This is a genomic window from Nitrosospira multiformis (assembly GCF_003050865.1).
GTDB classification, from domain to species: Bacteria; Pseudomonadota; Gammaproteobacteria; order Burkholderiales; family Nitrosomonadaceae; genus Nitrosospira; species Nitrosospira multiformis_E.
Genome location: NZ_QAOK01000003.1, coordinates 115343 through 173013, shown reverse-complemented (window position 1 = coordinate 173013; position 57671 = coordinate 115343). Strand labels below are relative to the sequence as shown.

Annotated in this window: 53 protein-coding genes, 1 pseudogene and 2 riboswitches (2 of these 56 running past the window's edge); of the genes and pseudogenes, 37 read left to right on the top strand and 17 right to left on the bottom strand. The window is 54.7% G+C overall.

What is annotated here, in order from left to right; all coding sequences use genetic code 11:
• From C8R21_RS03045 to C8R21_RS02980, 14 genes and pseudogenes are all read left to right on the top strand, one after another.
• Window positions 1-1074, top strand: partial view of a GspE/PulE family protein gene (locus tag C8R21_RS03045; RefSeq protein WP_107761377.1) — the 3' portion only. 726 nt of this gene lie to the left of the window's left edge; only the last 1074 of its 1800 coding nucleotides appear in the window; the start codon falls outside the window, past its left edge; the stop codon is at window positions 1072-1074.
• Complete coding sequence (locus C8R21_RS03040) at window positions 1055-1885, top strand: hypothetical protein (RefSeq protein WP_258192225.1); 831 nt, start codon at window positions 1055-1057, stop codon at window positions 1883-1885. Before C8R21_RS03045 ends, C8R21_RS03040 begins: the two co-directional genes overlap by 20 nt.
• Window positions 1878-2402, top strand: coding sequence for a PilN domain-containing protein (locus C8R21_RS03035; RefSeq protein ID WP_074975150.1), 525 nt, complete (start codon window positions 1878-1880; stop codon window positions 2400-2402). Before C8R21_RS03040 ends, C8R21_RS03035 begins: the two co-directional genes overlap by 8 nt.
• On the top strand, window positions 2393-2971 hold the full coding sequence (locus tag C8R21_RS03030; protein WP_107761376.1) for a hypothetical protein: 579 nt from the start codon (window positions 2393-2395) through the stop codon (window positions 2969-2971). Before C8R21_RS03035 ends, C8R21_RS03030 begins: the two co-directional genes overlap by 10 nt.
• A complete protein-coding gene (locus C8R21_RS03025) occupies window positions 2968-3507 on the top strand; it encodes a secretion system X translation initiation factor (protein WP_074975152.1) in 540 nt (179 codons plus the stop codon). Before C8R21_RS03030 ends, C8R21_RS03025 begins: the two co-directional genes overlap by 4 nt.
• Entirely contained in the window at window positions 3504-5759 is a 2256-nt protein-coding gene (locus tag C8R21_RS03020) for a type II and III secretion system protein (RefSeq protein WP_107761375.1), read from the top strand. Before C8R21_RS03025 ends, C8R21_RS03020 begins: the two co-directional genes overlap by 4 nt.
• Window positions 5760-5765: 6 nt before the next feature.
• Window positions 5766-6278, top strand: a complete 513-nt coding sequence (locus tag C8R21_RS03015) for a type II secretion system protein (RefSeq protein ID WP_074975154.1) — start codon at window positions 5766-5768, stop codon at window positions 6276-6278.
• 41 nt (window positions 6279-6319) lie between these two features.
• A complete protein-coding gene (locus tag C8R21_RS03010; RefSeq protein ID WP_258192224.1) occupies window positions 6320-6700 on the top strand; it encodes a type II secretion system protein in 381 nt (126 codons plus the stop codon).
• Between the two features lie 4 nt (window positions 6701-6704).
• The gene (locus C8R21_RS03005; RefSeq protein ID WP_258192223.1) at window positions 6705-7499 is read left to right on the top strand and encodes a type II secretion system protein; all 795 of its coding nucleotides are present in this window, start codon (window positions 6705-6707) and stop codon (window positions 7497-7499) included.
• Between the two features lie 288 nt (window positions 7500-7787).
• A complete protein-coding gene (gene epsA, locus C8R21_RS03000; protein WP_107761373.1) occupies window positions 7788-8546 on the top strand; it encodes an XrtB/PEP-CTERM-associated transcriptional regulator EpsA in 759 nt (252 codons plus the stop codon).
• A gap of 297 nt (window positions 8547-8843) precedes the next feature.
• A riboswitch (cyclic di-GMP riboswitch) is annotated at window positions 8844-8926 on the top strand.
• Between the two features lie 90 nt (window positions 8927-9016).
• A complete protein-coding gene (locus C8R21_RS02995) occupies window positions 9017-9901 on the top strand; it encodes a PEP-CTERM sorting domain-containing protein (protein ID WP_107761372.1) in 885 nt (294 codons plus the stop codon).
• 91 nt (window positions 9902-9992) lie between these two features.
• Window positions 9993-10238 (top strand): hypothetical protein, encoded by a 246-nt coding sequence (locus C8R21_RS02990; protein WP_258192222.1) that lies wholly within the window; start codon window positions 9993-9995, stop codon window positions 10236-10238.
• Between the two features lie 20 nt (window positions 10239-10258).
• A pseudogene (locus C8R21_RS16625) lies at window positions 10259-11151 on the top strand (filamentous hemagglutinin family protein).
• Between the two features lie 250 nt (window positions 11152-11401).
• A complete protein-coding gene (locus C8R21_RS02980) occupies window positions 11402-11638 on the top strand; it encodes a DUF3562 domain-containing protein (protein ID WP_181258834.1) in 237 nt (78 codons plus the stop codon).
• A 103-nt stretch (window positions 11639-11741) separates the two neighbouring features.
• Here C8R21_RS02980 and C8R21_RS02975 read toward each other — a convergent pair whose 3' ends face one another.
• The gene (locus tag C8R21_RS02975) at window positions 11742-12413 is read right to left on the bottom strand and encodes a hypothetical protein (protein WP_107761370.1); all 672 of its coding nucleotides are present in this window, start codon (window positions 12411-12413) and stop codon (window positions 11742-11744) included.
• A 191-nt stretch (window positions 12414-12604) separates the two neighbouring features.
• Window positions 12605-12910 carry a DUF5132 domain-containing protein gene (locus C8R21_RS02970; RefSeq protein WP_107761369.1) on the bottom strand — a complete coding sequence of 102 codons (306 nt, stop codon included), beginning with the start codon at window positions 12908-12910 and terminating at the stop codon, window positions 12605-12607.
• Window positions 12911-13367: 457 nt separating this feature from the next.
• Between C8R21_RS02970 and C8R21_RS16325 the strand changes: the two genes are divergently transcribed.
• Window positions 13368-13499 (top strand): hypothetical protein, encoded by a 132-nt coding sequence (locus C8R21_RS16325; protein ID WP_258192219.1) that lies wholly within the window; start codon window positions 13368-13370, stop codon window positions 13497-13499.
• Window positions 13500-13720: 221 nt separating this feature from the next.
• On the opposite strand, the gene C8R21_RS02965 is transcribed toward C8R21_RS16325, so the two are convergent.
• From C8R21_RS02965 to C8R21_RS02950, 4 genes are all read right to left on the bottom strand, one after another.
• The gene (locus tag C8R21_RS02965; RefSeq protein WP_107761368.1) at window positions 13721-14404 is read right to left on the bottom strand and encodes a PEP-CTERM sorting domain-containing protein; all 684 of its coding nucleotides are present in this window, start codon (window positions 14402-14404) and stop codon (window positions 13721-13723) included.
• A gap of 587 nt (window positions 14405-14991) precedes the next feature.
• The gene (locus tag C8R21_RS02960; RefSeq protein ID WP_146162436.1) at window positions 14992-15195 is read right to left on the bottom strand and encodes a hypothetical protein; all 204 of its coding nucleotides are present in this window, start codon (window positions 15193-15195) and stop codon (window positions 14992-14994) included.
• A gap of 261 nt (window positions 15196-15456) precedes the next feature.
• Window positions 15457-17550, bottom strand: a complete 2094-nt coding sequence (locus C8R21_RS02955) for a PhoX family protein (protein WP_107761366.1) — start codon at window positions 17548-17550, stop codon at window positions 15457-15459.
• Between the two features lie 489 nt (window positions 17551-18039).
• Window positions 18040-19125 carry a glycerophosphodiester phosphodiesterase family protein gene (locus C8R21_RS02950; protein ID WP_258192218.1) on the bottom strand — a complete coding sequence of 362 codons (1086 nt, stop codon included), beginning with the start codon at window positions 19123-19125 and terminating at the stop codon, window positions 18040-18042.
• A gap of 192 nt (window positions 19126-19317) precedes the next feature.
• Between C8R21_RS02950 and C8R21_RS02945 the strand changes: the two genes are divergently transcribed.
• The 12 genes from C8R21_RS02945 (at window position 19318) to pnp (ending at window position 35452) form a co-directional block, all read left to right on the top strand.
• Entirely contained in the window at window positions 19318-19881 is a 564-nt protein-coding gene (locus C8R21_RS02945; RefSeq protein ID WP_107761365.1) for an anthranilate synthase component II, read from the top strand.
• A 79-nt stretch (window positions 19882-19960) separates the two neighbouring features.
• Window positions 19961-21010, top strand: a complete 1050-nt coding sequence (gene trpD / locus C8R21_RS02940) for an anthranilate phosphoribosyltransferase (RefSeq protein WP_107761364.1) — start codon at window positions 19961-19963, stop codon at window positions 21008-21010.
• A 2-nt stretch (window positions 21011-21012) separates the two neighbouring features.
• Window positions 21013-21846, top strand: coding sequence for an indole-3-glycerol phosphate synthase TrpC (gene trpC, locus C8R21_RS02935; RefSeq protein ID WP_107761363.1), 834 nt, complete (start codon window positions 21013-21015; stop codon window positions 21844-21846).
• Window positions 21847-22099: 253 nt separating this feature from the next.
• Entirely contained in the window at window positions 22100-23392 is a 1293-nt protein-coding gene (locus tag C8R21_RS02930) for a porin (protein ID WP_107761362.1), read from the top strand.
• Window positions 23393-23903: 511 nt separating this feature from the next.
• The gene (gene hpnH, locus C8R21_RS02925; protein ID WP_107761361.1) at window positions 23904-25013 is read left to right on the top strand and encodes an adenosyl-hopene transferase HpnH; all 1110 of its coding nucleotides are present in this window, start codon (window positions 23904-23906) and stop codon (window positions 25011-25013) included.
• 338 nt (window positions 25014-25351) lie between these two features.
• A complete protein-coding gene (locus C8R21_RS02920; RefSeq protein ID WP_107761360.1) occupies window positions 25352-25981 on the top strand; it encodes an HpnM family protein in 630 nt (209 codons plus the stop codon).
• A 426-nt stretch (window positions 25982-26407) separates the two neighbouring features.
• The gene (locus C8R21_RS02915; protein WP_107761359.1) at window positions 26408-29080 is read left to right on the top strand and encodes an MMPL family transporter; all 2673 of its coding nucleotides are present in this window, start codon (window positions 26408-26410) and stop codon (window positions 29078-29080) included.
• A 123-nt stretch (window positions 29081-29203) separates the two neighbouring features.
• Window positions 29204-29974, top strand: coding sequence for an MlaA family lipoprotein (locus C8R21_RS02910; protein WP_258192217.1), 771 nt, complete (start codon window positions 29204-29206; stop codon window positions 29972-29974).
• Between the two features lie 201 nt (window positions 29975-30175).
• Window positions 30176-32137 (top strand): squalene--hopene cyclase, encoded by a 1962-nt coding sequence (gene shc, locus C8R21_RS02905; RefSeq protein WP_107761357.1) that lies wholly within the window; start codon window positions 30176-30178, stop codon window positions 32135-32137.
• Entirely contained in the window at window positions 32089-32871 is a 783-nt protein-coding gene (locus C8R21_RS02900) for a phosphorylase family protein (protein ID WP_258192216.1), read from the top strand. Before shc ends, C8R21_RS02900 begins: the two co-directional genes overlap by 49 nt.
• Window positions 32872-32932: 61 nt before the next feature.
• On the top strand, window positions 32933-33202 hold the full coding sequence (rpsO, locus tag C8R21_RS02895) for a 30S ribosomal protein S15 (protein WP_107761355.1): 270 nt from the start codon (window positions 32933-32935) through the stop codon (window positions 33200-33202).
• Window positions 33203-33346: 144 nt separating this feature from the next.
• Window positions 33347-35452, top strand: coding sequence for a polyribonucleotide nucleotidyltransferase (pnp, locus tag C8R21_RS02890; RefSeq protein ID WP_107761354.1), 2106 nt, complete (start codon window positions 33347-33349; stop codon window positions 35450-35452).
• A 237-nt stretch (window positions 35453-35689) separates the two neighbouring features.
• Here pnp and dksA read toward each other — a convergent pair whose 3' ends face one another.
• On the bottom strand, window positions 35690-36112 hold the full coding sequence (gene dksA / locus C8R21_RS02885; protein ID WP_074975841.1) for an RNA polymerase-binding protein DksA: 423 nt from the start codon (window positions 36110-36112) through the stop codon (window positions 35690-35692).
• Between the two features lie 446 nt (window positions 36113-36558).
• Between dksA and C8R21_RS02875 the strand changes: the two genes are divergently transcribed.
• The 5 genes from C8R21_RS02875 (at window position 36559) to C8R21_RS02855 (ending at window position 40506) form a co-directional block, all read left to right on the top strand.
• Window positions 36559-36972, top strand: a complete 414-nt coding sequence (locus C8R21_RS02875) for a hypothetical protein (protein WP_107761352.1) — start codon at window positions 36559-36561, stop codon at window positions 36970-36972.
• Window positions 36973-36978: 6 nt separating this feature from the next.
• Entirely contained in the window at window positions 36979-37833 is an 855-nt protein-coding gene (locus C8R21_RS02870) for an HvfB family MNIO-type RiPP peptide maturase (protein WP_107761351.1), read from the top strand.
• A complete protein-coding gene (locus C8R21_RS02865) occupies window positions 37814-38572 on the top strand; it encodes an HvfC family RiPP maturation protein (RefSeq protein WP_107761403.1) in 759 nt (252 codons plus the stop codon). The genes C8R21_RS02870 and C8R21_RS02865 overlap by 20 nt, the downstream gene beginning before the upstream one ends.
• A 73-nt stretch (window positions 38573-38645) precedes the next feature.
• Entirely contained in the window at window positions 38646-39287 is a 642-nt protein-coding gene (locus C8R21_RS02860) for a class I SAM-dependent methyltransferase (RefSeq protein WP_107761350.1), read from the top strand.
• A 34-nt stretch (window positions 39288-39321) separates the two neighbouring features.
• Window positions 39322-40506 carry a BaiN/RdsA family NAD(P)/FAD-dependent oxidoreductase gene (locus C8R21_RS02855; RefSeq protein WP_107761349.1) on the top strand — a complete coding sequence of 395 codons (1185 nt, stop codon included), beginning with the start codon at window positions 39322-39324 and terminating at the stop codon, window positions 40504-40506.
• 104 nt (window positions 40507-40610) lie between these two features.
• Here the strand turns inward: C8R21_RS02855 and hslU are convergent, their stop codons facing one another.
• The 5 genes from hslU to dapF form a co-directional block, all read right to left on the bottom strand.
• Complete coding sequence (hslU, locus tag C8R21_RS02850; protein ID WP_107761348.1) at window positions 40611-41942, bottom strand: ATP-dependent protease ATPase subunit HslU; 1332 nt, start codon at window positions 41940-41942, stop codon at window positions 40611-40613.
• A 125-nt stretch (window positions 41943-42067) separates the two neighbouring features.
• Window positions 42068-42604, bottom strand: coding sequence for an ATP-dependent protease subunit HslV (gene hslV, locus C8R21_RS02845; RefSeq protein ID WP_107761347.1), 537 nt, complete (start codon window positions 42602-42604; stop codon window positions 42068-42070).
• 100 nt (window positions 42605-42704) lie between these two features.
• Window positions 42705-43607, bottom strand: coding sequence for a tyrosine recombinase XerC (xerC, locus tag C8R21_RS02840; protein ID WP_258192215.1), 903 nt, complete (start codon window positions 43605-43607; stop codon window positions 42705-42707).
• A gap of 57 nt (window positions 43608-43664) precedes the next feature.
• Window positions 43665-44324 (bottom strand): DUF484 family protein, encoded by a 660-nt coding sequence (locus tag C8R21_RS02835; protein WP_107761345.1) that lies wholly within the window; start codon window positions 44322-44324, stop codon window positions 43665-43667.
• 14 nt (window positions 44325-44338) lie between these two features.
• Window positions 44339-45172: a diaminopimelate epimerase gene (gene dapF / locus C8R21_RS02830; RefSeq protein ID WP_107761344.1), complete on the bottom strand. Its 834-nt coding sequence runs from the start codon at window positions 45170-45172 to the stop codon at window positions 44339-44341.
• 141 nt (window positions 45173-45313) lie between these two features.
• Between dapF and metK the strand changes: the two genes are divergently transcribed.
• From metK to metF, 3 genes are all read left to right on the top strand, one after another.
• The gene (metK, locus tag C8R21_RS02825) at window positions 45314-46513 is read left to right on the top strand and encodes a methionine adenosyltransferase (RefSeq protein WP_107761343.1); all 1200 of its coding nucleotides are present in this window, start codon (window positions 45314-45316) and stop codon (window positions 46511-46513) included.
• 19 nt (window positions 46514-46532) lie between these two features.
• A riboswitch (S-adenosyl-L-homocysteine riboswitch) is annotated at window positions 46533-46610 on the top strand.
• Between the two features lie 16 nt (window positions 46611-46626).
• The gene (gene ahcY, locus C8R21_RS02820) at window positions 46627-48072 is read left to right on the top strand and encodes an adenosylhomocysteinase (RefSeq protein ID WP_107761342.1); all 1446 of its coding nucleotides are present in this window, start codon (window positions 46627-46629) and stop codon (window positions 48070-48072) included.
• Window positions 48073-48161: 89 nt separating this feature from the next.
• Window positions 48162-49007 carry a methylenetetrahydrofolate reductase [NAD(P)H] gene (gene metF, locus C8R21_RS02815; protein WP_074975829.1) on the top strand — a complete coding sequence of 282 codons (846 nt, stop codon included), beginning with the start codon at window positions 48162-48164 and terminating at the stop codon, window positions 49005-49007.
• Between the two features lie 210 nt (window positions 49008-49217).
• Here metF and C8R21_RS02810 read toward each other — a convergent pair whose 3' ends face one another.
• From C8R21_RS02810 to C8R21_RS02795, 4 genes are all read right to left on the bottom strand, one after another.
• Complete coding sequence (locus C8R21_RS02810) at window positions 49218-50459, bottom strand: pyridoxal-phosphate-dependent aminotransferase family protein (protein ID WP_107761341.1); 1242 nt, start codon at window positions 50457-50459, stop codon at window positions 49218-49220.
• A 207-nt stretch (window positions 50460-50666) separates the two neighbouring features.
• Window positions 50667-52160 (bottom strand): M48 family metalloprotease, encoded by a 1494-nt coding sequence (locus tag C8R21_RS02805; RefSeq protein ID WP_375135991.1) that lies wholly within the window; start codon window positions 52158-52160, stop codon window positions 50667-50669.
• Between the two features lie 302 nt (window positions 52161-52462).
• Window positions 52463-52801, bottom strand: coding sequence for a P-II family nitrogen regulator (locus C8R21_RS02800; RefSeq protein WP_011381824.1), 339 nt, complete (start codon window positions 52799-52801; stop codon window positions 52463-52465).
• A gap of 132 nt (window positions 52802-52933) precedes the next feature.
• Window positions 52934-54550 carry an NAD+ synthase gene (locus tag C8R21_RS02795; RefSeq protein WP_107761339.1) on the bottom strand — a complete coding sequence of 539 codons (1617 nt, stop codon included), beginning with the start codon at window positions 54548-54550 and terminating at the stop codon, window positions 52934-52936.
• 101 nt (window positions 54551-54651) lie between these two features.
• Here C8R21_RS02795 and C8R21_RS02790 point away from each other — a divergent pair, with 101 nt between their 5' ends.
• Window positions 54652-55800, top strand: a complete 1149-nt coding sequence (locus tag C8R21_RS02790) for a GNAT family N-acetyltransferase (protein ID WP_107761402.1) — start codon at window positions 54652-54654, stop codon at window positions 55798-55800.
• Between the two features lie 133 nt (window positions 55801-55933).
• Entirely contained in the window at window positions 55934-56473 is a 540-nt protein-coding gene (locus C8R21_RS02785; RefSeq protein ID WP_074975821.1) for an NUDIX hydrolase, read from the top strand.
• A gap of 220 nt (window positions 56474-56693) precedes the next feature.
• Here the strand turns inward: C8R21_RS02785 and C8R21_RS02780 are convergent, their stop codons facing one another.
• On the bottom strand, window positions 56694-57671 hold the 3' portion of the coding sequence (locus tag C8R21_RS02780; RefSeq protein WP_258192214.1) for an N-acetylmuramoyl-L-alanine amidase. Its footprint extends 312 nt past the window's final position; the window shows 978 of its 1290 coding nt (coding positions 313-1290); the start codon falls outside the window, past its right edge — the gene reads right to left on this strand; it ends in the stop codon at window positions 56694-56696.

Sequence of the window (57671 nt, the reverse complement as noted above, 5' to 3'; positions counted from 1 at the left end):
CGCATTGACGGTGTACTGACCATGATCGGGGTGGTGCAGGGGGCTGATCTGGCGGAACAGGTCATTTCCCGTATGAAGGTAATGTCCGATCTGGATATAGCTGAGCGGCGGGTTCCCCAGGATGGTCGCTTCAAGATTTCCATTCAGGGGCGGGAGATCGACTTTCGTGTTTCGATCATGCCCAGTGCTTTCGGAGAAGATGCCGTACTGCGCATTCTCGACCGCCAGGCGTTGGCTGATCATGTCAAGGGCTTGACCCTCGATCATCTTGGATTCGATCGAGTCGCCATATCCACCCTGCGACGCTTGAGCTCGGAACCTTATGGAATGCTGCTGGTGACAGGCCCCACCGGCAGCGGGAAGACTACAACGCTTTACGCGGCGATTTCGGAAGTCAATCAGGGTCACGATAAGATCATTACCATTGAGGACCCGATCGAGTATCAATTGCCTGGCGTATTGCAGATACCCGTCAACGAGAAAAAAGGACTGACTTTCGTGCGCGGCCTTCGCTCCATCCTGCGCCACGACCCCGACAAGATCATGGTGGGCGAAATCCGCGATCCGGAAACGGCGCAGATTGCCATTCAGGCCGCTTTGACCGGGCATCTCGTATTTACCACTGTGCATGCCAATAGCGTTTTTGATGTCATCGGCCGTTTTACTCACATGGGGGTGGATCCCTACAGTTTCGTTTCTGCCTTGAATGGGATTGCCGCACAAAGGCTGGTGCGCCTGCTTTGCGTGCATTGCGCAGTGGAAGAACAACCCGACGCGCAACTGATTGCGGAATCCGGGATCGATCCTGAGCAGATCGCTACGTTCAGATTCCGCAGCGGCAAAGGATGCGGCCATTGCCGGGGAAGCGGCTATCGCGGGCGAAACGCAATCGCGGAAATCCTGGTATTGAATGATGAAATCCGCGAACTCATCGTAGCGAAAGAACCTGTACGCCGTATAAAGGAAGCCGCACGGCGGGGAGGTACTCTGTTCCTGCGGGATGCCGCTTTGGCCATGGTCAGGAGCGGGCAGACGAGTCTACAGGAGGCAAACCGTGTCACTATTGCGGCGTAACCGGATCAGCGCTTTTTTGTCTCCGCACCGGGTCGAGCTCGTCCGCTTGCAGCGCCACGTAAAATCAGGTCAGTCCGAGAGACAGGTGGCAGCATGCGAACGCGCTGACGAGGGAACCGCCTGGGGAGCGGCGCTTGCCCAGTTGAAACGGATGCTTCCGACCGGAACGGGCACTGAGATCCATATTCTCCTGTCCAATCACTTTGTCCGCTACGCCGTGATACCGCCCCAATCAAAGATCGAGACTCCGGTGGAGTTGCAGGCTTACGCAGCCTTCCAGATGCGGGAAATATATGGGGAGCGAACGGGGGGATGGGAACTCACCACAAGTTCCTGGGATCCGGCAACAGGGGCCGTTTGTGCAGCGATAGAGCACGGTTTTCTGCAAGACCTGGAAGAACTGGCTGCCAGTCAGCGGATGAAGCTCAAATACGTGGAGCCCTATTTCACGAGCGTATTCGACCACTGGCACGACCGTTTTGACAAGGGACGCGCGTGGTTCGCGCTGGTCGAAACCGGCCGGCTTTGCCTGGCGCTGCTGGAAGGGGGTGCTTGGTTGCGAATCCTGAACCAGAGAGTACTGGATGATGTGAAAGAGGAACTCCTTGTCGCGCTCGAGCGTGAAGCGCTGCTTTTTTCCGCGCCCGCCGGCACCTCCGGACAAGTGTATCTTTTCGCGCCGGAGCATCCCGGTTTGACCTTGCCAGAAGGCAGTGGCTGGCAAGTTGTTCCACTGGGGGATAAAACGCGTCCTGCCCCGGCCCCTTACCCTTTCAATAACATGACCCAGACCGCAACACCTGATGCGTAGGTTGAAGCTGAGATTCCCTCCCGAGGGAGAGGCGCGGAGTGCGGGTTACTTCCTCGTCTTGCTGGGCGCTGTCGCCCTGGCAGGGGTATTGCATCAGTTCAGATCGGCCATGGACGAGGTGGCTTATTGGGACCTGCGCATCGCCAGCATGGATCGGCGAGCGCAACGCAAGACCACGCCCCGCATCTGGTCAGCACAGGGCGGGCGCGAAATAAAAAACGAACTCAAAAAAGCCAATGCGGTGATGAGCGAGATCGATTTGCCATGGGAATCACTTTTTGATTCAGTCGAGCAGGCGGCGAGCCAGGAGGTGGCCTTGCTGTCGTTTCAACCAGATATTTTTGGCCGCACAGTCCGTATCGGTGGGGAAGCAAAGGATACGTCGGCCATGCTTGATTTTGTCAGTGCCCTGGAGCGCCAATCCGCTGTCAAGGATGCTTATCTGCTCAAGTATGAAGTCAAACGGGATGATCCCCAGCGGCCAGTGGTCTTTTTTCTGACGGCGTCATGGACTTGAACTCCATTAAAACGGTATGGCTGCGGGTGCGCTGGCAAACGGAGCGGCTTGGTCCTGCGGGAAAACTCGGCTTCGGGCTGCTTGTATTCTCCGCCGTATTTTTTCTGGTAGCCGTGTTGCCGAGACAGGAGGAATCGAAGGTGCTCATGGCTGAAGCCGAGGTGCTGGAAGCAAGGATAAGAATGGAGCCTTCCACCGAGAGCGGAAGGCCCAGGCGAAGACTGCAAGGCGACCAGGCATTGCCGGCGTTTTACGCATTTTTTCCGAAGCTGGATTCATCCCCGTTCTGGATTGGAGAACTGGTACGGATTGCAGGAGAACGGGGTGTGGAAATCAGCGGCACTGAATACCGCATGGTACGAGAGAAGGATCTGAAACTGGCGCGCTACGAAATGATGGTCCCGGTCCGCGGAAATTATTCCCAATTGCGGGGTTTCATTGCCGATGCCTTGCACGCGGTACCGGCAATGGCGCTGGTTGACGTTGCCATCCGGCGCGAAGGGGTACACGCGGAGCTGCTGGAAGCGAATATCAAATTCAATCTCTATCTGGGCGAAGGCAAGCATTGAAACCGACAGAGAAGGCGCGCAAGTTATGGCTGGCTGGAGCGCTGCTGGCCACGCTTCTCGCGGCCCAGTGGGTGAGCGGAGAAGAGGGCGAAGCAGGTCCGGAAGCGCTTCCGGAATCTGCTGAAGCGCGGAATTTCCGAAAGGAAGCATCTGCAGGCAGAAACGCCGCCGAAAATGAAGCTGCCGAAAATGAAGCCGGTGAGCTGGATCTCGAGCGGCTGGAGCGCAGAAAATTCAGCGCCCAGGCTGGTGACATTTTCGGACAGAGGTCATGGGTTCCACCGCCTCGCCCGGCCCCGCCAAGCCGGCCCTCTCCGCCGCCGATGCAATTCAGGTATCTGGGCAAGGTTGTCGAAGGGAATGAAACACGCGTGTTTCTCGCCCTGGGAGAACGCAATTATATCGTCAGACCCGGTGAGAGCATCAATAACCAGTATCGATTGGATGAGGTGAGCGACCACGGCATCACGTTCACCTATCTTCCCCTTAACGCCAGACAGATGCTTGCTACCGCGGGGGCGGCAAACATTCCATGAAAACTGGCAAACACGTTCTGCTTGCCCTGGTTCTTGCCGGAATTGCAGGATGCGCGACAAACAATGCGTTTGTGGAGGGCAAGCGGCTCATAGCCGAGGGCAAGCTCGACACCGGACTTGCCAGTCTCGAACAGGCGGCGCGCGAAAATCCGGATAATCTTGAAATTCGTGCGGTGCTCGCGCGTCAGCGGGAAGCGGTAGCCGCGCGTTTCGTATTCGAGGGGGAAGCCGCCAGGTCTACAGGTGATCTGGAAGCGGCTGAACGGGGTTTTCGCCGGGCGCTTGAAATAAATCCACGTCATGAACGCGCACTCGCCGGGCTGGAGGCGATCAATATGGATCGACGCCATACAGCGGCAATAAAACGCGCGGAAGAATTGCTGGAGCGAGGGGAGTATGCGGTTGCTTCAAGCGAGGTCCGCTCCGTGCTGCAGGAAAATCCGATGCATCGGGATGCGCGCAGGCTCATTCAGCGTATCACCGAGATGGAAGTGCAGGCTGCGCAAGCGGGCCCTGTCCTGAAAACCGCGTTCAAAAAACCTATCACGCTTGAGTTTCGCGACACGGGACTGAAATCGGTATTCGAAATCCTGGCGCGCACCGGTGGCATCAACGTGGTCTTTGACAAGGATGTCAAGCAGGACAGCAAGACGACGATTTTCGTGCGCGAGACCAATATCGAGGATGTATTCAAGCTCCTGCTGGTGACGAACCAGCTCGCACACAAGGTGCTCAACGAAAATTCGGTACTGATCTATCCGAATACTCCGGCCAAGCAGAAGGAATACCAGGAATTGATGGTGCGCAGTTTCTTTGTCACGAATACCGATGTGAAGCAGATGGTCGCGATGGTCAAGGGATTGATCAAAACCAAGGACATGCACGTCGACGAAAAGCTGAATCTGTTCGTCATGAAGGATACGCCGGAGGCGATCCGGCTGGTCGAGCGGCTGGTTGCGCTGAATGATCTGGCCGATCCCGAAGTCATGCTGGAAGTGGAGGTGCTGGAAATCGGGCGCAACAAACTGCTCAACCTGGGGCTGCAGTACCCGGACCAGCTCAACGTGAATTACCTTACCGCAGCCAGCGCTGCCGGCGCGGCTCCTTTTCCGCCCTTTCAGATCAGCAGTGCGGGCGTTAACGGCAATGGTTCCAATCTCGACAATCTGATTGGATTCGTCGCCAACCCGGCACTGGTTGTCAATTTGAAGCGGCAGGATGGGATTATCAATGTGCTTGCCAATCCGCGCATTCGTGTCAAGAACCGGGAAAAGGCAAAAATTCTCATTGGCGATAAGGTGCCTGTAGTTACGACAACTGCCGCTGCCAACGTTGGTGTGGCATCGTCGGTCAGTTATCTCGATGTCGGGCTCAAGCTGGACGTGGAATCCACTATCTCGCTGCAGGATGAGGTTTCCATGAAGGTCAGCCTTGAAGTCAGCAATATCGTAAAAGAAGTGAAGATTTCAAATGGCGGGCTTGCCTATCAGGTGGGCACTCGCACGGCAGCGACCACGCTGGCGTTGAGGGATGGCGAAACCCAGGTTCTGGCGGGATTGATCAGCGACGACGAGCGCACCACGCTGTCCAAGGTTCCCGGCCTGGCAGAGTTGCCCTGGGTCGGAAAGCTTTTCATCAATAAGAACGTTACTCGTAACAAGACTGAAATCGCACTGCTGATCACGCCGCGCATCGTGCGCAACATTACACGTCCGGCGAAAGGGGCCAGCGAAGTGCACTTCGGCACGGAGAACGCGATAGCGGTTTCGCCGCTGATGATCGGCAAGGTGGCGCCGCGGGCGCTGGCGATGGCTTCTTCCTCTCCAACCTCCGGTGCTGATGCCAACCGGCAGTGGCCATCTGCGCCTCCCAGGGAGGAACCCCGCCCGCCACCGCCGCCTCCTGCCGAGGGGACGCCGGTTGTGACACTGGCTGCGCCAGAGCAGGTCTCCGCAGGACAGGAATTTGCGGTGAGCGTGGCCGCCGCCGGCGTAGATGCGCTCCCGCCTGGCGAACTGGAGCTGAATTATGACCCTGCGGCGCTTGAGCCGGTGGACGAAGGTGATAAATCCGGAACACGTGTGTTGAAACTGAGCAAGGGTGGCGGCGCCGTGGATGTGCGATTCAGGATCCTGGCGCAAAAGCCTGTCACGACACAGATCAGTATCGGGAATGTCAGTTTCAAGGATGAAAGCGGGCCGCTTCCCGTTCCGGTGCCTTTGCCACCGGCTGTCAATGTGGACATTCGTTGAGTTGACATGAAGCGTATTTTTGGTGTGAGCACGGCGCTGGTAAAAAAAACAGGCGGACGGGGATTTACCCTGGTGGAACTGACCGTCGTCGTAGCCATTACAGCGGTGCTCGCTTCCGCCGCGATACCGTTATATGAACTCACGGTAAAGCGTGAAAAAGAACAGGAACTGCGGGTGGGATTACGTCAGATCCGCGAAGCGCTGGACGCATACAAGGGCGCAGTGAACGAAGGGAGGATTGCTCGGCAAGCCGATGAATCGGAGTATCCGCGCAAGCTGGAAGATCTGGTGAATGGCGTGCCGGATCTCAAGCATCCCGCCAAGCGCAAGATATATTTCCTGCGGCGGCTGCCAAGAGACCCGATGGCGGATGATCCTGCATTGCCTGATGCCGATACCTGGGGCAAGCGTTCCTACGAGAGCTCACCGGATAACCCGCAGGAGGGGAATGATGTTTTCGACGTGTATTCCCGTTCATCGCGGATCGGCTTGAACGGCATTGCCTACGATAAATGGTGATCAGGATGCACGAAACTGAATCCGGATTTACTTCCGGAAGTATGCAACATAGCTCGTACCCCTCCGGTTTTACCCTAGTCGAGTTGCTGGTTGTCATGGCCATTATTGCCGTTCTTCTCACCATTGCCGCCCCGCGGTATTTCAACTCCGTGGAAAGATCAAAGGAAGCAGTATTGCGACAGGACCTGAATGTCATGCGGGATGCCATCGACAAGTTCTACGGCGATACGGGGGCCTATCCCCGCGATCTGGCAGAGCTGGTCGAGAAGCGGTACTTGCGCGCCATTCCGGTTGATCCCTTGACCGAGAGTTCCGAAACCTGGGTCACCCTCCCTCCCCCTGATTCAGCCGAAGGTCTCTACGATGTGCGTAGCGGCGCGGAGGAAGAGTCAAAGGACGGAACCTCTTACGCGGCCTGGTAGCGGTGTGATTGGACGGCAAGGAATACGGCGCGATATAGGCGTAGGAGGCTCAGGACAAAAGGGTTTTACCTATATCTGGATCCTGTTTGTGGTGGCGCTGACCAGCGTTGCGCTGGCGGGTGTCGTGCAGGTATGGCGTACCGAGGTACGGCGGGAAAAAGAAAAAGAACTGATGTTTGCCGGAGAACAGTTCAGGCAAGCGATCGGTTCCTATTACGAAAATTCGCCCGGCATGCCGAAGCGCTACCCCGACTCGCTGGAAAAACTACTTCTGGATAAACGCTTTCCCACCGTCAAACGGCATCTCCGGAAGATATTCCTCGACCCGATGACAAGCTCAAGCGAGTGGGGTCTGGCGAGACAACCGAATGCCGGAATAATCGGCGTGTACAGCCTTTCAAAGGAGACTCCGCTCAAGCGCGCCAATTTCCCGGAACGCTATGCGGATTTTGCGGAAGCGAAGGACTATCGCGACTGGAAGTTCATCTACCTGCCCGGAGACCCTGCCACCGCCCTGCCCCAAACGCAAGCTGCGCCGGCCGATCCATCAGCTACTCCACCGCAATCTTCATCCGAGTGGCGGACAGGAGATATTCGGCCGCAGACAGAAGCCTTCGGTTCCCAGCCGCAGGCGGGAGGCTTTGATTCCCAACCCCGACCCGAATCGGAAAGAGGCGTTCCATCACCGTCCTCGCCTTTCTCGCTCTCTCCGAGCCCATCGGATCAGGAGGATGCGAGGTCCCCGCACCCCGATTCCTCCCCACAATCCGGTTCCTCCCCGCAGAACATTCAATATTAGAAGTTCTGAAGTTCAGGACTGGGAGTTTCCGGGGAATCCTGTCCCCACCTGTTTCTTCACGGGTGCATGTTTCATGGACCCTGGGAAGGCGTCCCTGCGTTTTCTCCTGGCGTCTGCGTAGTCCTTTCTGCCTACATCGAATTCATGAATCTGACATGTGATCTTAATGATTCGGTCATATGCCGCCCTGAAAATACGCAATCGCGCGAAGCTAAAACGCGAAACTAAAAATAATATCGGGAAAACCGTTGCAGCCCGGAAACGATACGAATAATCAGGGCATAAGGAATGATGGGGGGAGAGTTTACGCTGACGGAGCGGGAGGCGGAATACCTGTTCCGGATTATCGATTCATCGATCAATATATTCCGCCGTCATCAATTTTTCTTGTGGGCGCAGGGTGAACTGCAGGGCCTCCTGCCGCATGGCATGCTCATATGCCTGTTTGATGAGGGCAATGGTCAGGCTGTGAATATCGAAAGATTCAGCCGAACGGATATGGACGAAATCCGGTTTTCAGAACTTTGCCGTCCCGATGGCGGGATTGTATTTCGCGCCATGTCCGCGTGGAGCGCGGGCAAAAACCAGCCGCTTCTGGTTTGCCCAAATAATTCGCATACCCCCACCTACAAGCATTTTTCTCACGATCTCAGACATGAAAATCTGCAGCGTATCGCGGCGCACGGGATGTTCGACGCCAATGGCCGGACCACCTGCTTCTTTACCTTTACCCAGATTTCCGCAGCGTTGAGCGAGCGTCATGCTTATTTCCTCGAGTTGTTGATGCCGCACATGCATATGGCGCTGGTGCGTATGCTGTTTCATGAACGCCATCACAAGCAGGGTGTCGTGCGGGAAAGAAGCAGAAAACTCATCACGGACCGTGAGACGGAAATTCTGCGTCATGTTCAGGCGGGAAAGAGCAATCATGAAATAGCCCAGCTACTTCATATCAGCCCGCTTACCGTCAAAAATCACATTCAGAAAATCCTGAAAAAGCTGGATGTCAATAACCGGGCTCATGCCGTGGCCAAGGCGATGCGCTGAAGATCACGCTTTGAATCCCCTGACCCGATCCCCCGACCCTAGAGTCCGCGCCCCCGATTCTTCACTGTATCCGCAGTGACTCCTACGGGTGTCCTGGCACCCATGAAAAGCGGGAAACAGCATTCCTGCTGCCCATATCCGTCACATCCGGTACGCGCGAATGGTGAGTTTCCGCCATGCAGACTAAAAGAATAGGCAGAAAGTACCACGAAAACAACGATTGTGTTTCACAGATGGTTAACGACGATCACATATAGTTGCCCACGTCCGGTAACAGGTACAAGCGTTCTAGCCGGTCAGGAACAAAGCCAAACCCGTTGCGAGGCGGGGACGGAAAGCTGCGGGTCTCCACTGCAAGCGGAGGTAGCCGGGTTGCTCCAGGACGGTTGATCAGATGAGGCAAGGCTTCATGGATCAGTCAGCCGGATTTTTTTGGTGCAACCATTAATTACCTACGGAGTATATCCCGCATGAAAACAAACTTCAGACTCAAGACCCTCGCTCTTGCTGCCTTCGCGACTCTTTCCGGTCCGGCGCTTGCCGCCATGGATGGGGCGACGAGTGGAAACGGTGAGCTTCTGCTCAATATGCGTTATTACGGTGGCAATTCCGCCACTTCCGGTGATGACGATATCTCTGGACTGTTCGATCTCGGCTTCAGAATGAACGATATGCTCGCCACGAACGGACAGGCGGGCTTCAACAAAAGCTGGGATCTGACCACCGGGGCCTATGGCGCTTCGTGGAATCAGCTGATGAGCTTCGTCGGCCCTGCCAACGCACATCTTATCGGATTCAATGTTATCGCGCTGGATACCACCGATCTGAATGATGCCGGTGGCTCGCGTTACCTGACGACGGCGAATGTGGACGCTTATCCCAAGCTGGGGAACACCAACCTCAAAGGCTTCATGAATATGGATAAGTATGTTGAAGCCAATAACAGTCGCGGTACGCACGCGACTGATGATAACGGCGCCAGCGTTGCCATGCCGACGGACGCTTCGAACACTTTCTTTGGCGCTATTAATGGTATCGGCCAGGGTGATACCTGGTTACAGAAAACCTCCGTGGATACGACCCAGCCGTTGGGTACGGAACAGAATTTCTGGTTTCTCACCACGTTTTCCACTTCCGCCCTTGCCCAGGCCACCAAGACCCCTTTCGGAGTCGATCTGAATAATGATGGCGTTATCGGCGAGGGCGAGTTCAGCAAATTCAAGTTGACCGAGAATGGTGTGCTTACCTTCACGAGCCCGTCCGTCTCTCCTATTCCCGAAGCGGATACCTGGGCCATGCTGCTGGCAGGGCTGGGCATGCTAGGCATGATCGTCCGCCGCCGCACAGGGGTCTGAGCCTCGCAATGAGCTGCTTATGCCCGGTCAGGGAGTCCGGGAAAGGCAGGCTTCAGCCTGAAATATCAATCTGAAAATAAAGGATACCAAGATGAAAATGAAGCTGAGCAAAATAGCGCTGTCCATCGCGGCACTCAGTACGGCCCCGGCTGCTTTCGCCCTGACCCCCGCTCAGGTCGCTGCCGGCCCCACCACCTACGTCTGGCTCTCGGGAGCATCGGCGCCTACCAATGCCGTATTTCGCAGCGTGATGTCGCTGTGCAATGGCCTGGCTGGCAACGGCGGCACCAATGACGCACACATGCGCTCCAGGCGGTCGGGGATGTGCGCGCTCTGAATGCGGATACCCAGCGCATCATGGTGCGCGAGATGGTCTATTCCGCACTGCGTACCACAGGGCGCGACTTCAATAATCCGAATAGCGCCTATGCCGGAAACTATGAACGCGGCTATGCGGCTCTAGAGCGGGTATTTCCGGGTTTGCGCGAGAAAAATGAGGATGGAAGCTTCAAGAATTATCAGGGAGAAATCAACCTGTTTGCCAGCCGCATCAAGACCGAGCGCGGCGGAAATATCGAGTTCATGGTCCCGGGTGGAGGCGTGGTCGTCGGCCTCAGCAATACGCCGGAAGTGCTGGTCAATACGGGCAATGATGTCCTTGGCATGCTGACGGTGGCAAAAGGCAATGTGCGCGGATTTGCCCGCGACCACATTCTCGTCAATCAGTCACGCATTCTGACGGTGGGGGGCGGCTATGTCCTGCTCTGGTCGAGTGAAGGCGACATTGACGCCGGTAAAGGCAAGAAAACAGCGACCGCCGTGCCGCCGCCGGTCATCAGAGTGGATGCCCAGGGTAATGTAACCCAGGAACTGCAAGGCGCCGCTTCCGGTAGCGGAATTGGCGCGCTCTCCAGCGGAGGGATCAAGGCAGGCGACATCGACCTGATCGCCCCCAGGGGACGGTGAACGCGGGAGATGCCGGCATTCGCGCCAATAACCTCAATATTGCGGCACAGGTCGTGCTGGGGGCGGATAATATCGCGGTGGCAGGTACTTCCACCGGTACGCCGGTAGCTGATGCCAGCGCGGTCACAGCTACCACCTCCGGTGCTACCCAGCAGGGGGACGACGTTTCCAAGGCAACGGTTGCCTTATCCCAGAATCTGTCAGAAGCGGCACGGACATCGGATGAGATGAAAAAACTGAAACCCACCTTTATCTCGACCGAGGTGATCGGGCATGGGGAATAATGGATAAGCTCATCGACAGTTTGCTCGATCAGAAGTCGGAAAACTTGCAGTTATCGCTCAAATGCTTTTGAGGGGGAAGAGGTGCGCTCCCTTTGCACTTTCCTCTCGGTTCCTAGCGGCAGAAATTATCTTTCATTCTTTTAGCATGAGCTTGCAACTGTAATTGCTCCGAGCCTATAAAGAATTCAGGACCTCAATGGCGCGCAAAAGCGCATTTGAACATCCTGGCTTTAGGGTAACCAGGGAGCCGATGATGAAAGAAGATTTCATAGCCACTACCGACCGCTTGCCATTGGCATCCGAGGATCTTTACGCTATTGACCAGCTGGCGCAGAAAACGGGGCAGCCCGCAGAAAAAGTAAAGAGAATTTATGCCGTTGTGCTTGCACGCCTGCGTTCTGGCGCTCGAATCCAGAACTTCCTGACCTTGCTTACAAGCAAGAAAGTGCGTGACATATTGCGCGAGACAGGGAAACCCCGGGCATGAGATTATTTCTGTGGGCCAGTTGTGTTTTTGTGGCGAAGCCGAAGGCTGGAACGGGAGATGCGACAGGACCAGAGCGCTTGTGGCGCCCTGGCCCTCGTAGCGGTTAAACCGGCTCGTTGTATTTCGCAGGGGGAACATACTCCCGTGGCCGGGGACGCTCCGGGGGAGCAGTATATTCTCCAGGAGGGACGCGGCCCTCAGGCGGAACGCGATCTTCCGTGCGATAGGGGGGGCGCGGCACTGCCGCACCCGCCACGTCCTTTATGCCCTCCACCACACCGACAAGAATGTCACGCACGCTCGTGACAGCAGTCGTGCCAATATCGGCTATTCCCTGGGCTGCCGCGTTTACCGTTGTCCTCGTGACATCGACTGCTTCCGTACCGACCGTGCCCGTCGCACGCAGTGTATTGGATATCGTGTTGCGGACCAGGTTAACGATGCCAGATTCAACTTCATCGATGCCTCTTAAGCTGCCGCCAATACTGGTCTTTACGGTGTTGCCTGCGTCCTCCACTGCACGGGCAGTGTCCGAGCGATAAGGGGGCGTCGTATCAACGTACCTTTCATCCCGATGTGTTCCCTCCGGGGCATACCTTTCTTCACGAGGGCGATACGTTTCATCTCTGGGAGGCGTGCCCGCCTCGGTATATCTTTCTTCCTCCGCAGTGCTGTGCGGCGGTTCTTCATCTATGGGTGTTTCCATATGTCTCCGCTTTTTTTCATCGGGACGCGGCCTTTCCCCGGGGTGCTTATCTGATTTCGGCGTATTCATTTCAAATTCCTCCTAGGCATAGTTACGAATTGCACGTTATGGCCATGCAAATGCTTCTCGCGTTCTGCTGCATCTTACTGCTTCCCTGCGGAGTCCTGGCCGGAACTCCGCAACCCCTTGGCTCGCTCGTTTTCTGCAACAGGTTTTTATTTGGCGAGAGTTTCGGAACTGCTATTTCCGCAATTCCGAATCTAGGACGGCGTGGTCCTTCCTTGCGCATTAGTAGCCTCAGTTTCCGAGGCGACCCCCGCGCTTCCCTCCCCGCCGGTTTCCATCTCTGACCTGACCTCGGCCATCAGGTCCTCCACTGTTTCACCCAGCTCTGCAAATGATTCCCGCCCTCTCTCGTACAAAAGGACACCGCCTTTGATTGTCGCTTTGGTAAGCGACCGGGAGGCGTTGGCCAGGAACGGACGCAGCACTGGCGCGAGCAGTGTGGCGGCAAGGCCAGTGACCAAGCCTGTGATTAAATTGCTCTTGAAGTTTTCGGAGGCCATGATTTCGCCTTTCTCCTGTTTCGCAGCTTATAGTTATTTCTAGACAGATTTTGCTTTTTTACAAGCCCTGCCATAAAACTTAATATCCGAAACACCTGCTCCTGAAGCAGCGGTCGAGATGAATGACTATCCTATCTTTGCATGTTCTACCAGGGAGATTTCCCAAGGAATCGTGGATAGGGGTGTGGAGATTTGTTGATAAGGAAAGAATCCGGAATGGATTCCGAAGCCGAAGGGTGAGACTCTTTACAGTTGCTCGTGATCATCTACTCACACTACCGCGGCTGGATATCAAAGTGGGTGAAGTGTGGGTGTTCAGGGTTACCTAACCCAGGAATTGCACGCGCCGCTTCCGGTAGCGGAATCAATGCGCTCTCCAGGGGTGTTACGGCATCACGGCAGGAGATGTTGGTCTGGTTGTCTCGTTCGTGGCGCCCCAGCGGACAGTGAATGTAGGGTGCTTGTATTCGCCAATAATCTCGATATTGCGGGTGCTGAGCGCAGCCAATATGCAGTGGCAGGTACTTCCACCGGCACCTCGGTAGCCGTTCTCAACACTGGTGCTTCTCAACTCACGGTAAAAGTATAGAAGCCGGGTTCAAGAGCAGCCGGTTGCAAGTCAACTTTCACAGTATCACGGTGAGCACGGTGATTACTGTCTGGCTCAAGCGGAGGAATCCAGCGGCAGCAATCAGCCCCATGAAATCAGCCCCATGAATCAGCCGGATGCAACATCCGCACGCTAGCCAGTTTCTTTCAAAATATACAAACCCGCTTGCGCAGGTTTGTGGCGTACAGAAAAACGGGAAGCTACTTTTTGCGTTTACGCATCCAGGCAAGAGAGGCCATCCCCAGGCCCAGCAGCCCTAGCGTCGCTGGTTCCGGGACTGTCGCCGGGTCCTCCTGCGGAGGGACAGCTTCATTGCCCACATACTTCAAGAAATCTCCTTGTGTTCCCTGGATATGCACCATCGCGAGCGAAGCAGGCTTGCCATTAGCAGTGACCGGGGTAGTAAAATCGCTTACCAGGACAGTAGATATCCCGTCTGCCGCGCTGACTGTCCACGTGCTGTATTCGCCGTCGGTAAACCGGAGCGCTGGATTCTTGTTGCTGGTGGGGTAGTCCAGGTCCAGGTAAAAATCGTAACCCGCATCTACCCCCTTCGGATTTATATTGATCTTCTCCGGTGCCTGTTGAGTACCCGCGAAATTCCAAAATGAGCTGCTCTTAAGCAGAGGCGAGCCATCATAGGAGAACAAAAGGCCGGAAATAAACGCGTTATTCGCGATTGTCCCAAGGTTCCCTATAGAATTCTCGAATCTGAAATCCACGCTGTTGCCGTTCTGGGTCAGTGTCAGCGTGGCAACCGTGACATTGCTGCCGCCGGAACCGCCGGTGAGATACGTATTTATGTCTATGACGAGTGCAGAAGCCGCTAATGGAACTGTCATCAATACAGCGCCGGTGAGCGCGCCTGTGATAAGTCTATTCATGTTTCCCTCTTTTTTGCTTATTTCTATGTTGTGGTTGCCACCACACAAGTGTGGTGGCAATAGATATGTAAGCATAAATCGTGCCATAAAATAACTTAAGGAGTTATATGAAATAATTTGCGAGATAAGCATCTGATGTAAGGGCGGCCGACACTGGTGTCGCTGATTCGGATCAGGGCTTGAGAAGAAGGAGTGAGGAAAGTATGGCTGCGTGAAACAGGGGTGAGTAGCGAAAATAGCGAAAAGGTTTCTTTCCGCTATTCCGCCACTCAGGCATCGGGAGGCCAGCGGGATTTATTCCTGTTTTTCCAATAGCGCCCAATGCCTGGAATAAGGATTCATCGGAGCCCTGTACCCGGGATCAAAGGTTCAGAGGGAGCTAAAGACCATTCTGCCCGTTCTGTCTGAACGAAGCTGCATGCTTATATTTTTATGATGCGCAGTCCAGTGGAATAACATTCCTCGTAACCTGGAAAGTGGCGCGGTCTTCGCGCCACGCTCTTCATAGAGGACAGGGTATTGACTCTGAATGTCTTGAAAGGCGCCAGAAACTCCACCGGATTAACGGGGATCTGAGAAGCCGGAAATCAGGTGGCAGTGCGCATTTCGCGGAGCCTGCGGCGGGGAAGTTTGCGAGTTTCGTCGTGATAAGCCGCAAAGACAGTGTGCATGTCTAATTCCGACCGGGATTTTCCGGCAGAACGAAGCTTTTTGTTAATACCTTTTTCCAGCCAGCGATCAAACTCATCCTGGGTGTAACCGTACAGATCAATGTATCTTCGTTTTTTCATATTCAGTATTTCTTTCGAGATGGAAAAACATGTCAACCAGAGAGGACTGTGATTTCAGAAAAGGAATCTCTGATAAAGCCTGCGGACCGCTTGTACGTCGAGACGCATTCTGACAATCCTCAGGTAAAAGATATGTTCGGTACCGCACCTTTGCCAAGGGGGCAAGCAAATGATTTCTCATGGACGAAGGCGGCATCGATCAGCTTACAAGCGCTCGCTCCGCGAGGCCGCAGATGCGGCTGGTCACGGACGTGCGGCAACTCAGGTGCCAATCACGCCGCCATCATCTTTAGTGATGACCACCACAGCGGAGCGTGGCTTGGAAGGGGAACCGCTGGCCGTAGTGGGACCGTTTTGACCGCTGTCGGGCCAGGTCGAGTTCTGGGTAAAATGTGTTTCCCAATCTTCCCCGGGGTGCTGGATGCCGACGAACAGGGTTTTGCCGTCCGGGGAACTTGTAACCCCCGTAACCTCGCAGTACTTCGGCGCAGTGAGGAACCTGCGTGTCTCGCCCGTGGAAGGATCCGCGCATAGCATGACATTTCCCCCGATATTGGCCCAGTCGCCGGTGGCATCGCCTGCCTGATCGGTCTGTATCCACAGGCGGCCATCCTGATCGAACCAGAGGCCGTCCGGAGCGCCATAATCGTCACCGTTTATATTGCCTCGATGGTGCGGCTGCGGGTCCAGTTTGTCACCGCATTCAACGAAAATGTCCCATTCGAAATCCATGGCGTCGACCTTGCCCATGTTTTCGCGCCAACGGATGATGTGACCGTAACGGTTGTCCAGCCTGGGGTTTGCGGCATCTACGGGAGGACGCGCACTGCCGGCGGGCCTACTTCCGTCGATGCTGTTGCTGGACGGCGGGTTGCTTCCACGGCGGTTGTTGTTGGTAAGCGTCATATAGACTTCACGCGAGGCGGGGTGCGCTGCTATCCATTCCGGACGATCCATCATTGTGGCGCCTGCGCGATCCGCCGCCTGGCGCGCCTTGATCAATACTTCGGCTTGATCGGCAAAGCCATTTTCCGGCGTTAGCCCATTCTGGTTCCAGATCAGTGGCAGCCACTTCCCGCTGCCATCCGCATTGAACCTTGCCACGAAAAGCGTGCCGGAATCCAATAGATCGCGGTTGGCCGCGCGGTTGCGGGGATTATATTTGTTGGCGCAGACAAACTTGTAAAGGTACTCGTTGCGCTCGTCATCACCCATATATATGACGACCGTATTATCGGGATCCACCACGCAACCGGCATTTTCGTGCTTGAAACGTCCCAGCGCAGTGCGCTTCATCGGCGTGCTCCTTGGATCCCATGGATCGATTTCCACAACCCAGCCGAAGCGATGCGGCTCATTCGGGTTAAGGTCGGCACGGAAACGCGCATCCGTTTCGTGCCAGCGGTAACCGGACCCGCCCTTGCCGATACCATAGCGCGCTTGCCCGTTTAGAATCCGACGCTTCTGCTCCGGATCGTTTGCGCCTGCCACATCTCCGGTCTCATTGGAGAAATAGCCGTTCCAGTTTTCCTCGCACGTGAGATAAGTGCCCCAGGGGGTATGGCCGTTGGCGCAGTTGTTGAGTGTGCCGAGAACATTCATGCCATCGGGGTCGGCGGCCGTTTTCATCAGATCATGCCCCGCGGCGGGTCCGCTGAGCTTGCAGAGGGAGTTGCCGGTAATGCGGCGGTTGAAGGCGGAAGTACGCTTGACCTCCCACATGCCGTTCTTTTTCCATACCTCGACCACGCTGATGCCGTGCGCGGCCTGCTGTGCGCGCACCATCTCGAGAGTGATCGAGGTGGTCGCGTAGCTGGATGCCGGAGTGATGTTATTGACCAGAGGAGGATCGATATACTCATGGTTCGTCACCAGCAGGCCGCGGATATTGGCGACGCCGGGTGACCCGGATGATCCCATGGGAGGGAAGGGAAACAGATGCATCCCGTCCACATGGGCGCCGAAGGTGTGCAACTGTATCGTCTCGGTCATTGCGCTCCCCTGATTCCAGTGCGGCGCCTGGGTAAGAGAGTCTCCCCAGGCGACCAGTACGCGCGCGGTATAGCCAGCGGGAACGGTAACGGCGTCATCCCCGGGTGAAAGATATAGGTTGGCAGGCACTGAATCGAAACCGATGCCGTTCACAGGCGCCGGTGCTGCGTAAGCAAACTGCACCAGACCATCGAGCAGGGAGCCGCCGAATGCGACAGCCGTAAGGCCCAGCGAACGTTGGAGGAAAGCCCGGCGGGAAAGCCTGCCGGCTTCGATCAGATCATGCAGTGATGCATTGCCGGATTCGTTGCTGCTGGTGCGATCGGGATTGTTCTTTCTATCAGCGTGGAGGGTGCTACTCATCATGTCTCCTTGTTTAAATGGGTTCAGCCGGCTTTATTCCCATGCTGGGAATTGATGCGAGTCACTGTGCCTGGATGAGTCTCAGCAGCGAACCCATTATTACGGTCTTGTGTTACAGAATTTGTATTGGCATATTCAGTCAAAAACCTGAGCCGAACGTACCTGGACGGCTTGGTTGCGCGGCCAGTTCTGCAGATCAGGAGCGGAATCGGGGCTGCCTCGAAAGGGGTTCTTGTTTACAGCGAGAGGCGATGCATGAAAGGAGGCTGTGCCTTATTCAATTCGTAGGGAGCGTGTCAGCAAAACGAAGAAAATGAATCCGACATAGCCGATCGATGAAGGAGGGTCAGGCGAACAGGATTAACTGATGAAATCACTGATGAGATGAATGGGCTAACATTCATCGACGTTGCGCACATAGGGAGAGCGGGCGGTCTTGGCGGGCTCGAATGAGGGAGTTTGGCTGCGCAGGTTGTCGCCACAGAACTTCTACTTCAGGCCCATGCAGTTGGCGTAATAGGTCACCGTGGCAGGCCAATCGCTGAAGATGCCCAGAATACCTACATCCCGGTTCAGGACGTCCAGTACTTTCATCACGTCCCCCTCGCGCCTTATGGCGGAATCGAAAGTCTGGTAATAAAAGCCGTTATCACCGTCTGCCAACAATCCGGAGCGCTCCAGGGTCCAGGTGATAATGTCGAGTCCTGCGGCCTTAGCCTGTATGGCATAGTTGGACGGAATGATATTGCCGCTCCCATCGACATTCAGTAGGGCGAATATGGGAGGAGCCACAATATTGATGCCCTCGGCCTTATAAGCGGCCAACTGACCGGCATTGGGGAGATCCGCTACAGTGTTGGCATCGTCGAGATAAACTGCCTGCCTCCCGAAATCCGGCTCATTGGCGATCCAGTAGCGGATATCGCGGATATCGAAGGATTGAGGGTAGACATCGCGAGGTTTGATATCCGCAGCCTTGTGTTCGTCGATCATCTGCTGTGCATAAACTTCCTGCGTGTAGTCGCCGACTCCGTCCCCATCGCTGTCATAAGGCATCGCTACCTCCGCGCTCTTGAGTTCAGGGGCCATTTTTACGCCCAGCTTGCTGAAGAGTTCGATACTTTCCCGATGGCTGAGCAGGGTTCCGCTGGTGAGGCCGGCGTACAAGTCGGTGCGCCATCCAGGAGTACCCTGCAGATATTCCCTAGCATTTCTTGCCTGCGGATTGAAGGCGTCCATTTTCCCTTTCAGGCTCTTGAATTCTTCCAGGGTGATGTCGCTCGTGCAGCACTGGGCGGAAGCTTCCTGGATCAGGTTTCCGGAAGCATCGAACTGGGCGGGCATAAAAGGGCGCCTGCATTTTTCAGCCAGGGGTGTTTCCAGAATATTTGTGGTGGTGTGCAGATCGCATTGCGAATGGCGGCACACCAGTTCCTTGTCCCTGGTAAACGTTACATCGCACTCCAGAATGCCGGCACCCATGCGAGCGGCCGCCCGGTAGGATTCCGCAGTATGTTCGGGAAACTGCAATGGCGCGCCTGCCCAGCAGCCCTGTTCGACTGGTAAATACTGCATCAAGGGAAAGCGCTATTGTCTGTTTGTGGCGTATCAAACCTTTTTCTGTTGGCCTTGCCCCTCGGATTTGGAGAAGGGATAATATGGGTCTCTTCGCTATCCTGGTTGTATCCGTCAGCTTCAGCTTAAAATAAGATATGAGCGGCGTGCGTATATCTTTCAGGGTGGACTTCATCGGGTGGATTTCTTATTATGCTGTTGATGATCGATAATTACGATTCCTTCACTTATAACCTGGTCCAGTATTTTGGCGAACTGGGCGAGGAAGTGAAAGTGTTTCGCAATGATGAAATCACCCCTCAGGAAGTTGCGCAGTTAAAGCCTGATCGTATCGTGATCTCCCCAGGCCCGTGCACGCCGAGCAAGGCTGGAATATCCATTCCCCTGATCGAGCGCTACAATGAGCAGATTCCCTTGCTGGGTGTCTGTCTCGGTCATCAGAGCATAGGGCAGGCCTTCGGCGGAAAAATAATTCATTCGGCACGACCGATGCACGGCAAGACCTCCCTTATCTTTCATGATGGGGCAGGAGTGTTTCGTGGTTTGCCCAACCCGTTCACCGCAATCCGTTACCACTCTCTTGTCATTGAGCGGGAAACTCTGCCCGACTGCCTGGAAATCACCGCCTGGACCGAAGATGGGGAAATCATGGGTGTGCGTCACAAGACCCTGCCCATCGAAGGTGTGCAGTTTCATCCGGAATCCATTCTGACCGAGCATGGGCACACATTGCTCGGGAATTTTCTGAACCAGTGAAAACTGAAGGAAGTGGCATGAATCCCAGTGAAAGGGTTGAAAGAGTTGCGGGGGCGGTATCATTCAGTAGCAGGCCACTGTGAGTCCGCAGGAAGCACTGACACGCCTCATCGAGCATCGTGAAATCTTTCATGATGAAATGCTGTCGCTCATGCGGCAGATCATGCGCGGAGAACTCTCCCCCACGCTGATTTCAGCGATTATCACCGGGTTGCGTGTGAAGAAGGAAACCGTAGGCGAGATCACTGCTGCGGCACAGGTAATGCGCGAATTTGCCGCCCGCGTGGAAGTGCAGGATGACCGCCTCGTCGATACATGCGGAACAGGAGGGGATAGTGCCCATACTTTCAACATTTCCACCACCGCTGCGTTCGTCGCCGCGGCTGCCGGCGCACGGGTGGCGAAACATGGCGGACGCTCTGTTTCCAGCAAATCGGGAAGTGCCGATGTGCTCGAAGCACTGGGGCTCAACCTCGACCAGACATCGGCGCAAATAGCGGAGAGCATAAATGAAATCGGTCTCGGTTTCATGTTCGCGCCCAATTTCCACAATGCCATGAAACATGCCGCCTCCGTACGGCGCGAGCTGGGGGTGCGCACCCTGTTTAATATCCTCGGGCCGCTGACCAATCCCGCCGGAGCAAAAAATCAACTGCTGGGCGTATTTCATCCCGATCTCGTGGGTATCATCACCCGCGTTTTGCATCGTCTGGGTAGCCGTCACGTCATGGTGGTTCATGGCACCAGCACCCAGGGCGGGCTGGATGAGATCACGATAGCTGGCGAGACGCTGGTAGGCGAACTCAGGCACGGAGAGGTCCTCGAATATACCGTCAGGCCGGAAGATTTCGGCATGAAAACAGCTGCCATTGAAACAATACAAGCGCATGGCACCGCTCAGTCGGCAGAGATGCTGAGAGCGGTATTGAATAATCAGCCGGGGCCGCCGCGGGATATCGTATTGCTGAATGCAGGTGCGACGATTTATGTGGCAGGTGTCGCAGAGTCGCTCGCGCAAGGTGTAAAAAAAGCGCATGCCGTTATAGAAAGCGGTGCTGCGAGGGAAAAATTGCAGGAGCTGGTGGAATTCTCAAACCGGCAGAACCAGGGTGAGATTTCTCTTGTTTGATCATGGCTAATATTCTTCAGGAGATTCTGGCGACAAAGCGACAGGAGATTGCGGCATTGAAAGCGCAGGGTTCTCTTGCCGTGCTTCTTCGCCAGGCGGAGGCGTTACCGCCGCCAAGGGATTTCGTTGGCGCGCTTCGCAAGAAGCTTGCCCTGGGATTGCCGGCCGTCATTGCGGAAATAAAGAAGGCCAGTCCCAGCAAGGGCGTGTTGCGCGAGCAGTTCGACCCCGCGGCTATCGCCGTGAGCTATGCCCAGCATGGCGCGGCCTGCCTGTCGGTTCTGACAGACCAGCAATATTTCCGTGGCAGCGCGGAATATCTGAAGCAGGCCAGAAGCGCCGGCGATCTGCCGGTCCTGCGCAAGGATTTTATGCTGGACGAATATCAGGTCGCCGAAGCACGGCTCATGGGGGCGGATTGCATCCTCATCATTGTCGCCGCCTTCCGCGATCCTTTCATTTCGGTCGGGAGCCACCGGCAGAAGGAAGAAGCGGTAGTGGAAATGCGCAAGCTGGAGTTGCTGGCTCATGCGCTCGGGATGGCCGTGCTGGTGGAGGTTCATGATGGTGCGGAACTCGAGCTGGCGCTGGAGTTGGCGTCTCCCCTGATCGGGATCAATAACCGCAACCTGTATACGTTTGAAACCCGACTGGATACGACCCTGCATCTGCTTGACCGTATTCCGCCAGATCGCATGACCATCACCGAAAGCGGGGTACTCACACCTGACGATGTTGCGCTGATGCGCCGGCACGGAGTAGGCATCTTCCTCGTAGGCGAAGCCTTCATGCGTGCTCATGATCCTGGAGCCGAGCTGGCGAGGTTGTTCGGATAGAGCAATTCATCAGTCGTCCGGGTTGTATCCGACCCGCAGGATTCCGAAGGTTCCCATGCTTTTGTTGCAAAAAAGCAACACATATCCTTGTCCAGTTCCCAAACTCTCTTTATTTCCTTGCTAGGCGTTGTTACGTTAGGCACAATCTCTCAACCCTCTCATTTTCGGGAGGTCCAGGCAGCGGGAATAAACTCCCACCGAAATAGGGTCGGTGCGAGGCCCCACCGTTTCAACTTTAAAGGAGATTTTCCATATGAAAAAGAAACTGATTGCGCTGGCCGTTGCCGGTGCACTCGCGGCCCCGGTGGTTGCATCCGCTCAGGGGACAAACGTTACGCTTTTTGGTCGGGCACAAGCTGAATACAGTCTCGTTGATTTTGCCAGCCAGCCCAGCCAGGGGGCGCTCCAGGACAATTCCCGCTCTTCCCGCTGGGGTCTGCAGGTCACAGAAGATCTGGGCAATGGCCTGAAAGCAAATGCCCGCCTGGAATTCGGGCTTAACACCGGCTCTGGTTCCGCCACCACGCCTCGCGAGCAGTGGGTCGGCCTCTCCCACAGCCACTGGGGTGATATCAGGTTTGGCCGTCTCCAGTCCCCCTTCAAGGACTTCGCCGGGGGTATGACAATCGATCCGTTCGCCTACACCACCCTGCAAGCCAATGGTGCCGGTGGAACCATGTCCGGTGCAGCTAATGGCATGGGTTCTGGTGCGAATACTTTCGTCAACAGCGCCATTCGTTATGACTCCGCAAGCATCGAAGGGTTCACCTTCTCGGGTATCTTGATGCCCGGTGATGCCAATTCACTCAACCCGCTTCAAAGTGGCAGCATCATTTCCGGCTTCCTTCCCGGCGGCCTGGGCAGCAATGGCAATACCGGTGGGCGAAATGGTGAATTCGATGGACAGGCAGCGGCCAAGTACCATGCGGATTTCATGGGCATGGGTCTCGATATCTTCGGCGGCTATTCGCGGGATAATGCCAACGGCATCCAGAAAAGCCTTGGTCTCAGAACCGAAGAGATATGGCGGGTGGGTGCTTCCTGGGCCTGGGAAAACTTCAAGCTGAGCGGTCAGTATGAAGACGTCAACAATGCGCTTGGGGCCGCCACATGTAGCACCGCGGCCTCCCTGACGGCGAATCCGCTCGATTCCGGGCTGGTTTCCGGCCAATGCAACTCCGCCATGAACTGGGGCGGAGACGGCAATCTCTGGTTTGCCAGCGCTCAATACAGATGGGGCAACACCACGCTGGTGGCGCAGGGCGGTATGACCAAAGCCCATGCTGGCGGCGTGAATGCCGCGGCTGCGCGCAAGGCCGACAGCTTTACCGTCGGTGCGATTCACAACCTGAGCAAGCGGACGAGCATTTTTGGTGGTTATCAACATGTTTATCTTGATAACCCCAATGGACCGGCAGCCAATAACCTTATTGCTACTGGTGCGGGCGCCCCTCTTCTTGGAACTGTTGGATATACAGCACCTAACTATGTGAATGGTGGTGCTAACCGTTCAACCTTCACGATCGGTCTTCGCCACAACTTCTGATTGTTGTTCAACAGAAAAAAGGGGCGCTTCGGCGCCCCTTTTTTTCCATCTTCGATTAAATGTCAATTGCATTGAACCGCGACTTCTGACGAACCCGCTTGACCAGCCACTGAGCAGCCTTGTCGGGCCAAATTATGTTCTCTGTGCAGTTTAACCCTGGATGAGTTGTGAGTTTAGTTTGGGAAATATACGTGTTAACATGCTTACAGGACAAAACGTTACAGCAATTCAGGCAAGAAGAATGACAAGTAACTGTCGGATCGAAAGACAGGATGAAAGCAGTAGAAGGGAAAAGTACAGGTAGTTTCAGCAAGGCTTATCGCCTGATTGCCATATTCCGAGTGGCGAATCCAGACCATTTTTTTCGAGATTTCGCAAAAACGAACCAGCATTGAAGTGTCCCGCTGCAACTTCAGACAACTTCAGCACCTGCAAAACAACAGGAAGAAATCAGGGTGATCCCAACCCTGACATTAATAAAGTTTACGGAAGTTTTTTGGAGGATTTATACATGGGAGTTCCTTTACGTCAACAGATAGCTGTCGGCACTTATCTGCTCAAGCAAAAGTTGGGAGGAGTAAAAAAATACCCTATGGTCTTGATGTTGGAACCCCTGTTCCGGTGCAATCTGGCCTGTGCCGGCTGCGGCAAGATCGATTATCCCGATCATATCCTGGACAAGCGGATGTCGTATGAGGAATGCATGCAGGCGGTCGATGAGTGTGGAGCCCCCATGGTTTCCATCCCGGGTGGGGAGCCGTTGATACATAAGGAAATGCCGGAGATCGTCAGAGGCATCATTGCGCGCAGGAAATATGTTTATCTGTGCACCAATGCGCTTTTGTTGAAAAAGAAGATTGACGACTATACCCCTTCGCCTTATTTGACTTTTTCCATTCATCTGGATGGCCTGAAGGAAAGGCATGACGCCTCTGTCTGTCAGGACGGGGTGTTCGACCGCGCGGTCGAGGCTATAAAACTGGCGGTTGCAAAGGGATTCAGGGTTACCGTCAACTGCACTTTGTTTCAGGGCGAAACGCCGGAAGATGTTGCGGAGTTTCTCGACTATGCCATGGAGCTGGGGGTCGAGGGCGCGACGATCGCACCCGGATTCAGTTATGAGCGCGCTCCCAGGCAGGATATCTTCATTAAGGGGAAGGATACCAAGAATCTCTTCAGGGACATTTTCAAGATAGGCAAGACCCGTAAATGGAAGCTGAATCATTCGTCGCTTTATCTCGATTTTCTCGCGGGCAACCAGAACTATCAATGCACGCCCTGGGGAAATCCGACACGCAACATTTTCGGTTGGCAAAAGCCTTGCTATCTGCTTCCGGATGAAGGGTATGCATCCAGCTTCCAGGAGTTGCTGGATGATACTCCGTGGGATAAATACGGCAATAGCAGCAATCCGAAGTGCGCCCAATGCATGGCGCATTGCGGCTATGAAGCTACGGCCGTGGAAGATATGCTGCAGCATCCGTTGAAAGCGCTTGTCACATCCATCAGGGGGCCGAAAACAGCGGGACCGATGGTGGCGGAGCCTGCACCGAAATGGGCGCGAGAGGAACTGAAAACCCCGGTGACGCTTGCAGGAATTCCGGTCAAAATAGAGCGATAACGTTGCCCGTTGCCGAAACGGGCGACACTGCATTGATCAGCAACCGTAAAAGTCAATGCGCGCTGGGTTTGACCGAGACAACTTTACCGGGAGCGGGTCCGATCGGATGATGGCCGGATCCGTCCGATCCTATCAAATACTCGGCAAAACCGCTAAAGCGGTTCGGGATGTGGATGTAATTATAGAAACGTCACGATGGGGATGTCGGATTTCCGAAACATTGGAAACTATCGGCTCGCTCGACGCAAGACCCGCATGGCCGGATATCGCAACGAATGTTGCCGGATGCAATCCCCTGTCAGTCACGTGCATGAACAAACTGCTATAAGATTATCAACATGAAGATCCTGAGCGCACTGAAGTCACTGCTGCAACTTCAAATAATTACACTGATGCTTCTGGCGGCATCTTCCTCCTGGAGCCAAACCCAGGAGCCGGGAACGCCGGAGCAAGTCGTCGAACAGTTGCAGGAAGCGCTCATCAAGGCGATGCGTGAGGGCCCGGATCTCGGCTACGAGGGGCGCTATGAATTGCTGGCTCCCATCATCAATCAGACCCATGATCTTGACTTCATTGCACGTACCTCGCTGGGAGCGAACTGGACGCAATTGAGTGCTGAACAGCAGCGAACCTTTACAGGTACTTTCCGCAAGCTCAGCATAGCTACTTACGCGGGTCAGTTCAAGGAATACGACGGCGAGCAGTTTGAATTTCTCGAGCGTCAATCCATGCCCCGCGAGCAGGTAATGATACGCAGCAAATTGATCCAGGCCAACGGCGAACCGGTGCGGTTCGACTATATATTGCGGCAGGGAAAGGATGGGTGGCGTATAGTGAATATTATGGCGGACGGTGTCAGCGATCTGGCGTTAAAGCGTGTCGAGTATCGTGCCATTCTTCAGCGTGATGGTTTTCCAAAGCTCGTCGACATGCTCAAGCAGAAGATCGAGCAGGCAGGAAAAGACTGAGCACTGCAAATCTCACGACAAATCTTTGAACCAGCTTTTCCAGCTTTTTCCATCGACCGCCTGTCCCGCTGCACTTCGAGTCCGTACCCACTTCATCCGGAGTAAAATCAGTGACAATCCAGAGAACTGCATGGGCAAAAGGGGGCGGTTTTGTAATAAGGGACAGAAACCTTCTGGAAAAACCTTGATCGTCATTTCCGTGAAAGCGGAAATCACTGATTTATAATATTATTGCATTGAAAAAAACTGGGTACCCGCTTTCGCGGGTATGACGGCATCTTGATGGGTCCGAGGAAAAACCGCCACTTCAGGTTTCCCTTTTCGCATTTTGTCTCGCCAACGACCCGGGATTCTTTTTTGCCTCGCTGCTAACTCCCGAAACCATCCTCTAAGCACGGATCGATTCTCCGACATTGCTTCCCAAGCATGACCACAACAAACAACGATTTGGAAAGCCGCGTTTACCGTATTTTTGCAGCTTGGACCACCGTTTGCTATCGTCATGGCGCCTGGGTTCTTTTTGCAGCACTGCTGATTTCCGCAGGATGCAGCGTCTACGTCTCGCGCAATCTCGGCATCAATACCGACACAACCGACATGCTCTCCAGGGATCTGCCGTTTCGTGTCAATATCACCCGCTACAACAAGACATTTCCGCAGGATGTCGACACGCTTCTGGTAGTGCTGGAAGCACCGACGCCTGAGCAGGTCCATCAGGCAACCGAACGCCTTGCCGCGCGGCTGAAAAAAGACACTCTCAATTTCGAGGATGTCTATCCCCCGACGGGAGGCGAATTCTTCACACGCAATGGCCTGCTCTATGAAAGCGTTCCGGAACTGCAGCAGGTAACCGATCGCGTCGCTGCAGCACAGCCTTTGATGGCCCATATTGCCGGAAACCCTACCCTCGCGGCTTTCGCCGATGTGCTGAAGGGGGCGGTAGAGGAATTACAGAAGGGCCGCGTCATGGAGCTCAGCCCGGTGCTGGGCGCAGTGAGCGACACGCTGGGAGCGAGACTGGAAGGGTCACCGCGTGCGCTGTCGTGGCAAGCCCTCTTCAGTGGCGAACCGCAAAAAAGCAAATACCGGGAACTGATCCTGATCAAGCCGAAGCTCAATTATGATCAGATGTTTCCCGGGGAGCAGGCCATCAAGGCGCTATCCGCTGCGGCAGGCGATGCCGGAATTACGGAAGATGGAGCAGTCCGCCTGCGTATTACCGGGGAAGTGGCGTTATCGCATGACGAACTGAGCAGCTCGCTGCTCGGTATGGAATACGCGGGAATAATTACCTTCATCCTGGTCGCTGTGGTTCTTTATTTTGCGATGCGGGCGGCCGGGTTGATCATCAACGTACTGGTGTGTCTCGCCATGGGCCTGGTTCTAACGGCGACATTTGCTACCGTCGCAGTGGGACATGTCAACCTGATCTCCATTGCGTTTGCCGTGTTGTACATCGGTCTGGGCGCCGACTTCGCAATTCACTTTCTGCTGCGCTATCGCGAAGTTCTGGAAAGCGGCAACCCGTCTACCGAGGCCCTGCATGTTTCTGGCGGGGATGCGGGTGCCGCCCTTACCGCTTGCACCATCACTAACGCAATCGGCTTCTACGCGTTCATCCCTACGGATTACAGCGGCGTGGCGGAATTGGGGTTAATTTCCGGCACAGGCATGATTATCAGCCTTCTGGTAACTCTTACGGTTGCGCCTGCCCTGTTGCGCTACCTTCCAACCCGGCGCGAAGCCAAAGCAATCGTTCCGCCGAAAGCGTCGGTTGGCAGAGTGCTGGAGTTATCCCTGAAATGGCACAGGCTGACCTATGCCGTCACGCTTGCCGCGTCGATTGGCGCTCTTCTTCTGCTGCCCCAAGTGCGGTTCGACTACAATCTCCTGAATTTGCAGGATCAGAAAGGAAAAGCGATACAGGCCTTTCGTCAACTCCTTGCAGAGCCCGATCTTTCGCCGTGGCATTCCGTTGCGCTGGCAGAAGACCAGAAAGAACTGGCGCGTCTGACGCACGCATTGAGCAAGCTTCCCGAGGTGGAGAAGGTGGTCAGCCTTCCCGATTTCGTGCCGGCGGATCAGGAAGAAAAGCTGCAACTCATCGAGGAAATGGCGTTGACAGTGGGACCGATCGAGATGGTGGCGCAGGATCGCCGCGTGGACAGTTCCATCCGGAAACAGCGTGAGGCGCTCGACGCATTGGCCGCCGCACTGGATAGTTTTATTGTCGCGCGCCCGGAGCATGCGGCAGTGCCGGCCGCACGCAAGCTCAGGTCATCCCTGAGTTCCCTGTTTGAACAGCTGGATACAGCCAGCCCTGCCGAGCAGGACGCCTTGCTGCGGTCCGTGAAGGGAGATCTGCTGGTTACATTGCCTGCCGCGCTGGAGAACCTGCGCACCGCGACGGAGGCCAGCCTGTTTGGCGAGCAGGATCTGCCGGCATCATTGAGCAGCCGCTGGCATGCCCAGTCAGGCGAATATCGCCTGGCAATTTATCCGTCAGAAGACCTGAATGACAATGATGCATTGCGACGCTTCGTGCGAAGCGTGCAGAAAGTGGCGCCCGAGGTGACGGGAGCGCCAGTGGTGACCCTTGAAGCAGGCGAGGCGGTAGTGCGCGCATTCGTACAGGCATTTTTGCTTGCACTCGCTGGAATTATCGTCGCCCTGCTGATGTTGTTGCGCAGTGTAAAGTACATGCTGCTGGTCCTGCTCCCGCTGCTGCTGTCCAGCCTGTTTACCGCTGCGTTCACAGTCCTTCTGGATGTTCCGTTCAATTTTGCCAATATCATTGCTCTCCCGCTTTTGCTTGGCCTGGGGATCGATAGCAGCCTGCATATGGTGCACCGCAGCCTGAACAATGAGCTGGTAAGCGAGATTCTGATCTACACCAGCACTGCGCGTGCGATCTTCTATAGCGCGCTGACGGCGCTGGTGGATTTCGCAAGCCTGATGTTCTCGTCGCACAGGGGTACTGCGAGTATGGGAATAATGCTTACCGTGGGGCTGGCTTTTACGCTTATCTGTACGCTGGTGATACTGCCCGCACTGCTGCGCGCGCCGGCCGCAGGGCCAAAGGCCCAATTTGTGCGCTAGTCCGGCAATAATTGTATACTTCGCACCTGTAGCAGTTTGTGGGCATTCCCATTCCATGCGGATTCTGATTCTGACGGACAGATTAACAGGGACATAGCCTTCCCTTTACGGATGGTGGAAAATATGCGAACTTCCTTCCTGTTGTTGGCATGCATCTCACTGTTTACCGGTTGCTCGACGCTGCATAAGAACGATGCGGACATCGATACGGTCGATCCGAATGAAAGAGCCAATCGGCAGTTTTACAATTTTACCGACAAGGTGGACCGCGCCGTTCTGGCGCCGGTTGCGGATGCCTATATAAAGCATGTGCCCGACCCCCTGCAGCGTTCGATCGGCAATTTCTACGACAACCTAGCATACCCCAATGTTATTCTGAATGATTTCCTGCAAGGTAAAGTACGGCAGGGATTCCAGGACACCCTTCGCTTTGCGGTCAATTCGACCATCGGTCTGGGTGGGCTCTTCGACATGGCAGGCCCCATGGGGTTGCCACAGCATGATGAAGATTTCGGTCAGACACTCGGTGTGTGGGGTGTTGATGCCGGCTCCTACCTTTTTGTCCCTCTGATCGGCCCCAGCAGCTATCGCGATGCGCCCGGCATTCCTGTGAGCGTTTTCAGCAACCTTTTGTTTTATGCGGGTACTGTCGCCAGCAGTGCAGTTGTAGCTCCAATCACGGTTTTAAGTATCATCGACAGGCGGGCGCGGTTGTCCGGCCCCATGCGTATTCGGGACCAAGCCGCGCTGGACCCTTATCTTTTTGTTCGCGAAGGTTTTCTACAGCAGCGCAAGCATTTGATCTATGATGGCGACCCGCCGCCGGAGAGCCTGGACGAATTCGCAGATGAGGGTTCCGTACAGAACGAGGCGACGTCCGAGCCGTTGAGATGAGACTTTAATCAAATCTCAACTGCTGTTTCCACATTCGTCCAGCGGACGCTGCATCTGCAATAAACATTCTTGCGTGAATCTCGAAATGTGGCGATTTCAGGGCCGAATCGAGTAAAATCATGCTTTTAAGGGTTTTATAATTACATTCACACCTGCAATGTGTTCTTCCTGAAACTTTAAAGAGGCGCTAGGTAAAAGTACATGAAAAAATTCGGAGGTATGGCGAGAACTTCGTTGGAAGCTCAATCCTCGAGCTCAAACAATACTCCCGCGATGGACGAAAAAACGCTGAAAGCGGGGCTGAAAGCGGCACGCGATGCACTGCTGGCCCAGCAGAAGGAAGATGGCCACTGGTGCTTTCCATTGGAGGCCGATTGCACGATTCCCGCCGAGTATATACTGATGATGCACTTCATGGATGAAGTGGACCTGGACCTGGAGATCAGGATTGCCCGCTTTATTCGTGAAAAACAGGATGCGGCGCACGGAGGCTGGCCCCTCTACTACGGCGGTGAGTTCGACCTGAGCTGTTCGGTCAAGGCCTATTATGCCCTGAAGATTGCGGGTGACTCCCCCGACGCGGCCCACATGGTGCGTGCGCGTGCAGCAATTCTGGAGCATGGCGGCGCAGCGAGAGCAAACGTATTTACACGCCTGCTGCTTGCCATGTATGACCAGCTTCCCTGGCGGGGGGTGCCATTTGTGCCGGTGGAAATCATACTGTTCCCCAAGTGGTTCCCATTCCATACCAGCAAGGTCGCGTACTGGTCGCGGACAGTAATGGTTCCGCTGTCTATCCTTTGCAGCCTGAGGGCGCGCGCGGCGAATCCGCGCAAAGTCGCCATCCGTGAATTGTTCACGGTACCCCCGGAGGAGGAGCGGAATTATTTTCCGGTACGTACTGCGCTCAATCGCATGTTTCTGCTGATCGAACGCACTCTCTCCCTGCTCGAACCATTCATACCCAAAGGGGTGCGCAGATTAGCGCTGCGGCGGGCGGAAAGCTGGATCGTGGAAAGGCTGAACGGCGACTCAGGGCTGGGGGCGATCTTTCCTGCCATGGTGAATGCCAGCGAAGCTCTGGCATTGCTTGGATACCCGTATGATCATCCCGCACGGGTGCAATGCCGCAAGGCGCTGCACCTGCTGCTGGTGGATGAGGGCGAGCGTACCTGGTGCCAACCCTGCGTTTCCCCTGTATGGGATACCGTCCTGACCTGTCTCGCCTTTCAGGAGGATACGGAGGTCGATCAGAAGCCTATCCGGAAAGCGCTCGACTGGCTGGTTCCCTGCCAGGTGCTCGATGCTCCGGCGGACTGGCAGGAAGATCATCCCGAATTGCCGGGAGGTGGCTGGGCTTTCCAGTACACGAATCCTCACTATCCCGATCTTGACGACACGGCTGCGGTGGCCTGGGCGCTGTACCAGGCCGACCCCAAGGCTTATCAGGAAAGCATCAGCCGGGCTGCCGACTGGCTGGCAGGGATGCAGTCCAGCAATGGCGGGTTTGCGGCTTTCGACAGCGACAATACGTATTACTATCTCAACGAGATTCCGTTTGCCGATCATGGAGCGCTCCTTGATCCTCCGACCAGTGATGTTTCCGCCCGTTGTGCAGGTTTTCTCGCCTTGTACGGCCAGTCCAGGCATAAACAGGCGCTGGAACGGAGCCTGGCATACCTCTTCAATGAACAGGAGGCCAGTGGCGCCTGGTTCGGCCGCTGGGGCAGCAATTATATCTATGGAACGTGGTCCGTGCTGGAGGCCTTCCGTCTGGCCGGGATAGATACCGGTCATCCTGCCATCCGGCGTGCGGTGCACTGGCTCAAATCCGTGCAGCGGGAGGATGGAGGATGGGGGGAAAGTAACGACAGCTACCTTTCCCCCCAGCAGGCAGGCCAGTTTCATACCAGTACTTCTTTTCATACCGCATGGGCACTGCTCGCACTGATGGGAGTCGGCGAATGGCGCAGTCATGAGGTTCACCGGGGAATTGCCTACCTGTTGCGGGAACAGGGCAGCGACGGGCTTTGGCATGAGCCCTGGTTCACCGCTCCCGGCTTCCCGCGGGTTTTCTACCTCAAGTACTACGGGTATACGAAATATTTCCCGGTATGGGCATTGACCCGATTTCATGCATTGAACCGGAAGCCCCCTGCGTGACGGGGGTCGGCATCATTATCGCCATGCGGGTGGAGGCGCGTTGCATAACGCCATTGCGCCTCTTCTTCAATCAAAGGACAGATCTCGGGAATGGCGCTGCTATCTGGCTTTGTGGGGTGGGGGCAGAGGCAGCCGGCGCAGCCGCAACCGGACTGAGGACAGCAGGGGCCACTGCGCTGATGAGCTTCGGCTTTGCGGGCGCATTGCATTCCGGCCTGAATTCTGGAGGGCTGATGCTGCCTGAATCGATCCATACGGGCGACTGTCTCCTGCCGGTTGATTTGGATTGGCGCGCTCGCTTGCAGCGATGCCTGCCCGATCACCTGAATGTGACAGGCGGCATCCTGGCTGCCAGCAGCAAGGTGCTTACCTCCACTTCTGCAAAACGCGACCTGGCCGAATCCACCGGCGCGAAGGCAGTAGACATGGAAAGCGGCGCAGTTGCCGAAGTTGCCGCGAATGCCGGCTTGCCATTCATGGCGGTACGCGCTATTTCAGACCCCCTCGACTTCTCGCCCCCCAGTGTTCTGCTTGAGGCAGTACGGCCGGACGGAAGTCCTCACCTGGTTCGTCTGCTGGGGCTGTTACTGAAGCGCTCGCTGACCCTCGGCACACTGCTGCGGCTGGCATCGGACGCGCGTGCCGCGCGCTCTACCTTGTCGACGGTGGTACGATATGCCGATGCGGAAATGCGTGCCATTCGTTCGCCTGCATCCTTTCCAATAATGTCTTGAGAATTCACCCTGTTAAAGAGTAAAATGTCGCCCTTTCGCATCAGGCGTAATGGAGAATAGCATGGCAGTCACAACCGATCAAAAAGCACAGGTGGTGCGCGATTATCAACGGGCTGCGGGAGATACGGGTTCTCCCGAAGTGCAGGTCGCGTTACTGACCGCCCGTATCAACGATCTGGCCGGTCATTTCAAAGCGCATGTCAAGGATCATCACTCTCGCCGCGGTTTGCTGCGGATGGTAAGCCGTCGGCGCAAGCTGCTCGATTATTTGAAGCAGCACAGTGTGGAGAGCTACCGGGCGCTGATAGAACGGCTCGGCCTGCGTAAATAAAAGTAAATCCCCGATTGAGATAGCAGCGGAATAACCTATTGCTTCCTTGAGCACCGGAATGGATTCCGCTTGTATCGGTTGCGCGACCAAAGCTGTGGTGCCTGGAAGCGAAGCCGGGATGATTTAATCGAAAAGGGCAGTTAATTGAAAATCAAGAAAAGTGTTACGTACGGATCTCATCAACTAACATTCGAAACCGGAGAAATAGCAAGGCAGGCACATGCCGCCATTATGGTTAGCATGGGCGATACCGTCGTCCTGGTTACCGTGGTAGGTGCAAAAAGCGCCAAGCAGGGGCAGGATTTTTTCCCCCTGACGGTAGACTATCAGGAAAGGAGCTACGCGGCTGGCCGGATACCCGGCAGTTTTTTCAAACGTGAAGGCCGCCCCTCCGAAAAGGAAATTCTTACCTCCCGTCTGATCGATCGCCCGATCCGTCCCCTTTTTCCTGAAAATTTCTACAACGAAGTGCAGGTGGTAGCCACCGTCCTGTCTTCCGATAACGAAGTAGATGCCGATATTCCCGCCATGCTGGGCGCATCTGCCGCGCTGGTGCTCTCAGGCATCCCGTTCAACGGACCTATTGGCGCCGCGCGGATTGGCTACATCAATGGCGAATATATATTGAATCCCGATACCAGCGCCCTGAAGCAGACACAACTGAATCTGATCGTGGCTGGCACACGGCAGGCTGTGCTGATGGTAGAATCCGATGCGATGGAGCTGTCGGAGGATGTCATGCTGGGCGCCATCGTTTATGGTCATCAGCAAATGCAGATTGTCATCGACGCGATCAATGAACTGGCGGATGAGGCGGGCGTGACCGCATGGGATTGGGAACCACCTGCAAGAGACCCTGCACTGGCCATTAAAATTGCGGAACTGGCGGAGAATGATCTGCGTGCCGCTTTCCGCCAGAAGCAGAAGCAGGTAAGGTCCGAGACCATAGACAGCATCTGGACAAAAGTCTTTACCGAACTCGGCGTCGAGAACGAGGAAGGTCCTGATGCCCAGGCGGTGAAGGAGGCTTGTTTTGCGCTGGAATCGAGAATCGTGCGCTCGCAGATTCTGGACGGCGAACCGCGCATCGATGGGCGCGATACTCGCACCGTCAGGCCAATAACGATCCGTACCGGCCTTCTGCCGCGGACCCATGGTTCGGCATTATTTACCCGCGGAGAAACCCAGGCCCTGGTAGTTGCAACGCTGGGGACCGGTCGCGATGAGCAGAAAATCGATGCTCTCCAGGGAGATTACTCCGAGCGTTTCATGCTTCACTACAACATGCCTCCCTATGCCACCGGAGAGACGGGACGGGTTGGAACACCCAAGCGGCGTGAAATCGGGCACGGACGGCTGGCAAAACGGGCCCTGGTTGCAATTCTGCCTTCCCCGGAAGAGTTTGGCTATTCGCTTCGTGTGGTTTCTGAAATTACCGAATCCAATGGCTCCAGTTCCATGGCATCCGTTTGCGGCGGCTGCCTGGCATTGATGGATGCCGGCGTACCCCTGAAGGGACATGTGGCGGGTATTGCCATGGGGCTCATCAAGGAAGGCAACCGGTTTGCCGTGCTCACTGATATTCTGGGTGATGAAGATCACCTGGGCGACATGGATTTCAAGGTGGCGGGTACCGAAAATGGCATTACCGCCCTGCAGATGGATATCAAGATTCAGGGGATCACCAAAGAGATCCTGCATGCTGCCCTGGTTCAGGCAAGGGAAGGGCGGATCCATATTCTCGCGATCATGAAGGAGGCGTTGCCGGCCAGGCGCGAGGATATCTCGGAACATGCTCCCCGTATCATCAAGATCAGAATCAACCCCGAGAAAATACGGGACGTCATAGGAAAAGGGGGCGCAGTGATCCGTGCGCTTACTGAAGAGACGGGCACCACCATCGATATTACGGACGATGGCAATGTTATGATCGCATGTGTCAACGCGGAGGGTGGCGAGCTGGCGAGAAAGCGCATCGAAGACATCACGGCCGAGGTTGAAGTGGGGCGGGTATACGACGGAACAGTGCTGAAGCTTCTGGATTTTGGCGCCATTGTCAGCGTACTTCCGGGCAAGGACGGCCTGCTGCATATCTCGCAAATCGCCAATGAGCGCGTAAACAATGTTGGGGACCACCTCAAGGAAGGACAAGTGGTTCGGGTGAAGGTCCTGGAAGCTGACGACAAGGGAAGGTTGCGTCTCAGCATGAAAGCGGTTGCCTCCGATGTGGCGGACAACGCGACCACCTGATGGCAGAACAGAGAGAAGAATTTTCCACAAGGAGCAGAACTGCGCCACTTTCTCGATGCAGTTCCTTGTCCTCTTATCCCTGCCCTATCTCCTGTCTCCCGTATCTTCCGTTTTTTGAAGTCAGCTCAGTTAGCTGACTTCCCGGAATAAGTGCCTCCTGTCGATGGGGCTTTTATTCCGGGAAGTCAATGAAGTACGTGGTTGCCTGCAGAATCTAAGTGAAAAGCAGGCAGATGTTTATTTCGCGACTTGCTTTTCCCTTATTTCATCCAGAGTCTTGCAGTCGATGCAGAGTGTGGCGGTGGGGCGGGCTTCAAGGCGCTTTAAACCGATTTCCACACCGCAGCTTTCGCAATAACCGTAATCTCCAGTATCTATTTTTGAGATCGTTTCATCTATCTTCTTGATCAGCTTGCGTTCACGGTCACGATTTCTTAATTCAAGCGCCATGTCCGACTCCTGGCTGGCGCGGTCGTTAGGATCAGCAAATATTGTGGCTTCGTCCTGCATAGTGTGAACCGTGCGATCGATATCCTGTCCCAATTCAAACTTGATGCCTTCCAGAATATTGCGGAAATGCATAAGCTGCTTGGAACTCATGTAGCTTTCTCCCTTCGAGGGTATGTAGGGAGTGGCTTGTTTATACATTTCTTGCGGCATAGTCAGTATTTCCTTTCCATTGCTGGGTGACGTGTAACAATGCAACTGCTATTTAAAAACAACCCATTATACAGATAACTCATCTCCGGTTCAGTTGATGCGTTCTGAGAGCAATACGGTTGGCAGAAACTTGTCAAGGTTTCGCCAGGAACGGAAATCCCACAGTTTAGCTTAAGAACCAGGCTCTCATCCTCCTGTTCATGACAAAACCGCAGCCTCTTCACGTTCAACTCCCTGTGGAACATATAGGGGGACACATGGGGCAGCACGAATTCTTGCAGAATTTTTAGTCCTTGAATACCCCCGCAAGAAATAAATACGTTATTTTGCTGCAAGCCTCTCCGGGAGAATTTCCTGTTCCCGATCGCTGCGGAATCAGCGGAATCGGCTCCCGTTCCTGTCAAACTGTGACATAATATTTTTTCCAGATTCAAGGAGAACTAACTGTGCAAGACAAAAAATCCAGGATTTCCGCGGTCATAGGGTCGGTCCTTGTTACCGGCCTTGGCGCCTCTCCCATTGTTTTCGCGGGCGACAGTGAGGCGGACAGCAAGGCAAGCAATCCTTTCGTCATGCAGTCGTTAAACGAGCGTTATGTAGTGGCTTACGCCGACAGGGTGGATCCCAGCAAATATGGGGCGGGCGCAAAAGCGACAGAGGGAAATTGCGGCATGTCGCTGGCGGACAAGAATAAAGATAATAAAGTGACCAAGGAAGAATTTATCAAGCATCACGAAGACATCTTCGACAAGATTGACGCAAATAAGGATGGAGCCGTCGACCCGGCGGAAGCGGACAGCTTTGCAAAAAGCAGGTCCGGTGGCGGAACAGCAGCATCTCATGGCCAGATGAAGAAATAACTGGACATGCAACAGTTCCCACGCCTCGCCCGCGTGGGGCTGGGCTTCCGGCGGGAGCTCATTCCTGCGCTGAAAAGTGGTGTCCCCGACGCCATCGATTTTTTCGAGATCGCTCCCGAGAACTGGATCGACCTTGGTGGAGGCGCGGCACGGGATCTGCGTTTTTTTACCGAGCGCTATCCTTTTGTCTGCCATGGCCTTTCCCTTTCAATCGGCGGTCCTGCTCCCCTGGATGAAGTGCTGTTGCAAAAGATTCGCCACTTCCTCGATCAGCACCGGGTACTTCTTTATACGGAACATCTTTCCTACTGCTCTGACGATGGTCACCTGTACGATCTGCTCCCGATCCCTTTTACGGAGGAAGCGGTAAAATATGTCGCTGAACGCGTTCGCCGTGCACAGGATATTCTCGAGCGGCGTATTGCATTGGAAAATGCATCGTTTTATGTCGCTTCGCCTATCACCGATATGAGTGAATTGGACTTTATCCAGGCTGTGTTGCTGGAGGCGGACTGTGATCTTCATCTCGATGTCAATAACGTTTACGTCAACAGCATTAACCACGACTACGATCCCGTGGACTTCATCCGTGCCCTGCCTTCCGGTCGCATCGTGTATATGCACATGGCCGGGCATCATAAGGAGGCGGAGAATCTGATCATCGACACTCACGGCGCCGATGTAATCGATCCGGTATGGTCGCTGCTGGATCAAACTTACGGCATGCACGGTGTTGCGCCGACTTTGCTCGAGCGTGACTTCAATATTCCTCCGCTCGACCAGTTGATGCAGGAAGTGCAACGCATCGCACTGATCCAGGCGCGGCATGCGCATTCAGGCGATGTCTGTTCAGCTTCCTGAATTTCAGCGCTTCCAGTACGCCTTTACTGCGCACCTTCGCAATCCCGGAGCAAAGCCTGTTCCATCTGGAATCGACGCGCGGCGAATGCGCATATACAGCAGACTGGTTTACGAGAATCTCGACGGCTTTCTTCTCAGATGCTTCCCGGTGACCCGAGATGTGCTGGGGTCGCGTCGATGGTCGAGGCTGGTGCGCGCCTTTCTCATTGCGCACCGTAGCCGTTCTCCCCTTTTTCATCAGATAGCCGGTGAGTTTATTGAATTTCTGGCGAATGAAGGCACCATCCCTCAAAACTACCCGGAGTTCCTCCTGGAGTTCGCGCACTACGAATGGATGGAACTGGCATTGTCCACATCGACGGGCATGCCTGATTGGAAGACGATCGATATCGCCGGTAATCTGCTTGAGGGAAGACCTCTTTTGAATCCCGTGCTTGCCAACCTTTGCTATCACTGGCCAGTCCATCACATCCGTCCACGCACTCGCATCGCCCAGGCAAAAACTTACCTGTTGCTGTTTCGTGACGCGGATGACGAGATTCAATTTTCAGAAATCAACGCCTTTACTGCGCGTCTGATAGATCTGCTTGCGCTGGAAGAGCACACGGGGCATGCCGCTCTTGAAATCATCACGACTGAAAGCAGGCATCCCTCACCCGAAGCCGTGATGCAGGGCGGGTTGAAAATCATGACTGATCTTCAGGCTCGCGGCGCATTGCTGGGTGTTGCCAGAAAGTAAGTGCTTTTCGTTCGACTCACGCGAGACAGGACAGAATGTCCGCCTGATTTTTACCCTATTTGTGTAAGCTGCCGTGAAAACAGATTCATCGGATCTTGGAAAACTCTCCCATCTTACGCTGAACAGTTACAACGAAAGAGCCGAAGCGTTCTGGGAGGGTACCAAAGACCACGATGTCAGACAAAATGTCGCTGCATTGCTGCGACACATCGAAAGTCCACCGCCCTTCAAGATACTGGATCTGGGCTGTGGCCCCGGACGTGACCTGAAGTCTTTTGCCGATCTCGGTCATGTGGCGATCGGGCTGGAAGGGGCAACGCGGTTTGTCCAAATGGCACGTGACTATAGTGGCTGTGAGATATGGCAGCAGGACTTCCTCCGGCTCGATCTGCCTGAAGAATACTTTGATGGCATATTCGCGAATGCCTCCCTGTTTCATGTTCCGAGTGGTGAACTGCCGCGAGTGCTGAAAGAACTGCGGTCAACGCTGAAACCGGGCGGCGTGCTGTTCAGCTCCAATCCCCGCGGGAATAGCGAGGAGGGCTGGAATCACGGGCGTTATTGCGTATATCACGATATTGACGGCTGGAGGCGCTATATGTCCGGCGCAGGTTTCGTCGAGCTTGCCCATTACTATCGCCCGGCAGGTCTTCCACGCGAGCAGCAACCCTGGCTGGCCAGCGTATGGCGCAAGGCTGCAACAGAATGCCAGTAAACCCATAAGGCTCATTTCCCCGTAAGCATCGCAATTGAAGAAAGACGTCGTCGTAATAGGTGCTGGCGCAGCCGGCATGATGTGCGCAATGGAAGCGGGAAAGCGTGGACGGAGTGTGCTGCTGCTGGATCATGCCACCAAGCTGGCGGAAAAAATCCGCATCTCGGGAGGCGGCCGGTGTAATTTCACGAATCGTTACACTGCCCCGGAAAATTTTCTGTCGCAGAATCCGCATTTTTGCCGATCCGCGCTGGCACGCTTCACTCCTTGCCACTTCATAGAACTGGTGGAAAAGCATCGCATCCGTTATCACGAAAAAAAGCTGGGACAGCTATTCTGCGATGAGGGTTCGCGGCAAATCATTGACATGCTGAGCAATGAATGCGAGGCCGCTGGAGTCATCTTTCAAATGTCCTGCGGGGTAAGCCGCATAGACCGGGGTTTCGGCGATACTGGATTCGTATTGGAAACCAGCTGTGGCAAGGTGATGACAGATGCGCTGGTAGTCGCGACCGGAGGTCTTTCCATTCCGCAAATCGGCGCCAGTCCTTTCGGCTATCGCATCGCAGAGCAGTTCGGCATAAACGTTACGCCGCTACGTCCCGCCCTGGTACCGCTGACCTTTGCGCCGGAACAGTTGTCCGTTTTTTCAGGGCTCTCGGGCATTGCACTCGACACAATAGTGAGCTGTAACGGCGCCCGTTTTCGAGAAAATCTGCTGATCACGCATCGGGGTCTGAGCGGTCCCGCAATCCTCCAGATTTCCTCATACTGGCGACCGGGAGATCCGATCCATATCAACCTGCTACCTGAGCTGGATGCACCTGGTTGGTTGCTCGATCGCAGGCACAGCGGCGCGCTGCTGTCCAATCTGTTGGCGCAGCATCTGCCTCGACGGTTTGCAGAAGCGTGGCTGAGCGCAATGAGGAGTACGCTTCCGGAAACGCCTGTAAACGAGTATGGCAACAAGAGCTTGAGGCAACTGGCCTCTCAATTGCATGCCTGGCAGGTTTTCCCGAACGGCACCGCAGGCTACAAAAAGGCGGAAGTAACACTGGGAGGCATCGATACTGCCGAGCTTTCTTCCAGAACGATGGAATCGAAAAAAGTATCCGGACTTTATTTCGTAGGGGAAGTCGTCGATGTCACGGGCCAACTGGGTGGTTTCAACTTCCAGTGGGCCTGGTCATCGGGTTATGCGACAGGGCAATCAGTGTAACCGCAGCTTCTATCGGAAGTGCGGTATCTGTATCGCAAAGAGATAATCTTTCTTTCTTACGGGGAGATAGATTGTCTGAAGAATGGGAAGCTTTCAGCGACTTCTTAAAGCACGTAGCGGGCCAGATCCTCGCTTTGCGCCAGGTCGCTGAGTCGTTTATCCACATAGGCGGCATCAATGACAACTGCGTCTCCATGGTGCTTCTCGGCATTGAACGAAACATCCTCCAGCAGTTTTTCCATGGCGGTATAAAGACGCCGTGCTCCAATATTCTCTGTTTTTTCGTTGACTGCAAAAGCGATCTCCGCCAGGCGCTTGACCGCATCAGGAGTAAATTCCAGCCTCACCCCTTCAGTTTCAAGCAGCGCCTCATATTGACGTGTCAAGCAGGCATCCGTATTGGTGAGGATTTGTACAAAATCGTCGGCGCTGAGGCTGGTGAGCTCAACCCGAATTGGAAACCGGCCCTGCATCTCGGGAATCAGATCGGAAGGCTTGGCGAGGTGAAATGCCCCGCTGGCGATAAACAGAATATGATCGGTCTTGATCATGCCATATTTGGTGGAAATCGTGGTCCCCTCCACCAGAGGCAGCAGGTCCCGCTGAACCCCCTGGCGCGACACATCCGCTCCCGAAGTCTCGGAACGGCTCGTGATCTTGTCGATTTCATCCAGAAACACGATGCCGTTCTGCTCGACATTCTGTACTGCGCGCAGCTTCAATTCCTCATCATTAACCAGCTTCGAGGCTTCCTCATCGACAAGGAGCTTCATCGCTTCGCGGATTTTCAGCTTTCGCGTCCTTTTTCTTTCCGCACCCAGATTCTGGAACATGCCTTGAATCTGCGTCGTCAGCTCTTCCATTCCGGGGGGAGCAAAGATTTCCATGTGGGTATGCGGGGTTGCCAGCTCGATTTCGATCTCCTTATCGTTGAGCTCTCCCTCGCGCAGCTTCTTTCGAAATTTCTGGCGGGTAGCACTTTCCGCCTCGATGGATTCCGTCTGCAGGCCCGTTTCTCTGGCAACGGGCAATAGCACATCGAGTATGCGTTCCTCAGCATGGTCTTCCGCGCGTGCGTGCATCTTTTGCGTTTCACGCTCCCGCGACTGCTTGACCGCGGCTTCCACGAGATCACGGATGATCGAATCCACGTCACGTCCAACATACCCTACCTCGGTAAATTTGGTCGCCTCGACCTTGATGAACGGCGCATCCGCAAGTTTCGCGAGCCGACGCGCTATTTCCGTCTTGCCAACACCCGTCGGACCGATCATTAAAATATTCTTGGGCGTAATCTCCTGGCGCAGCGGATCCTGCACCTGCTGCCTGCGCCAGCGATTCCTGAGCGCGATGGCAACCGAATGCTTGGCGGCATCCTGACCTATGATGTGCTTGTCAAGCTCGTGAACGATTTCCCGGGGAGTCAGTTGAGACATGGTCAGGTCAGTGATAAAGGCAAAAGGTGAGAGAAATCAAAGCAACAGTACGAACAATACAAAGCATAAGTTATACCCGAATAGAGGCGCAGGCCTGTCTTGTCCGGATTCATTTTCTCCGGCTGCTACTCCAGAACCTCGATTACGTGGTTCTGATTGGTGTAGATACACAGATCCCCGGCTATGGTAAGTGCCTTCTTGACGATTTCCGGCGGTGTAAGATCAGTGTTTTCCAGAAGCGCGCGTGCCGCTGAATGCGCATAGGAACCACCGCTGCCGATTGCTGCCAGGCCGAACTCGGGTTCTATTACATCTCCCGCCCCGGTAATAATGAGGGTAGCGCCCGGATCGGCGACGACGAGCATGGCCTCGAGTCTGCGCAGAATCCGGTCAGTGCGCCAGTCTTTTGCCAGTTCCACCGCCGAGCGCATGAGGTGTCCCTGATGTTTTTCCAGCTTGCCTTCAAAACGTTCGAACAAAGTAAAGGCATCCGCCGTCCCTCCGGCAAATCCGGCCAGGAGCCTGTCATGGTACAGCCGCCGCACCTTGCGCGCGCTGGCTTTTGCTATCACCGCTCCCAGCGTCACCTGGCCGTCACCGCCCAGCGCGACGTAGTTCCCGCGCCGGGCGGAAAGTATGGTTGTGCCGTGGTATTCTGCCATGTCTAGCCCGGTAATTGGAGAGCGAAGATTATAACGCCGATTCACGAGAAGAATGCAAACAGTGTTTGCGCCAATCCGTAGTCCGGCTCATCCCTGCGGTTCAAGTCTCATTCTTCTTTCGTGCGCGCGGGTGTGTTGCATCATAGACCTTCGATAGATGCTGGAAGTCGAGATGGGTATATATCTGCGTGGTGCTGATGCTGGCATGCCCCAGCATCTCCTGCACCGCTCTCAGGTCGCCGCTGGATTGCAGCACATGTGATGCAAACGAATGCCGCAGCACGTGCGGGTGGATGCGCCCGCTGATTCCTTGCTTTACTGCCTGAATTTTCAGGCGCTGATCAATCGACCGGCGGCTGATGTTCCTCCCGTGCCGGGACAGGAATAGCGCCGTTTCCCCCGGCCTGGCGAGCGCATTGCGTTGTTTTATCCATTCTCCCACTACTTGCACGGCTTTGCTTCCTACTGGCACATCGCGGGTTTTATTCCCTTTGCCGGTAACGCGCACAATCCCGTCTCCCAGACTTAAATCCTCGGGCTTCAGGTTCACGAGCTCCGCCAGCCGCAATCCCGAAGAATAGCAGAGCTCGAACATGGCTTTATCGCGTAAGGTAATCAGATCGGGGGTATCGAACTCCAGCAGCTTCAAGGCCTCATCAGGCGACAGGGTGCGAGGCAGGACCTTGGGTGACTTCGGCGCCCGCACCCCGGCGCAGGGATTACATGCATAACCATGATGCCGGGCCAGGTAATTATAGAATCCACGCCATGCAGACAGCATTCTCGCCAGGCTCCTGCCGGAAAATCCGTTTGCATGCAACTGAGCTAGAAAACGCCGGATATGGTGGATTTGCAAATGTTCCAGTGCGATTCCCCGCGAGAGATTCACCAGTATATCGAGATCGTGGGCATAACTTTCGCAGGTGAGGGGCGACAGTCGCCGCGTCCCGGCGAGATAAGCGAGATAGGCGGAGGCAAGTTCGGTCTGTCCCTTTACGGACATCTTGCCGGAACCATTCGGACCGATTAACGATTCCGGGTGTCGCCTCTTTCCCATTTCTCAGGCGGTGCGAAAACGTCTCAATGACGCGCTGACAAGTTCACCGAGTCGCGCGAGGTAAACTGTTCCCATTTCCGGATAGAACCGTTGCGGTTCTTCACTGCCCATTACCAGTAATCCGATGGTTTGATCCCCATGCAATGCAGTCATCGCAAATGAACGCAAATGCTCGGCCTGTTCGCCGAACCAGCTTCTGATCTCATCCGGAGCATGGGGGCCGCAATAAGGGTGCAGCAGATTTTCCGCCATCGCATGGATCTCGCTGCTGACGGGTACAAATTCCGGTGGCAGGGGTTCGTCAACACCGATATTCCAGATACGAAGCGCGCTGTGAGGCACCGAGAAGTTTTCACGCAGCGCAAAAGCGAGCCCATCCAGAAGATCGGGCAAACGTCTGAAGGTGAGGAGTGAGACTGCCAATTGGTGCATTTTTTCCGCGATAGCGTCATTCTCCTTGCCGAACAGGATCAATTCCTCCAGCTTATCCCGCAAAATCTGGTTTTTACCCCGCAATGCCAGGATTTGACGCTCGCTCAAGGAAATCGCCCTCCCGTCATGGGGATTAGGCACCTGGATGTCTGCCAGCATGCTGGCATATGCTTCAAAGAACTCCGGATGCGCACGCAGATACTCTGCTATCTCTTCGAAACTTGATTTCATGTCTTTTCTGTTTTTTAAAACTGCAACTCGATTTCTCCATCAAAAACGGTGATGGCAGGACCGGTCATCCAGACGGGTTGATTTTCCCCTTCCCATCGTATGAACAGATTTCCAGTGGAAAAACTCACCCCGACGGGCGATTCAAGGAGTCCTCGTTGAATTCCCGCAACCGCCGCCGCACAGGCACCCGTGCCGCAAGCCAGGGTTTCACCCGCACCCCGCTCGTAGACTCTCAGCCGGATATGATGAGGATCGATAACTTGCATATATCCGGCATTTACTCGCTGAGGAAAACGTGAATGCTTTTCGATAAATGGACCCTCCGTCAAGACCGGCGCGTCATCCAGGTCCGATACTACCTGGACGGCGTGAGGATTGCCCATCGACACAACGCTGATTTCCACCTCCTTGTCATCCAGGCGGAGTGGGTAAGTGGGCGCTCGCTGATCGGCGATAAAAGGAATCTCACCGGGATCGAATTTCGGCACACCCATGTTGACCGTTACTTCCCCGTTCGCTTCAAGCTTTGGAATAACCACCCCGCTTAGCGTTTCAATCCGTACTTCCTTCTTGCCTGTCATACCATGATCATGCACGTAGCGAACGAAGCAGCGCGCCCCATTGCCGCATTGTTCCACTTCTCCCCCGTCGGCATTAAAAATGCGGTAGCGGAAATCAGCATCGCCTTCTGCCTTTTCGACCAGCAGAATCTGGTCGCAGCCTATTCCCAGATGGCGGTCAGCAAGTCGCCGCAATTGTTCCGGTGAGAGCGAAATCTGCTGATTCATCGCGTCAATGACAACGAAATCGTTGCCGAGGCCATGCATTTTGGTGAACTTGAGTTTCATTCATCAAGAGTTGCAAGAACAGGAATTACAGCACGAGGTATGGAAACATCGGCGTGCCAGGCCGTATTGTATTATCCATCTTCTTAATAAGCGCGTAATTTGGTATTCTACAGACCTTTTACGATTAAGCGGCTGGACAAAATGAGCGAATATCTTTTTACCTCCGAATCCGTGTCTGAAGGTCATCCCGATAAGGTGGCCGATCAAATTTCCGATTCCATCCTCGATGCCATCTTGGCTCAGGATCCCAATGCGCGGGTAGCCTGCGAAACGTTATGCAGTACCGGTCTGATCGTCATGTCGGGCGAAATCACTACACAGGCCAATGTAGACTACATGCAAGTCGCGCGCGCAGCAGTCAAGCGTATCGGTTACAACAGTTCCGATATCGGCTTTGACTACAATACCTGCGCGGTGCTGACTGCTTTCAACAAACAATCCCCCGATATCGCGCGCGGAGTCAACCGCACCAAGGAAGAGGAAATGGACCAGGGGGCGGGTGACCAGGGTCTCATGTTCGGCTACGCCTGCGACGAGACGCCGCAATTGATGCCCATGCCGATCTACTATGCCCACCGGCTGATGGAGCGCCAGGCGGAACTGCGAAAAGATGGACGCCTCCCGTGGCTGCGTCCGGATGCAAAGTCACAGGTTTCAGTTCGTTACCTGAATGGCACGCCGCAGCGAATCGAGACCGTTGTCATTTCAACGCAGCATCACCCGGATATCAGTCACACGGATTTGAGTGAAGCCATTATTGAGGAAGTCATCAAGCCCGTGCTTCCGAAAAAAATGCTGAATGGCGAAACCCGCTACCTCATCAACCCGACAGGACGTTTCGTGGTGGGCGGACCGATGGGAGATTGCGGACTGACCGGTCGGAAGATTATCGTGGACAGCTATGGGGGGACCGCGCACCATGGCGGTGGCGCCTTCTCCGGCAAGGATCCGTCCAAAGTGGACCGTTCTGCTGCTTATGCCGGACGATATGTGGCAAAGAATCTTGTCGCAGCCGGCATCGCCAGCAGATGCGAAGTACAGATGGCTTATGCGATCGGAGTTGCGCGCCCCGTTTCGCTGATGGTCGACACTTATGGAACCGGAAAAATTCCCGACGATAAAATCGTCAAACTGATCGAGCGGCACTTCGATCTGCGCCCGCGTGGCATCATCCACAGCCTCGATCTGCTGCGTCCCATCTACGAGAAGACTGCTGCCTATGGCCATTTTGGCCGGGATGAACCGGAATTCAGCTGGGAATCCACGGATAAGGCTGCACAATTGCGCGAGGAAGCGGGAATTGAACCCGCGGAAACCGAACCGGTCAGTCTTCAGGCTTAAGATCACATCACCACCCTTCCAGACCGAGGAGCGCTGCAACGGGCATTGTCCCGCGAGGCTCGGCAAGGAAGGATTGCTACAACGGCGCTCGTTCATTTTCAGGAGAAAATCTTATGAACGCTGTGCTCAGTCCTGCTTCCGCATCCGCGGGCTTCACCGACTATAAAGTTGCCGATATGTCCCTGGCGGAATGGGGGCGCAAGGAAATCGCCATTGCCGAGACGGAGATGCCGGGTCTGATGGCGCTACGGGAAGAGCATGCCGGTGCCAAGCCTCTTGCAGGGGCACGCATTGCCGGTTCCCTGCATATGACCATTCAGACTGCGGTATTGATCGAAACGCTTACCAAGCTAGGCGCTCAAGTACGATGGGCTTCGTGCAACATTTTCTCGACTCAGGACCATGCCGCCGCCGCCATTGCAGCGGAAGGCATTCCCGTATTTGCCCATAAGGGCGAATCTCTGGAGGAGTATTGGGAATATACCCACCGTATTTTTGAATGGCAAGGGGATACCTCAGAGGGTAATGGCAGTCCCAATATGATTCTGGATGATGGCGGCGACGCCACCTTGCTCATTCTCCTTGGCAGCAGGGCGGAAGAAGATCCGTCTGTCATCGCCAGTCCTGCCAACGAAGAAGAGCAGGCCTTGTTTGCCGCCATTCGCAAGCGCCTGAGCGTCAGCCCGAACTGGTACTCCACCCGGCGCGCCAATATCAGAGGGGTGACGGAGGAAACCACTACCGGCGTCCATCGTCTGTATGAAATGCAAAAGAAAGGCGAGTTGCCGTTTCCGGCATTCAACGTGAATGATTCCGTCACCAAATCCAAATTCGACAATCTGTACGGTTGCCGCGAGTCTCTGGTTGACGGGATCAAGCGGGCGACCGATGTCATGATTGCCGGAAAGATCGCCATAGTGTGTGGTTACGGTGATGTCGGCAAAGGTTGTGCTCAGTCCCTGCGCGGTCTTGGAGCCACCGTGTGGATAACGGAAATTGATCCCATTTGCGCACTGCAAGCGGCAATGGAAGGCTATCGCGTCGTCACCCTGGATGAAGCCTGCGATCAGGCGGACATTTTCGTGACTGCCACCGGCAATCTGCGAGTTATCACCCATGATCATATGGTGCGAATGAAAGACCAGGCAATCATATGTAATATTGGCCATTTCGATTCTGAAATCGATATTGCCTCGGTTCAGAAGTACCCATGGGAGAATATCAAGCCGCAGGTCGATCACGTCATTTTTCCTACTGGCCGCCGCATCATTGTGCTGGCAAAGGGACGGCTGGTGAATCTTGGCTGTGCAACAGGACACCCTTCTTTTGTCATGTCGACTTCATTCACCAATCAAGTTCTGGCACAAATGGAGCTTTGGCAGAATGGCGCCAGCTACCAGAAAAACGTCTACGTGTTACCCAAGCATCTGGATGAAAAAGTAGCGCGATTACATCTCAAAAAGCTGGGCGTCAAACTCACGAGACTGACGGAGGAACAGGCGAGCTACCTGAATATGGACATTGACGGACCGTACAAGCCGGCAATGTACCGTTATTGATTTTTTTCAGGTTTGGATTTTAGCGCGGTGAAGGAAAAAGGTGGTTAGACCACCGCCTTTTTACCCTTCCCGCACTTTTCCGCTTCGCCATGGAATCACAGAAAAAATTTGTTCCCACATTCAGCTTCGAATTTTTTCCGCCGCAGACCGCGGAAGGAATAGAGAAACTGCGCGCTACGCGCAGGCAACTTGCGCAACTCAAACCGAAATTCTTCTCGGTAACCTTCGGTGCGGGAGGATCGACACGCGATCGTACCCTGGAAACCGTGCTCGAAATTCAGGCAGAAGGCCTGGTCGCGGCACCCCATCTTTCCTGTATTGGTGCAACCCGGGAAAATATCCGCGCCATGCTGGAGCAATACCGCAGCAGCGGTATTCGCCATCTGATTGCGCTTCGGGGTGATCTGCCTTCGGGAATGGCGCAAGGAGGAGAATTTCGCTATGCCAACGAACTGGTAGCCTTTATTCGCCGCGAGTACGGTAACGCCTTTCATATCGATGTAGCATCCTACCCGGAGTACCATCCGCAAGCCAGAAATGCTCAGGAAGACTTGAAGAACTTCAAGCGCAAGATCGAGGCCGGCGCAGACTCGGCCATTACCCAGTATTTCTACAATGCGGACGCCTATTTTGACTTTGTCGATTCGTGCGAGGCGATGGGCATCAATATTCCGGTGGTTCCCGGCATCATGCCGATCAATAGATTTTCCCAGCTTGCCAGATTCTCGGATACCTGTGGGGCGGAAATACCACGGTGGATCAGAAAGCGGCTGGAAGGTTATGGAGATGATTCTGCTTCCATACGCGCCTTCGGCCTGGATGTCGTTACCGATCTGTGCGATCGACTACTGAATGCTGGTGCGCCCGGATTGCATTTCTACACGTTGAACTCAGCAGGACTAACGACAACGGTTTGGCAACGACTGGGGCTGTAGTTCACCCCATTTTCAGATCGAATGATCACGAGAAGCTATGAGCGAGCAACGAAGGTAGTGCGGAGAGCACGGTGATGGTGTGAGCGAAGACGGTGACTAGGTGGGGGACTGATCTGGAAATGGAGTAAATTGTAGTAGCATTGATGGAAATCTGGCGCGGTCCCATCCTCAATCCGGGATGGGGCCGCACTTCCTCCACCTATCCTGCAATCACGCTGCCTTGGCGGTCTTTTTACTTTCCACTGACAACGGATGAGCGGCATAAGCCTGATGTGCTGCTGCTTCCGCTGCTCCGTGTTCGATTTTCATACCCATATCGGACAATACCGCTTCCAAAGCACCCAGGCACAGCATGACGTTTTCCATCCGGCTTGAATAGCCCATGAGGCCGAAACGCCAGATCTTGCCTGCAAAATCCCCGAGGCCCGCGCCGATTTCGAGACTGTAGTCAACGAGCAATCTGCGGCGCACCTCTTTCTCATCGATTCCGGAGGGCACGTGGACCGAATTAAGCTGCGGCAGACGAGAGTTTTCCTCCACGAGATATTCCATCCCGAGTGTTTCAAACCCTGCCTTGAGTGCTTCATGGTTACGCTGGTGACGGGCCCAGGAATGCTCCAGCCCTTCCTCATACAACATCAGCAGTGATTCGTGCAAGGCATAGAGCGCATTGGTAGGGGCGGTATGGTGGTAAGTGCGCGTGCTTCCCCAGTAGCCGAACAGGAGGTTCAGGTCCATGAACCAGCTTTGCACCTTGGTTTTGCGGCTTTTGACGAGATCAACCACCCGTTCCGAGAAGCTGATGGGCGACAGGCCGGGGGGGCATGACAGACATTTCTGGCTGCCGGAGTAGATGGCATCAATCTTCCACTCGTCCACCTTTACCGGAGAGCCGCCAAGGGAGGTGACCGTGTCGACGATAGTGAGGCAATTATGACGATGGGCGATTTCGCAAAGTGTTCTGGCATCCGACAGAGCCCCGGTGGAGGTCTCCGCGTGAACGAAAGCGACAATCTTTGCGTCCGGATTCTGCTTCAAGGCATCTTCCACCTTCTGTGGATCAACCGGGGCACCCCACTTGTCTTCCACCACCACAGCGGTGCCTCCGCAACGCTGAACGTTCTCGATCATGCGTCCCCCAAACACCCCATTGCGGCATACGATCACCTTGTCGCCAGGGCTCACCATATTGACGAAGCACATTTCCATGCCGACCGAGCCCGGGCCTGAAACCGGGAAGGTCAGGAGATTGGAAGTCTGAAAGGCATATCGCAGCAAGCTTTTCAACTCTTCCATCATGTCCGTGAATACCGGGTCAAGATGGCCCAGCGTGGGACGGGCCATTGCCGCGAGAACCCGGGGATGTGTGTCGGAAGGTCCCGGACCCATCAGGATGCGTTGCGGTGGATAGAAGGTGCCAATGTTTTTAGTTGGGCCAAAATGTCTTGTCATGGTTGTTCCTGAGTTTGATGATGATCCATGGATTATGCATGGGAAGAATTCGATTTTATCAAGGGAGCAGGGGTTTGGCTATCCCGCGAATTCCCTTCTGCAGAAGCGTCCCCTAAACTGCCAGAGTATCCTCTATAAAGGGAGACAGCGGTAGACAAGGACGGGTGGATATCTATTTCCGGCCAGTAGAATCGAACCTGAGGGGTTCTATTTTTTTTTGGACTCGTTGGCAGCCAGTTCACGCAATTCCCTGAGACGTGCTTCCACGCTCGACATCTGGTAGAAGTCGCCATCATCTGTTTTAAGCGCGATCTGCAACTGCTCGATTGCTGCAGGGTAATTACCCTGGCGTGAATAAACTTCCGCCAGCGCTTGATGTTGCAGCAGGATGTTTCCCAGCGTTTCATGGCTTTGCGCCTGCAATCTATAGAGGCGCACGTCATTCGGGTCGAACTGTAATTGCCGGTTGATGAAGTCGAGCGCATCCTGCGCACTGACTTTGCTCAGCAGCGCCTCGGCGTAATCGTAGGTTAATGCGCGATGCTGCGGGAATATCGATAGTGCGGCTTGATAGATATCCAGCGCTTCGGCAGTCTGCCCGGCTGCGAGTTTGACACGGGCCGCTAGGGTTTCTATCATGGGACTGGAGGGGGTCATTCTGCGTTGAATCCGAATGGAAGTCCCGAGTTGATGATCCTGGAGGGTCTCCACCGTGCCCTCGGGCTGTAAGCTGTCATACAGACGCACCAGTTCCTTGTCCGCGCGCTCGTACTCCCTGCTCCGCAGCAGGGCTGTTACGAGTCCGTACCGTTCTACCGTCTCATTGGTGTATCGTTTTTCACGCAGAATCGATTCGAAATACTTCACTGCGTCGGCGGGTTTTTCTATGGAGGCTCGCAACTTGGCCCTCACCAATTGGAAATCCAGGCTGTCCGGTACCTGCCGATAGGGCAAACCATGCGTGCGGCCTTCGATATCAGCGATGCGTTCGAATGTAACGGGATGAGTGCGCAGATATGAAGGAGCGCCGTTTTCAAGAAAACGGGTTGCCCTCTGCATGCGCTCGAAAAAATCGGCCATACCTCGTGGATCAAGTCCTGCCCCGGTCAATATATTCAGGCCGATTCTGTCCGCCTCTTTTTCATGCTCCCGGGTGAAGTTCAATTGTTTCTGAATCTGGCCTGCCTGCGAGGCCACGAGAATAGCCTGACCCGCCTGGGGGTTGGCGCGAGAAGCCAGGATAGCTAGCGCCATCGAGGCGAGAGAAGTCAGCATGCTGTACTTTTGCCCGGCGATCATGCGTGCCAGGTGCTTTTGCGTGACATGCGCGATTTCGTGTGCCATCACTCCTGCCAGCTCGGACTCCGACTGCGCTGCGAGAATCAGGCCGCTATTGAATCCCATGAAACCTCCCGGTAATGCAAATGCATTGAGAGCCGGATCCTGGAGGGCAAAAAACTCGAACTCCTGCTCGGGACGCGCCTCACGGGAGCCTGAAATCAGACGACTACCGAGATGGGTGAGGTAGCCGTCAATTTCCGCGTCGTTGAGGTAGCTGGGGTCCGAACGGATCTCGGACATTATTTTCAGCCCGAGCTCCCGTTCTTCTCTTGGAGATACGGATACTTGAGATACATCGCCAAGGTCAGGCAGACCTTCGGCATGGACATTCACCGTGAATAGTGCCGGCAAAAAAAACATTATGTGGCGCAATTTCATGGTCGGTAAGATACCGCTTCCCACGTGAAGTTCCACGTGACACGGGCGAGGGCGAAGTATACCGGGACGCAATGGAAGGAGCAGGAGCGGGCGGGAGCAGGAATCAGGGAGAGTGCAAGGGCAGATTCAATTCTCTGCATGAATGGAACTGGCTTATGCTGGTTTCAGTTATGTGACCGCCGATTTCTCTCTTGCTGAGTATAGAATACAGTCGTTTGCCATCCCGGTTCGCTGCACCAGCGGGCCACTCTCGATCTTCAAGCGAATCATCATGAGCAGAGAGTCTAGACGGCGGTTTCGTCCGTTTCCCCCGTGCGTATTCTTACGACTTGTTCGATATCGGTGACAAAAATCTTACCATCGCCGATTTTTCCGGTGCGCGCGCTACTGATAATGGTTTCAATAACGCTGTCAACCTGTTTCGCGAGCACTACAATTTCGATCTTTATTTTGGGCAGAAAATCCACTACATATTCCGCACCCCGGTATAGCTCGGTATGGCCTTTTTGCCTTCCAAATCCTTTCACTTCGGTAACTGTCAGTCCGCTTATCCCGATTTCATTGAGCGCTTCGCATACCTCGTCCAGTTTGAAAGGTTTGATGATAGCCTCGATTTTTTTCATGAAGCATTCCTTTTATTCATCATGTTGATCATAAAGCCATAAGAGGCCTTTTCTTCGCGGCTTCCGGTGTCCGCCGCATACCGCCATTTTAATCCGCTGACATGTCTTTTGCGCGCTTCTTCCAGATCGTTCCTAAAACTGGTCCTGATATCGCGCTGTTATGGGATAACGCCAGTCCTTGCCGAATCCGCGGGAGGTCACGCGAATGCCAGGCGGAGACTGCCGCCGCTTGTATTCATTCAGCCGGATCAGATGTATGACGCGACGTACATCCCTTTCGTCATAGCCCATGCGTAGAATTTCCTCAAGCGCTGTATCATGTTCCACGTATTCTTCCAGAATAGCATCCAGAACTGCATAAGGCGGAAGGCTATCCTGGTCAGTCTGATCTGGACGCAGTTCCGCTGAAGGGGCGCGGCTGAGAACGCGGTCCGGAATCACTTTTCCAGACCTGTTACGGTACTGGCATAACCTGTATACCATCGTTTTGGTGACATCTTTCAAGACGGCAAAGCCACCTGCCATATCCCCGTATAGAGTGGAGTAGCCCACCGCCGTTTCGGATTTATTGCCCGTGATGAGGACGATGGAGCCGGATTTATTGGATAGCGCCATCAGCAAAGTTCCGCGTATCCGGGCTTGCAGATTTTCCTCGGTAAGGTCCGGGACACCAGACTGGGGCAATGCGGCAAACTCTCTGGCAAGCGTATCCTTGAATTCTCCAAATACCGGTTCGATGGGAAGCTCGGTATAGCGCACTCCCAATGTTTGCGCCATAGCGCGGGCGTCCAGCAAGCTTATGCCGGTGGTGAACTGTGAGGGCATCATCACTGCTTTTACTTTGTCCACACCCAGTGCGTCCACTGCAATCGTCATGGTGAGTGCCGAATCCACGCCGCCTGATAGTCCCAGCAATACGCCAGGAATACGGTTTTTTCCTATGTAGTCCTTTACTCCGAGACAAAGCGCTTTATAAACGTTCGCTTCCAGACTTTCAAGCGGTGCGATTTCTGTTGTTACGGGCGCGGCTCCCTTCAATTCGAGCACCCCGAGTGTTTCCACGAGCGCATCGAACTGATGAGTCACGTCGCCTCTGGCGTTCATGGCGAAAGATGCACCATCGAATATCAGTTCATCCTGGCCCCCGATAAGATTGGCATATACAATCGAGAGTCCCGTTTCATCGATGCGTTTCCGAACCAGATCGTAGCGCAATGCCTGTTTGTTCATGTGATAAGGGGAAGCATTCAGCACCAGCAGCGCTTCCGCACCAGCTTCTCTTGCACGTGTAGCCGGACCTTCCTGCCAGATGTCCTGGCAAATGCTGATGCCGAATCTGATTCCATCCAGCTCGAACACGCAGGGGTGCGAGCCGGGTTCGAAGTAACGTCGCTCATCGAACACGGTATCGTTGGGCAAAAGATTCTTCAGGTACGTAGCGATGATTTTACCGTTGCATATTACCGACGCAGCGTTGTACAGTTTATCCGCGGCGAGATGGGGATGTCCGACTACAACGGTGACATCGCTTATCCTGCCAGCCAACTCTGTAAGCGCCTTCTGGCATGCATGCCGAAAGCCGTCGCGCAATAACAGGTCCTCGGGGGGGTATCCGGACAAGGCGAGTTCGGGGGTTACGACCAGTCTGGCTCCCGCATTTTTTGCCTGATTGGCATAATCGAGGATCTTTCGGGTATTGCCGCTAAGGTCGCCGACTGTACAATTGATCTGAGCAATGGCGAGCTTCATTTGGACGGTCAATTGAGCTGTTCTGTCTTTATGCTTACATGATACCAGAACGAGCTCCGGGCACGTGTCCCACGCGGGAAAAGCGGCCCGGAATTGGCAAATTGGAAATAAAAGTAACGGATTCTCTCGAGCATATATCTATTCCCGCATGGAATGCGCTGGCGGGCGATGACCCGTTCCTGCGGCATGAATTTTTTTCAGCGTTGCATGAAGCTGGATGCGCTTCAAAAAGAACGGGATGGTCACCCCGGTTCATTACTCTCTGGGAGGGAGGCATTTTGCAGGGTGCGATGCCACTGTATCTCAAGAACCACTCCTATGGAGAGTATGTGTTCGACTGGGCGTGGGCAAACGCTTATGAACGCGCCGGATATGATTATTACCCCAAGCTCCTGAGTGCCATACCGTTTAGTCCCGTCAGCGGAAAGCGGTTGCTTGCTCAGACTTCCGAACAGCGCGCATTGCTCGTTTCAGCCGCTCTTGCGATGGCGCGAAACGGAAACGCCGGCGCAGGCATGTCGTCGTTACATTGCCTGTTTCCCCTGGAGCATGAGGCGCGGGAAATGGAGAGAGCAGGGATGATGTTGCGATGCGGCGTCCAGTTTCACTGGAAGAACCGGCCGGGAGGAGGTTATGAAAATTTCGAGGATTTTCTGGAAGGAATGAGTTACAGCAAACGCAAGAAGATCCGGCAGGAACGGCGCAAGGTACAGGACCTGGGTATCCACTTCGAATGGCTGTCAGGAAATGATGTGGACGAGGAGCGCTGGAACTTCTTTATCGATTGCTACAACAATACATACCGCGAGCACCACTCCAGACCCTACCTGAATCTGGAATTCTTCATCCGGCTCGGCAAAAGCATGCCGGAAAACATCCTGTTGATTCTGGCGCTGCAAAACAGACAGCCGATCGGCGTTGCTTTCAATATCCATAACTCGCACACGTTGTATGGACGTTACTGGGGCGCGAGGGAATTCGTGCCGGGACTGCATTTCGAAACCTGCTATTATCAAGCCATCCAGTACTGCATCATAAATGGCCTCTCTTTATTTGAGGGCGGCGCGCAGGGCGAGCATAAGCTTGCCCGCGGATTCCTGCCGGTGCGAACCTGGTCGGCCCATTGGCTGGCTCATCCTGAATTTGCTGCTGCAATAGGAAGTTACCTGGAGCGGGAAACGCGGGACATTGATCGCTACATCCAAGCTCTGGAGGATAGCGTCCCATTCAGAAAAGATGCGAGGGATTAATGTAAGGATAATGCGGGCAGGTGCGGAAGGAAGCAGATATATTCTGCAATGATTGCATCTTTACCCCGTTCAGATGCAAAATTGTCCTTTGAAAATAACATTTTCCTGAACAGGTTAGCTAAAATCAGCGTTGATGAAATACTGCAGTAACTGTGGCATGCCTGTGCAATTGCGTATCCCTGAAGGCGACACGCTGCCGCGTCATGTTTGTTCCACTTGCAGTATTATTCACTACGAGAACCCGAAGATTGTGGTGGGTTGTATTCCGGAATGGGAGGATAAGATACTGCTCTGCCGGCGCGCGATTGAACCGCGGCACGGCTTATGGACATTGCCCGGCGGCTTCATGGAAAATTCCGAGTCGCTGGTTCAGGGAGCCGAGCGTGAGACTCGGGAAGAGGCAAACGCGCGGGTGGAGATGGGCGAACTATATTCGATTTATAGCTTGCCGCATATCAACCAGGTGCACGTGCTGTTTCGGGCGAGACTCCTGGATCTTGACTTCAAACCAGGAGTCGAGAGTCTCGACGTCAAACTTTTTCAGGAGGCGGAAATTCCCTGGGACGCACTCGCATTCCGCGTGATACGCGAACCGCTGAACCGTTATTTCGAGGAACGGCGTCGCGGGCAACTCGGGTTTCATTTGGGAACCATAGAAGACGTTCCCAAATGATCTGCTAAATGATCTGCTGCTTCTGGAATTGCCGTTTTATTTTCCTTTATTTTCAATCATTCAGCTTTAACTCCTGGCAGAATAGTCCGGACTGGGGAACCTGCATCATCTGACCCACATTCTGGACAATCAAATCGTGATCATGAGCCAGAAGCAAGAAGCGGCGCAGGCAGCGGCAGGAGAGGCTGCAGGAAGCCCCTCCGGAAAGAAAAAGCGGAGCCTAATCGAGGGAAACCAGTGTCGAACGCGAGAGGGGAGGATTGTCGGCGAAGTAGCGTTTGATACCCGCGAGTATAGCGGAGGCGAGCTTGTCCTGATAGCCATGGTCTCTCAGTTTCCTTTCCTCATCCGGGTTGCTGATGAATGCCGTCTCGACCAGGATCGAGGGAATGTCGGGAGACTTGAGGACGGCAAAGCCTGCCTGTTCGACTTCCGCCTTGTGCAGATGGTTGATGTTGCCTATCTTGGAGAGGACTGCTTTGCCGAGTTTGAGACTGTCATTGATCGTTGCTGTTTGGGACAGATCCAGCAAAGTCTGCTTGAGAATGGGGTCTTGGATATTGAGGTTGACGCCACCGACCAGGTCTGCCTCGTTTTCTTTTTTTGCCAGCCATCCCGCAGCCGCCGAAGTGGCGCCCCGTTCTGAAAGAGCAAACACCGACGAGCCGCGGGCATGTGGTTTGTTAAAGGCATCCGCGTGCACCGATACGAATAAATCCGCATTCAGTTTGCGGGCTTTTACCAGCCGCTGCGACAGTGAAATATAATAATCTCCATCACGGGTGAGGGCCGCGCGCATATTCGGCTCCCTGTCTATCTTTTCTTTCAGCTTCCTGGCGATGGCCAGAGTGATGTTCTTCTCCCTGGTACCGCGCCGGCTTATTGCGCCCGGATCCTCCCCACCGTGCCCCGGATCAATAACGACAGTGGCGAGACGGATCATTTCCGGCCTGTTTTTTCTTGCCGCTTCACTGCTCCGTGCAGTCTCGATTTCGGTCCTTGAACTGACATTGCTGCCAATGTTTGGCTCGTCCCGCAGTATGTATCCTGCTTTGTCCTTGTTGTTCAGAAAGGCCATCAGCGGATCAGGGGGGATAGCAGGGTAGATGTCCAGGACAAGTCGATGTCCGTAGGTTCCAACGGGTTGAATGACAAATGCCTGCGGTTCGACTTCGGTTTTCAGGTCAAGTACCAGCCG

Coding starts and splice junctions, on each gene's coding strand:
- C8R21_RS03035 (WP_074975150.1), top strand. CDS start 1,878: ATGCGTAGGTTGAAGCTGAGATTCCCTCCCGAGGGAGAGGCGCGGAGT.
- C8R21_RS03030 (WP_107761376.1), top strand. CDS start 2,393: ATGGACTTGAACTCCATTAAAACGGTATGGCTGCGGGTGCGCTGGCAA.
- C8R21_RS03020 (WP_107761375.1), top strand. CDS start 3,504: ATGAAAACTGGCAAACACGTTCTGCTTGCCCTGGTTCTTGCCGGAATT.
- C8R21_RS03015 (WP_074975154.1), top strand. CDS start 5,766: ATGAAGCGTATTTTTGGTGTGAGCACGGCGCTGGTAAAAAAAACAGGC.
- C8R21_RS03010 (WP_258192224.1), top strand. CDS start 6,320: ATGCAACATAGCTCGTACCCCTCCGGTTTTACCCTAGTCGAGTTGCTG.
- epsA (WP_107761373.1), top strand. CDS start 7,788: ATGATGGGGGGAGAGTTTACGCTGACGGAGCGGGAGGCGGAATACCTG.
- C8R21_RS02995 (WP_107761372.1), top strand. CDS start 9,017: ATGAAAACAAACTTCAGACTCAAGACCCTCGCTCTTGCTGCCTTCGCG.
- C8R21_RS02990 (WP_258192222.1), top strand. CDS start 9,993: ATGAAAATGAAGCTGAGCAAAATAGCGCTGTCCATCGCGGCACTCAGT.
- C8R21_RS02980 (WP_181258834.1), top strand. CDS start 11,402: ATGATGAAAGAAGATTTCATAGCCACTACCGACCGCTTGCCATTGGCA.
- C8R21_RS02975 (WP_107761370.1), bottom strand. CDS start 12,413: ATGAATACGCCGAAATCAGATAAGCACCCCGGGGAAAGGCCGCGTCCC.
- C8R21_RS02970 (WP_107761369.1), bottom strand. CDS start 12,910: ATGGCCTCCGAAAACTTCAAGAGCAATTTAATCACAGGCTTGGTCACT.
- C8R21_RS02965 (WP_107761368.1), bottom strand. CDS start 14,404: ATGAATAGACTTATCACAGGCGCGCTCACCGGCGCTGTATTGATGACA.
- C8R21_RS02960 (WP_146162436.1), bottom strand. CDS start 15,195: ATGAAAAAACGAAGATACATTGATCTGTACGGTTACACCCAGGATGAG.
- C8R21_RS02955 (WP_107761366.1), bottom strand. CDS start 17,550: ATGAGTAGCACCCTCCACGCTGATAGAAAGAACAATCCCGATCGCACC.
- C8R21_RS02950 (WP_258192218.1), bottom strand. CDS start 19,125: ATGCAGTATTTACCAGTCGAACAGGGCTGCTGGGCAGGCGCGCCATTG.
- C8R21_RS02945 (WP_107761365.1), top strand. CDS start 19,318: ATGCTGTTGATGATCGATAATTACGATTCCTTCACTTATAACCTGGTC.
- trpC (WP_107761363.1), top strand. CDS start 21,013: ATGGCTAATATTCTTCAGGAGATTCTGGCGACAAAGCGACAGGAGATT.
- C8R21_RS02930 (WP_107761362.1), top strand. CDS start 22,100: ATGAAAAAGAAACTGATTGCGCTGGCCGTTGCCGGTGCACTCGCGGCC.
- hpnH (WP_107761361.1), top strand. CDS start 23,904: ATGGGAGTTCCTTTACGTCAACAGATAGCTGTCGGCACTTATCTGCTC.
- C8R21_RS02920 (WP_107761360.1), top strand. CDS start 25,352: ATGAAGATCCTGAGCGCACTGAAGTCACTGCTGCAACTTCAAATAATT.
- C8R21_RS02915 (WP_107761359.1), top strand. CDS start 26,408: ATGACCACAACAAACAACGATTTGGAAAGCCGCGTTTACCGTATTTTT.
- C8R21_RS02910 (WP_258192217.1), top strand. CDS start 29,204: ATGCGAACTTCCTTCCTGTTGTTGGCATGCATCTCACTGTTTACCGGT.
- shc (WP_107761357.1), top strand. CDS start 30,176: ATGAAAAAATTCGGAGGTATGGCGAGAACTTCGTTGGAAGCTCAATCC.
- C8R21_RS02900 (WP_258192216.1), top strand. CDS start 32,089: ATGGGCATTGACCCGATTTCATGCATTGAACCGGAAGCCCCCTGCGTG.
- rpsO (WP_107761355.1), top strand. CDS start 32,933: ATGGCAGTCACAACCGATCAAAAAGCACAGGTGGTGCGCGATTATCAA.
- dksA (WP_074975841.1), bottom strand. CDS start 36,112: ATGCCGCAAGAAATGTATAAACAAGCCACTCCCTACATACCCTCGAAG.
- C8R21_RS02870 (WP_107761351.1), top strand. CDS start 36,979: ATGCAACAGTTCCCACGCCTCGCCCGCGTGGGGCTGGGCTTCCGGCGG.
- C8R21_RS02865 (WP_107761403.1), top strand. CDS start 37,814: ATGTCTGTTCAGCTTCCTGAATTTCAGCGCTTCCAGTACGCCTTTACT.
- hslU (WP_107761348.1), bottom strand. CDS start 41,942: ATGTCTCAACTGACTCCCCGGGAAATCGTTCACGAGCTTGACAAGCAC.
- hslV (WP_107761347.1), bottom strand. CDS start 42,604: ATGGCAGAATACCACGGCACAACCATACTTTCCGCCCGGCGCGGGAAC.
- xerC (WP_258192215.1), bottom strand. CDS start 43,607: ATGTCCGTAAAGGGACAGACCGAACTTGCCTCCGCCTATCTCGCTTAT.
- C8R21_RS02835 (WP_107761345.1), bottom strand. CDS start 44,324: ATGAAATCAAGTTTCGAAGAGATAGCAGAGTATCTGCGTGCGCATCCG.
- dapF (WP_107761344.1), bottom strand. CDS start 45,172: ATGAAACTCAAGTTCACCAAAATGCATGGCCTCGGCAACGATTTCGTT.
- metK (WP_107761343.1), top strand. CDS start 45,314: ATGAGCGAATATCTTTTTACCTCCGAATCCGTGTCTGAAGGTCATCCC.
- ahcY (WP_107761342.1), top strand. CDS start 46,627: ATGAACGCTGTGCTCAGTCCTGCTTCCGCATCCGCGGGCTTCACCGAC.
- metF (WP_074975829.1), top strand. CDS start 48,162: ATGGAATCACAGAAAAAATTTGTTCCCACATTCAGCTTCGAATTTTTT.
- C8R21_RS02810 (WP_107761341.1), bottom strand. CDS start 50,459: ATGACAAGACATTTTGGCCCAACTAAAAACATTGGCACCTTCTATCCA.
- C8R21_RS02805 (WP_375135991.1), bottom strand. CDS start 52,160: ATGTTTTTTTTGCCGGCACTATTCACGGTGAATGTCCATGCCGAAGGT.
- C8R21_RS02800 (WP_011381824.1), bottom strand. CDS start 52,801: ATGAAAAAAATCGAGGCTATCATCAAACCTTTCAAACTGGACGAGGTA.
- C8R21_RS02795 (WP_107761339.1), bottom strand. CDS start 54,550: ATGAAGCTCGCCATTGCTCAGATCAATTGTACAGTCGGCGACCTTAGC.
- C8R21_RS02785 (WP_074975821.1), top strand. CDS start 55,934: ATGAAATACTGCAGTAACTGTGGCATGCCTGTGCAATTGCGTATCCCT.